This is a genomic window from Grylomicrobium aquisgranense (assembly GCF_033971865.1).
Lineage (GTDB): Bacteria > Bacillota_I > Bacilli_A > Erysipelotrichales > Erysipelotrichaceae > Bulleidia > Bulleidia massiliensis.
In genome coordinates this window covers 113,890-171,560 of the sequence record NZ_JALBUR010000002.1, presented here as the reverse complement: position 1 = coordinate 171,560, position 57,671 = coordinate 113,890, and the positions used below count along the sequence as shown (strand labels likewise).

General features: G+C 46.8%; 48 protein-coding genes, 1 pseudogene and 1 other annotated feature (2 of these 50 only partly in view). Of the genes and pseudogenes, 28 read left to right on the top strand and 21 right to left on the bottom strand.

The genetic code is table 11. The features are described 5' to 3' along the window. Nucleotides 1–828: the 3' portion of a hydantoinase/oxoprolinase N-terminal domain-containing protein gene (locus MOZ60_RS01920; RefSeq protein ID WP_370595441.1), read on the top strand. It extends 732 nt beyond the left edge of the window; the window shows 828 of its 1,560 coding nt (coding positions 733–1,560); its start codon lies off the left edge, out of view; its stop codon occupies nucleotides 826–828. Between the two features lie 82 nt (nucleotides 829–910). Next, nucleotides 911–2,514, top strand: a pseudogene (locus tag MOZ60_RS01915) (gamma-glutamyltransferase family protein). An 80-nt stretch (nucleotides 2,515–2,594) separates the two neighbouring features. Here the strand turns inward: MOZ60_RS01915 and MOZ60_RS01910 are convergent. From MOZ60_RS01910 to gpmI, 14 genes are all read right to left on the bottom strand, one after another. Continuing rightward, the gene (locus MOZ60_RS01910; protein ID WP_370595440.1) at nucleotides 2,595–3,569 is read right to left on the bottom strand and encodes an aldo/keto reductase; all 975 of its coding nucleotides are present in this window, start codon (nucleotides 3,567–3,569) and stop codon (nucleotides 2,595–2,597) included. Between the two features lie 474 nt (nucleotides 3,570–4,043). Beyond that, a complete protein-coding gene (locus MOZ60_RS01905; protein WP_370595439.1) occupies nucleotides 4,044–6,758 on the bottom strand; it encodes an ABC transporter permease in 2,715 nt (904 codons plus the stop codon). Further along, nucleotides 6,755–7,444, bottom strand: a complete 690-nt coding sequence (locus MOZ60_RS01900; RefSeq protein ID WP_370595438.1) for an ABC transporter ATP-binding protein — start codon at nucleotides 7,442–7,444, stop codon at nucleotides 6,755–6,757. The genes MOZ60_RS01905 and MOZ60_RS01900 overlap by 4 nt, the downstream gene beginning before the upstream one ends. A gap of 76 nt (nucleotides 7,445–7,520) precedes the next feature. Beyond that, entirely contained in the window at nucleotides 7,521–8,519 is a 999-nt protein-coding gene (locus MOZ60_RS01895; RefSeq protein ID WP_370595437.1) for a sensor histidine kinase, read from the bottom strand. Further along, nucleotides 8,516–9,172, bottom strand: a complete 657-nt coding sequence (locus tag MOZ60_RS01890) for a response regulator transcription factor (protein ID WP_370595436.1) — start codon at nucleotides 9,170–9,172, stop codon at nucleotides 8,516–8,518. Before MOZ60_RS01890 ends, MOZ60_RS01895 begins: the two co-directional genes overlap by 4 nt. 19 nt (nucleotides 9,173–9,191) lie before the next feature. Further along, complete coding sequence (locus MOZ60_RS01885) at nucleotides 9,192–9,668, bottom strand: zinc ribbon domain-containing protein (RefSeq protein ID WP_277655051.1); 477 nt, start codon at nucleotides 9,666–9,668, stop codon at nucleotides 9,192–9,194. A gap of 213 nt (nucleotides 9,669–9,881) precedes the next feature. Then, nucleotides 9,882–11,135 carry an ATP-binding protein gene (locus MOZ60_RS01880; RefSeq protein WP_370595435.1) on the bottom strand — a complete coding sequence of 418 codons (1,254 nt, stop codon included), beginning with the start codon at nucleotides 11,133–11,135 and terminating at the stop codon, nucleotides 9,882–9,884. 180 nt (nucleotides 11,136–11,315) lie between these two features. Continuing rightward, nucleotides 11,316–12,917, bottom strand: coding sequence for a spermidine synthase (locus tag MOZ60_RS01875; RefSeq protein WP_370595434.1), 1,602 nt, complete (start codon nucleotides 12,915–12,917; stop codon nucleotides 11,316–11,318). A gap of 279 nt (nucleotides 12,918–13,196) precedes the next feature. Continuing rightward, nucleotides 13,197–13,922 (bottom strand): hypothetical protein, encoded by a 726-nt coding sequence (locus MOZ60_RS01870; RefSeq protein ID WP_370595433.1) that lies wholly within the window; start codon nucleotides 13,920–13,922, stop codon nucleotides 13,197–13,199. A 16-nt stretch (nucleotides 13,923–13,938) separates the two neighbouring features. Beyond that, nucleotides 13,939–14,658, bottom strand: a complete 720-nt coding sequence (gene srtB / locus MOZ60_RS01865; protein ID WP_370595432.1) for a class B sortase — start codon at nucleotides 14,656–14,658, stop codon at nucleotides 13,939–13,941. A gap of 72 nt (nucleotides 14,659–14,730) precedes the next feature. After that, a complete protein-coding gene (locus MOZ60_RS01860; RefSeq protein WP_370595431.1) occupies nucleotides 14,731–15,999 on the bottom strand; it encodes a DUF7601 domain-containing protein in 1,269 nt (422 codons plus the stop codon). 32 nt (nucleotides 16,000–16,031) lie between these two features. Further along, nucleotides 16,032–16,565, bottom strand: coding sequence for a signal peptidase I (gene lepB, locus MOZ60_RS01855; protein WP_370595430.1), 534 nt, complete (start codon nucleotides 16,563–16,565; stop codon nucleotides 16,032–16,034). Nucleotide 16,566: 1 nt separating this feature from the next. Further along, complete coding sequence (locus tag MOZ60_RS01850) at nucleotides 16,567–21,456, bottom strand: Ig-like domain-containing protein (RefSeq protein WP_370595429.1); 4,890 nt, start codon at nucleotides 21,454–21,456, stop codon at nucleotides 16,567–16,569. A gap of 291 nt (nucleotides 21,457–21,747) precedes the next feature. Beyond that, complete coding sequence (gpmI, locus tag MOZ60_RS01845; RefSeq protein ID WP_370595428.1) at nucleotides 21,748–23,337, bottom strand: 2,3-bisphosphoglycerate-independent phosphoglycerate mutase; 1,590 nt, start codon at nucleotides 23,335–23,337, stop codon at nucleotides 21,748–21,750. A 266-nt stretch (nucleotides 23,338–23,603) separates the two neighbouring features. On the opposite strand from gpmI, the gene MOZ60_RS01840 reads away from it, so the two are divergent. The 6 genes from MOZ60_RS01840 (at nucleotide 23,604) to MOZ60_RS01815 (ending at nucleotide 29,748) form a co-directional block, all read left to right on the top strand. Then, on the top strand, nucleotides 23,604–24,689 hold the full coding sequence (locus MOZ60_RS01840; RefSeq protein WP_277644640.1) for a phosphate/phosphite/phosphonate ABC transporter substrate-binding protein: 1,086 nt from the start codon (nucleotides 23,604–23,606) through the stop codon (nucleotides 24,687–24,689). Between the two features lie 197 nt (nucleotides 24,690–24,886). Then, a complete protein-coding gene (gene phnC / locus MOZ60_RS01835) occupies nucleotides 24,887–25,663 on the top strand; it encodes a phosphonate ABC transporter ATP-binding protein (RefSeq protein WP_370595427.1) in 777 nt (258 codons plus the stop codon). After that, the gene (gene phnE, locus MOZ60_RS01830; protein ID WP_108774622.1) at nucleotides 25,660–26,508 is read left to right on the top strand and encodes a phosphonate ABC transporter, permease protein PhnE; all 849 of its coding nucleotides are present in this window, start codon (nucleotides 25,660–25,662) and stop codon (nucleotides 26,506–26,508) included. Before phnC ends, phnE (MOZ60_RS01830) begins: the two co-directional genes overlap by 4 nt. A gap of 11 nt (nucleotides 26,509–26,519) precedes the next feature. Continuing rightward, the gene (gene phnE, locus MOZ60_RS01825; protein WP_277635518.1) at nucleotides 26,520–27,344 is read left to right on the top strand and encodes a phosphonate ABC transporter, permease protein PhnE; all 825 of its coding nucleotides are present in this window, start codon (nucleotides 26,520–26,522) and stop codon (nucleotides 27,342–27,344) included. 292 nt (nucleotides 27,345–27,636) lie between these two features. After that, nucleotides 27,637–28,617 (top strand): alpha/beta hydrolase, encoded by a 981-nt coding sequence (locus MOZ60_RS01820; protein ID WP_370595426.1) that lies wholly within the window; start codon nucleotides 27,637–27,639, stop codon nucleotides 28,615–28,617. Between the two features lie 51 nt (nucleotides 28,618–28,668). Then, nucleotides 28,669–29,748, top strand: a complete 1,080-nt coding sequence (locus tag MOZ60_RS01815; RefSeq protein ID WP_370595425.1) for an alpha/beta hydrolase — start codon at nucleotides 28,669–28,671, stop codon at nucleotides 29,746–29,748. Between the two features lie 58 nt (nucleotides 29,749–29,806). Here the strand turns inward: MOZ60_RS01815 and MOZ60_RS01810 are convergent, their stop codons facing one another. Then, nucleotides 29,807–30,577 (bottom strand): tyrosine-protein phosphatase, encoded by a 771-nt coding sequence (locus MOZ60_RS01810; protein ID WP_370595424.1) that lies wholly within the window; start codon nucleotides 30,575–30,577, stop codon nucleotides 29,807–29,809. 76 nt (nucleotides 30,578–30,653) lie between these two features. Between MOZ60_RS01810 and MOZ60_RS01805 the strand changes: the two genes are divergently transcribed. Continuing rightward, the gene (locus MOZ60_RS01805; RefSeq protein WP_370595423.1) at nucleotides 30,654–32,174 is read left to right on the top strand and encodes a bifunctional metallophosphatase/5'-nucleotidase; all 1,521 of its coding nucleotides are present in this window, start codon (nucleotides 30,654–30,656) and stop codon (nucleotides 32,172–32,174) included. Nucleotides 32,175–32,246: 72 nt separating this feature from the next. Next, complete coding sequence (locus MOZ60_RS01800) at nucleotides 32,247–32,528, top strand: hypothetical protein (protein WP_108774617.1); 282 nt, start codon at nucleotides 32,247–32,249, stop codon at nucleotides 32,526–32,528. A 43-nt stretch (nucleotides 32,529–32,571) separates the two neighbouring features. On the opposite strand, the gene MOZ60_RS01795 is transcribed toward MOZ60_RS01800, so the two are convergent. The 5 genes from MOZ60_RS01795 to MOZ60_RS01775 form a co-directional block, all read right to left on the bottom strand. Further along, a complete protein-coding gene (locus tag MOZ60_RS01795; protein ID WP_245309380.1) occupies nucleotides 32,572–32,895 on the bottom strand; it encodes an FtsB family cell division protein in 324 nt (107 codons plus the stop codon). Nucleotides 32,896–32,928: 33 nt separating this feature from the next. Beyond that, nucleotides 32,929–33,201: an RNA-binding S4 domain-containing protein gene (locus tag MOZ60_RS01790; protein WP_108774615.1), complete on the bottom strand. Its 273-nt coding sequence runs from the start codon at nucleotides 33,199–33,201 to the stop codon at nucleotides 32,929–32,931. Then, nucleotides 33,198–36,611 carry a transcription-repair coupling factor gene (gene mfd, locus MOZ60_RS01785; RefSeq protein ID WP_370595422.1) on the bottom strand — a complete coding sequence of 1,138 codons (3,414 nt, stop codon included), beginning with the start codon at nucleotides 36,609–36,611 and terminating at the stop codon, nucleotides 33,198–33,200. The genes MOZ60_RS01790 and mfd overlap by 4 nt, the downstream gene beginning before the upstream one ends. Before the next feature lie 99 nt (nucleotides 36,612–36,710). Then, on the bottom strand, nucleotides 36,711–37,289 hold the full coding sequence (gene pth, locus MOZ60_RS01780; protein ID WP_277635513.1) for an aminoacyl-tRNA hydrolase: 579 nt from the start codon (nucleotides 37,287–37,289) through the stop codon (nucleotides 36,711–36,713). Beyond that, the gene (locus MOZ60_RS01775; protein ID WP_370595421.1) at nucleotides 37,286–38,233 is read right to left on the bottom strand and encodes a hypothetical protein; all 948 of its coding nucleotides are present in this window, start codon (nucleotides 38,231–38,233) and stop codon (nucleotides 37,286–37,288) included. The genes pth and MOZ60_RS01775 overlap by 4 nt, the downstream gene beginning before the upstream one ends. A 232-nt stretch (nucleotides 38,234–38,465) precedes the next feature. Here MOZ60_RS01775 and MOZ60_RS01770 point away from each other — a divergent pair, with 232 nt between their 5' ends. From MOZ60_RS01770 to MOZ60_RS01690, 17 genes are all read left to right on the top strand, one after another. Further along, the gene (locus MOZ60_RS01770; RefSeq protein ID WP_370595420.1) at nucleotides 38,466–39,245 is read left to right on the top strand and encodes a M15 family metallopeptidase; all 780 of its coding nucleotides are present in this window, start codon (nucleotides 38,466–38,468) and stop codon (nucleotides 39,243–39,245) included. A 354-nt stretch (nucleotides 39,246–39,599) separates the two neighbouring features. Continuing rightward, a complete protein-coding gene (locus tag MOZ60_RS01765) occupies nucleotides 39,600–40,340 on the top strand; it encodes a DUF6577 family protein (protein WP_370595419.1) in 741 nt (246 codons plus the stop codon). After that, nucleotides 40,337–41,374 carry a nucleotidyl transferase AbiEii/AbiGii toxin family protein gene (locus tag MOZ60_RS01760; RefSeq protein WP_370595418.1) on the top strand — a complete coding sequence of 346 codons (1,038 nt, stop codon included), beginning with the start codon at nucleotides 40,337–40,339 and terminating at the stop codon, nucleotides 41,372–41,374. Before MOZ60_RS01765 ends, MOZ60_RS01760 begins: the two co-directional genes overlap by 4 nt. Continuing rightward, complete coding sequence (locus MOZ60_RS01755; RefSeq protein WP_370595417.1) at nucleotides 41,265–41,822, top strand: cytidine deaminase family protein; 558 nt, start codon at nucleotides 41,265–41,267, stop codon at nucleotides 41,820–41,822. The genes MOZ60_RS01760 and MOZ60_RS01755 overlap by 110 nt, the downstream gene beginning before the upstream one ends. Nucleotides 41,823–42,076: 254 nt before the next feature. Beyond that, nucleotides 42,077–42,211, top strand: coding sequence for a 50S ribosomal protein L34 (gene rpmH, locus MOZ60_RS01750; RefSeq protein WP_108774610.1), 135 nt, complete (start codon nucleotides 42,077–42,079; stop codon nucleotides 42,209–42,211). A 34-nt stretch (nucleotides 42,212–42,245) separates the two neighbouring features. Further along, on the top strand, nucleotides 42,246–42,578 hold the full coding sequence (rnpA, locus tag MOZ60_RS01745; protein WP_108774609.1) for a ribonuclease P protein component: 333 nt from the start codon (nucleotides 42,246–42,248) through the stop codon (nucleotides 42,576–42,578). Nucleotides 42,579–42,598: 20 nt separating this feature from the next. Then, a complete protein-coding gene (gene yidC / locus MOZ60_RS01740; protein ID WP_370595416.1) occupies nucleotides 42,599–43,492 on the top strand; it encodes a membrane protein insertase YidC in 894 nt (297 codons plus the stop codon). Then, the gene (locus MOZ60_RS01735) at nucleotides 43,489–44,127 is read left to right on the top strand and encodes a Jag family protein (RefSeq protein ID WP_277008988.1); all 639 of its coding nucleotides are present in this window, start codon (nucleotides 43,489–43,491) and stop codon (nucleotides 44,125–44,127) included. Before yidC ends, MOZ60_RS01735 begins: the two co-directional genes overlap by 4 nt. 45 nt (nucleotides 44,128–44,172) lie before the next feature. After that, nucleotides 44,173–45,576: an ROK family protein gene (locus tag MOZ60_RS01730; RefSeq protein WP_370595415.1), complete on the top strand. Its 1,404-nt coding sequence runs from the start codon at nucleotides 44,173–44,175 to the stop codon at nucleotides 45,574–45,576. A gap of 550 nt (nucleotides 45,577–46,126) precedes the next feature. Continuing rightward, complete coding sequence (gene dnaA, locus MOZ60_RS01725; RefSeq protein WP_370595414.1) at nucleotides 46,127–47,506, top strand: chromosomal replication initiator protein DnaA; 1,380 nt, start codon at nucleotides 46,127–46,129, stop codon at nucleotides 47,504–47,506. Between the two features lie 158 nt (nucleotides 47,507–47,664). Further along, on the top strand, nucleotides 47,665–48,801 hold the full coding sequence (gene dnaN, locus MOZ60_RS01720; protein ID WP_370595413.1) for a DNA polymerase III subunit beta: 1,137 nt from the start codon (nucleotides 47,665–47,667) through the stop codon (nucleotides 48,799–48,801). A 158-nt stretch (nucleotides 48,802–48,959) separates the two neighbouring features. Then, on the top strand, nucleotides 48,960–49,160 hold the full coding sequence (locus tag MOZ60_RS01715) for an RNA-binding S4 domain-containing protein (protein ID WP_108774604.1): 201 nt from the start codon (nucleotides 48,960–48,962) through the stop codon (nucleotides 49,158–49,160). Next, on the top strand, nucleotides 49,160–50,245 hold the full coding sequence (gene recF / locus MOZ60_RS01710) for a DNA replication/repair protein RecF (protein ID WP_370595412.1): 1,086 nt from the start codon (nucleotides 49,160–49,162) through the stop codon (nucleotides 50,243–50,245). The genes MOZ60_RS01715 and recF overlap by 1 nt, the downstream gene beginning before the upstream one ends. A gap of 92 nt (nucleotides 50,246–50,337) precedes the next feature. After that, a complete protein-coding gene (gene gyrB / locus MOZ60_RS01705; RefSeq protein ID WP_108774920.1) occupies nucleotides 50,338–52,260 on the top strand; it encodes a DNA topoisomerase (ATP-hydrolyzing) subunit B in 1,923 nt (640 codons plus the stop codon). Nucleotides 52,261–52,276: 16 nt separating this feature from the next. Further along, on the top strand, nucleotides 52,277–54,829 hold the full coding sequence (gyrA, locus tag MOZ60_RS01700; RefSeq protein ID WP_370595411.1) for a DNA gyrase subunit A: 2,553 nt from the start codon (nucleotides 52,277–52,279) through the stop codon (nucleotides 54,827–54,829). Between the two features lie 282 nt (nucleotides 54,830–55,111). Beyond that, complete coding sequence (locus tag MOZ60_RS01695; protein ID WP_108774295.1) at nucleotides 55,112–55,513, top strand: Hsp20/alpha crystallin family protein; 402 nt, start codon at nucleotides 55,112–55,114, stop codon at nucleotides 55,511–55,513. A 49-nt stretch (nucleotides 55,514–55,562) separates the two neighbouring features. Further along, nucleotides 55,563–55,982, top strand: a complete 420-nt coding sequence (locus tag MOZ60_RS01690) for an Hsp20/alpha crystallin family protein (protein WP_370595410.1) — start codon at nucleotides 55,563–55,565, stop codon at nucleotides 55,980–55,982. 55 nt (nucleotides 55,983–56,037) lie between these two features. Here the strand turns inward: MOZ60_RS01690 and MOZ60_RS01685 are convergent, their stop codons facing one another. Continuing rightward, nucleotides 56,038–56,334, bottom strand: a complete 297-nt coding sequence (locus MOZ60_RS01685; RefSeq protein ID WP_277009805.1) for a hypothetical protein — start codon at nucleotides 56,332–56,334, stop codon at nucleotides 56,038–56,040. Between the two features lie 119 nt (nucleotides 56,335–56,453). Then, nucleotides 56,454–56,666: a binding site (T-box leader), on the top strand. Nucleotides 56,667–56,700: 34 nt separating this feature from the next. On the opposite strand from MOZ60_RS01685, the gene serS reads away from it, so the two are divergent. Further along, nucleotides 56,701–57,671, top strand: the 5' portion of a protein-coding gene (gene serS, locus MOZ60_RS01680) for a serine--tRNA ligase (RefSeq protein ID WP_277009802.1). The gene runs 322 nt beyond the window's last position; the window shows 971 of its 1,293 coding nt (coding positions 1–971); the start codon lies at nucleotides 56,701–56,703; the stop codon falls past the right edge of the window.

Sequence of the window (57,671 nt, the reverse complement as noted above, 5' to 3'; positions counted from 1 at the left end):
AGAAAATATCCGATTCTGACCGTCGCCTGCGGGCCAACCAACTCCATCCGCGGAGCTGGTTATCTCAGCAATCTGCCGAATGCTCTGGTACTGGATGTCGGCGGCACCACAACCGATGCCGGTATGATCCAGAATGGGTTTCCAAGAGAATCCGGCATTGCCGTTACCATCGGAGGCATCCGCACCAACTTCCGCATGCCTGATGTTGTCTCCATCGGCCTGGGAGGAGGTTCCATTGTCCGCACCAGAGATGATGGCACAGTCACAGTGGGGCCAGACTCCGTCGGCTGGCAGATCGCCACAAAAGCCATGGTGTTTGGCGGCAGTGTCATGACCGCCACCGATATTGCTGTCCGGCTTGGCATGGCCAGCATCGGCAGGAAAGAACTGGTCAGAGATATTCCTGAAGATACTGCCAGAAAAGCCATGGCCATCATCAGAGAAAAAGCAGAAGATGCCATCGATGATATGAAAGTCTCCAGTGATCCCGTCGATGTCATCCTGGCAGGAGGCGGCTCCATCATTCTGCCCGAGACTCTTAATGGTGCCAGAAACGTCATCAAGCCAGCTTGCTTCGGCTGTGCCAATGCGATCGGGGCAGCCATCGCCAAAGTAGCCGGCACATGTGAAAAACTGGTGGACTACAACAAGACACCAAGAGAACAGGCTATGGCCATTGCCAGGGAAGAAGCCAGAACAAATGCCATCAAAGCTGGTGCTGATCCGGACACTGTTGAAATCGTTGAGGCAGAGGATATACCGCTGCAGTATTATCCCGGCAACACATGCCGCATCAAAGTAAAGGCAGCCGGTGATCTCAGAAACTGACAGACAGTCAGAGCAGGAAGAATCTGCCGGGATTCCTCCTGCTTTTGCGCTATCATGGAGAAAACGCAGAAAGGAATATCCTATGAACTTTGATCCCATGTATCAGCCCTGTGCCAGCAATCGTTTCTGTTTGTGTGCTGCCCGCGGCATGGTGGCAACCGGCAGTGCTCCTGCTGCTGCAGCTGGTCTTTCCATCCTGCAGAAGGGCGGCAATGCCATCGACGCCGCTGTGGCCACAGCCGCTGCCCTCACCGTCTGTGAGCCAACCGCCAATGGCCTTGGCGCCGACGCCTTTGCCATCATCTGCTGCAACAACCAACTCTATGGCCTCAATGCCTCCGGCTGTTCACCATATGAGATCTCTCTGGACAAACTGTCTTCACACCAGAAGATGCCCGTCCATGGCTGGGCTCCCGTCATGGTCCCGGGTGCTGTCAAAGGATGGGGCGCGCTGGTAAAAAGGTTTGGAAAACTCACCCTCAGGGAAGACCTGGCACCAGCCATTAACTATGCAGAGAACGGATATGCGGCAGGACCGATGCTGGCTTACATGTGGGACAAAGCTGCCAGACGTTTTCAGCAGCTCTTCAAAGGAAAGCACGAATTTGATCCGTGGTTTCAAACGTTCACAAAAGATGGCAAAGCACCTCAGTTTGGCGATCTGGTTGTCCTCAAAGACCATGCCAAAACTCTAACCTGATCGCTGAGACAAACACTGATGCTTTCTATCATGGTGAGGTTGCTGACAAAATCGAGGCTCAGAGCATCCGCGATGGCGGCTTCCTCAGAAAGAAGGATCTGGAAGACTATCAGATTGCCTGGGTGGATCCGGTATCCATCAATTACCATGGGTATGACGTGTTTGAACTGCCACCCAATGGCCAGGGTATTACGGCTCTGATGGCACTGAATATCCTGAACCAGTTTCACTTTGATCATCGTGATGTCAACAGTATCCACACTGCCATCGAAGCTATGAAGATTGCCTTTGCGGATGGTCTGCATGCCATCACCGATCCAAAGGTTATGAAACCGGATTGGCACGAATATCTGAAGGATGACTATGGAAAAGAGAATGCAAAGCGCATTGATCCTGACAAAGCAAACATCTATACAAGAGAGACACCTCCAACGAGTGGAACGGTATATCTTGCCACAGCAGATAAGGATGGCAATATGGTCTCCTACATTCAGTCCAATTACATGGGCTTTGGCTCTGGCATTGTCATCGAAGGCACCGGCATTGCCCTGCAGAACCGTGGGGCAGATTTCTCCCTCAGCAGGAATGATGCCAATGTTCTTGCTCCACACAAGAAAAGCTATCACACCATCATTCCCGGCTTCCTTTGCAAAGATGGCAAGCCACTTGGTCCATTTGGCGTCATGGGTGGATATATGCAGCCGCAGGGACATGTACAATTGCTTACCAACATGATTGACTTCCATCTCAATCCACAGATGGCCCTGGATGCGCCAAGATGGCAGTGGACAAGAGAAAACAAGATCCTGTTGGAGCCTGGCTTTGACAATGCCATTGCCCAGCAGTTATTGCGCAAAGGACATGATATCCAGATTGCCGCAGAACGCACCCCATTTGGCCGAGGACAGTGTATTCTGCGCAGGGGAAACGGTGTGCTGATTGGTGCCACTGAATCACGCACTGACGGAAATTTCGCCTGCTGGTAACAAAGAGGCGCACACTCATGGTCTGGTCTCCATGGCTGTGCGCCTCTGCTCTATCAATCAGGCTTTCTCCACGATGTAGATTACTTGTGCTGAATCAATCCCGTCAATGCATGCGGCTGATACAGCTCCTCCAGATACTTTGCATCATCATCGCTCAAAACAAAATCCACTGCCCGTACGGCATCATCAAAGTGATTCATCTTGGTGGCACCGACAATTGGTGCTGCCACACCCCTGTGATACAGCCAGCTCAGTGCAATCTCACTCATCGAAACATTGTACTTCTCTGCCAGTTCTTCCACCCTGCCAATAATCTGCAGATCATTGTCCTTGTAGGCATCATACTTGGCCCGGATCACTTTATCCGTCTGACTGCGCTTTGAATCAATTGTCCAGCCCGGATGTGCCAGATGCCCACCGGCAAGCGGCGAATACGGAATCAGAGAAACACCATACTGCTGGCATACCGGAATCAGTTCACGCTCATCTTCCCGATAGAGCAGGTTGTAATGATTCTGCATGGTGGAAAACAATGTCCAGCCATGTTTCTCAGCACAGATCTGCATATTATGGAACTGGTACCCATACATAGCCGAAGCACCAATAGCACGCACCTTACCCGCCTTGACCAGATCATGCAAAGCTTCCATCGTCTCCTCAATCGGGGTGTCATAGTCAAACCGGTGAATCTGATACAGATCCACATAATCCGTACCCAGCCTTGTCAAAGAGCCATCAATCTCACGCATGATTGCTTCTCGGCTCAGATGTCCCTCATTGAAATACACCTTGGTCGCAATCACAACCCTGTCCCGCGCAACCCCAAGATCCTTCAAAGCTTTGCCAATATATTCCTCACTTGTTCCATGCGAATACTGATTTGCCGTATCAATGAAATTGACGCCAAGATCCAGGGCATGGCCAATCATTTCCTTTGTTCTCTCCTGATCCAGTGTCCACAGGTGAAAATCCTCAGACGCCTTCCCAAACGACATGCCGCCAACCGCCAGCCTTGATACTCTGATATCTGTTCTGCCTAAATTAACGTATTTCATGATATCCTCCTGATCATTCATGCTCTCTGGTTTATTTATAGCACTGCACATTACCATCCGCCTGAAATATTCTTTCTGCCGGCAATGCAAATGATGCATATGGCGTTATCAGCTATCAGAACATAACCACTTTTCATGCAGTATCACATACAACATTGTCAAGCCTGAACAGAAATGCGATTTATTCTTTGTTTATAGCGTCTATATGGCATTCATGCATATATAAATCTGTTAATTTTTTAAAGTGCCATGATGTACAATAAAACTGTTTTGCTTTTTTCGGCTGTTTTGTTTTAGAAATTTCGGCACTTTTATTTTATGTTTTTCGGATTGATGACCAGAATACCCTGCAAATAATGCGCATATCTCAGGCATCCACATACTACAAAGCGCAGAGAATAAAAAATGCCGAAAAGCCAATGTTTTTACTGACTTCCCAGCATTCATGCATATTCAAACTGTCAAACTTTTATGTTAAGCATTCTCGTTTCTGAGCGCTTCTACCAGGTTTTCTTTAGCCAGTTTCCTGCCGCCATACAGCATGGCTGCGCCAACTGAGGCAAAGATGGCAATGACGGCAATCAGAATGGCCTTCCATGGCAGAATGAAGCCAAAGTCCAGCTTGTTGCGAACCGAAAGATAGATGCCATATGTAACAAGAACAGACACGGGAATACTGATGATCAAAGAACGTAAGCCATAGAGCAGACACTCTTCATACAGCATCTTCCGGAAGCTCTTCATGGTCATGCCCACAGATCTTAACATGGCAAACTCTTTCCTGCGCAGCTGCAGATTCGTGGAGATCGTATTAAAGATGTTTGCAGTCGCAATCAGGGCAATCAGGGTAATGAAGGCATAGCTCAGTGCTGAGATCATGAAGACAAAGGACTCTTCCTGCTGCTTTGAAGCCGTCATATCCGTGACCGTCAGACTGCTGCTCATCTCATTGGCCGCATCCGTCATGATCTTTGCCGTACTGGCATGATCTTTTGCCGCAAACTGCATCCACACATTGTTGGAACTGGCATACTGGCTGTCAGCCTGATTCATCTGTGCAACGGCATCAAGCATGGACATTGGATAAATAATACCAGAAGTCCGGTAACCAATGCTTTCATAAATCTCTGAGGAGGAAATCACTGCACCAATCCTGAACGGAATCAGAATCTGCACCTGATCTGCGAGTATCTTCTTTGCTCTGACAGGATCCAGGGACTTCCCTTCCTCCTGCATCGACTGTATGTAGTCATCATCATAATACAATATGTATTCTTCACCATTGATGGTGTCAGAACCGCCGTAAATCATGCCCTCCATCTGTCTGATGGCACGATTGTAAACCGTAAAGTCCCTACTGCTTCTGACAACCTGAATTTCTTTTGTTTTGCCATCCTCATTTACAGCCAGCTCCGTGTTATAGAACAGGCCAAGCGGCTGATCCGTATGGAAGTATTCTGTTTCTGTTAGACCATTGTCCCGTAGCATCTGCCTGAAGGAATCATCATCCACAAAGATAAACTGGCTGGAATGCAGCGGAATCAGACTGCCTTTGCTGTCAGTCAGCTGCAGGGCTTCTGCCGTAAGTAGACTGGGATCAATGAGCAACTGGTACGGACTTGCTGCAGAATAGTACATGCCGGATGTCACATCACCACAGCTTTTCATGCTGTCATAGACCTCATTCACGCTGCTGGCATCAATGACAGGCGAATTGCTGACCATCTGTACCATAATGTCATATGGGTTTGTGCTGTACTCCAACTGCATGATTTTATGCAGATACAATGAGAATGAAGAAGCACTGACAAAAAGTACGACCGAAACGCTCAGGGACAGAATTGTTGTCCGGAATCTTTTGCGGGAGCGCTGGAAATTGCGGGATGTCAGAACCCCTTCCAGTCCAAACAACTTTTTAATATACCTGGGAGTACGCAGAGATTTCTTACGGATTCTGATGTCATCTTTCTGACGGATGGCATCCATTGGGGTTGCCCTGATAGCCCTGTGAGCAGGAATCCAGGCAGCAGTCAGTACCGTTGCCATACAGATAGCACTGGCCAGCAGAAGTCCTTTCCAGCTGATGATCAGATGCAGAGGTGCAGTTGAACCAGATCGTAAAGCAGTCAGTGTGCCTGACATCAGATGAAGCGTAATGCCGGTGCCAAGAAGACCAACTGCAATGCCCGGGATGATGCCGGCAACACCAGTCATCAATGCCTCAAACAGGACTGTTGATCGAATCTGACCACGGGAAGCGCCAATCGATTTCAGCAGGCCATATTCCTTCTGTCTTTCTGATACTGAAATCGTAAACGCATTGTAGATCAGGGAAACAGAGCCAACCATGACAAGGGCAAGCAGGATCGCTGCCAGTCCTCTGATAACAGCCAAAAGACCGTCAGAAACACCGCCGAGAGCAGGCTCATCAAACCTTGTCAGATCACTATGAAGCCTCAGCATGCTTTCATCCGGTACCCTCTGCATGAATGATTTCAGATGCCGGATATTCTTCAATGTCACGTACACATTGACACCGATGGCATCGCCGCCTTTTGTAAAGACAGTAAAGCCGGGACAGGAAAGACTCTCTGCCTCTGTGCTCAGTCTTTCATAATAGCCCGTCACCGTATAGGTCTTTGCAGCGGCATCAACGATCTCTTCTTTGCCATAATCAAGGATATCCAGATCACTCATCACTTTGCCGTTACCAGTGCGCGTGCCGACATCTACCGTCAGACTCTCACCAATGTCATAAGGATCTGCCATATAACTTTTCATATTCTCCGGCAGAATGATTTCATTCTCATTTTCAGGCAGGTGTCCGGATGTCAGCTTTACCTTCAGCAGAGAAGAATTCAGATCTCCGGATTCAATCAGCAGATACGGCTTATAGTCATTTGCTGAAGGAATCTTTGCCCAGCCATTGATCTGCATCATCAAAGCTTCTCTGACTTCTTTGTCATCCGCCACCATCTTTGCACTGTCAGGATCCTGGGCATGATAGACAGCTTCAAAGGAACCGTCCTGTTCCCTTACAGAATTCTTCAGCCACTGTACACAGCTGAATGCGCCTTCGATCACCGCCGTAAACAGAGCCATGGAAAGAATCATGCCAATCCACGTAATCCGTGTTCTGGTATGATTTTTCTTCATGGTGCGGGCCGCATATCTTGCAAAGATATTCATACGCGCGCCTTCCTGCGCACATCAGAAACAATGCGCCCATCCTCAATTGTCATGATCCGGTCTGCCTGCAGGGCAATATTCTCATCATGCGTAATCATGATCAGGGTCTGCTCAAAGGTACGATTTGAATACTTCAGCAGCGATACAATTTCCTGTGAATTTTTTGAATCCAGATTGCCTGTCGGCTCATCCGCCAGTACAATCGCCGGCATATTCATCAGCGCTCTGCCAATGGAAACGCGCTGCTGCTGCCCGCCGGACAACTGATTGGGAAGACTGTACTTCCTGTTTGACAGCTGCAATATCCGCAGCAACTCGTCCAGCCTGTTCTGATCCACCTTTCTGCCATCCATCAAGACCGGCAGCGTCATATTCTCCACTACATTCAGAACCGGAATCAGATTATAGAACTGATAGATGATGCCTACCTCACGCCGTCTGAATACAGCCAGCTGGTCTTCATTATTGGCATATACATCCTGCCCATTCAGATACACCTTGCCCGATGTTGGCCGATCTACCGCTCCCAGAAGATGCAGCAGGGTTGATTTGCCAGAACCGGAAGAGCCCACAATGGCAACAAACTCCCCCTTATCCACGCTGAAACTGACATGATCCAGGGCAACCGTCTGATTATTTCCCTCCCCATAGATCCTGGTCAGATCTTCTGTTCTCAAGATTTCCATCTGTGCCTTCCTCCTTTGACACCTGTATCATCCATCTTCAGAATGACAAAACAGTGACAAGAATCTTAAGATCGCATCAGATTGTCTGTGTATAAAAGCGTATCACAAAACAGGCACCATGATCATTCATCGCCTGAATCGTGCCATCCTGCCGGGAAATGACTGCCTGAGCCAGCGCAAGACCAATGCCAGCCGCATTGGGTGATGCATTCTTCCCCTTATAAAATCGCTCAAAGATATGCGGCAGGTCTTCCTCATCAAAGCCTGTCCCATTATCATGAATCACAATCTCGGTATACAACGGTGTCTGTCTGGCCGTAATGGTGATTCTGCCGCCTTCACCCGTATGTTCCATACAGTTTTTAATGATGTTTCCAAGTGCCTCTGCAGTCCAGTACACATCACACACAACCTGCGTACTGCCAATATCCTTTTTTACCTCTGTCCCGTTCAGATCCAAAGCAGTGCGCAGACTTTCCATTGCCTGCTCCAGCAAGTCAGATACAGAAATCTTCTGCTTCTTCATCTGTACCGTGCCGGCATCCAGCTTTGACATCTTCAGCAGCTGTTCCACCAGACTTTCCATATGATGCAGGGATCTCTGCATCTCACGGCGGATATGTTTCTGCTGTTCTGCAGACATCTTTTCATCCCGCAGCAGCTGCAGATTCAGATGCAATGCCGTTAAGGGCGTACGCAGCTGATGTGAAATATCCGCCAGTGCCCTTGCCATCATCTTTCGGTCCTCTTCCAGATGATCCGCCTGACTTCTTAACTGCATCGTTGTCTTGGCAATCTCATTCTGCAGAACAGACAGCTCCCCTTCCTGCATATCAGAAATCATGATCTCCCTTTTGCCATGCAGCACCTCATCCAGTTCCTCTGACAGTCTGGCAATAGCACGATAGCGATGCACAGCAAAATATAAGCCAGTCAGAAACAGCAGAACTCCGCATCCCAGCACAAGCATGCCTGCATATACATTGTAAAGAAATCCCAACGCACAAAGCACGATGATCACAAGCAAAGCCGCAAGCACTTCTTTACGGATTTCCGGATTATGAAAGATCTTCATAACAGCCGGTACCCCAATCCTCTCACAGTCTGCAGAATCACCGGATGCACAGGATCTTTCTCAATCTTGCTGCGAAGCCGCCTGATATAGACAGACAGGGTATTGTCATTGACATAGTCGCCGCAGCATTCCACGATCTCATCAAGCAGGAATTCCCTGCTGAGCAGTTTTCCACGATTCTCCAGAAAGATCTGCAGCAGCTTGTATTCCATCGCAGACAAAACAATTTCTCTGCCATCACGGGACACACGTGCCGTGTCCATATCAATAGCAAGACCATCAATCACAACTGGTGCCGACTGATGCCGTCTTCTTAATACATTGCGGATCCTGCTCAGCAATACCTGCGGTGAAAAAGGCTTTTCCACATAATCCTCCGCCCCCAGATCAAAGCTTTGAATCTGCAGACTTTCATCATCACGTGCTGTCAGAAAAATAACCGGAATCTCTTTATCCAGAGAACGGAAAAAAGACAGGCCATCGCCATCCGGCAGCGTCACATCCAGCAGAATCAGATCCGGGTCTTTTCCCACAAGCTGTCCTGCCATTGCGGCTGTACCTGCACACAGCACCTCATACCCATTTTCTTTCAGAAACAAAGACAATGAACTCTGGATGGAGGCATCATCTTCCACAAGCAGAATAACCGGCATAACTGACAAAAAGGCCGCCTCAGTTCAGCGGTCTTTTCTCCTCAACTTTCTTTTCAGGCTGATTCTGATGAAGCACAATTTCCTCTGTCACTGCATCATCCTGCGGAATCCTTGCCCCACAGTGATGACAGAACACTTCATCCACTTCCAGCTTCGTACCGCACTCCGGACAATAGCGCACCACCTTGACCTTCTGCTCCGGCTGTCTCATGCCACAGTACGGGCAGAACAAAGATCCATTGGGAATACGCTCTCCACACGCAGCACAGCGCACAATACCGCGCATCTCATCAATCGATGACTGTCTCTCTCTGATTCCCTTCTGCAGACGAACCGCTTCCTGAATCATATCCGCATTCAGATCATCCGGATCATTGCGGTGTACCGCCACATAATCCTCACCCAGCTTCTCATAAATATGACTCAGCTGCCCCTTCATCGTATGAATCTGCCACTGCAGCCTGATAATCTCAATTTCCTTTCGAAACCAGTTCACAATTTTTCCAAAGATATCCATACGGATATTATAGCCGCAATTCTTCGATGAGAAAAAGACGCTTTGGCAAATTTATGGACGACTTTCCATGCAAAACTAATAGACAATTTGCAAGCAAATTTTCGATTGATAGATCCAGGGGGCAGACGAGAAATTTCCACGCAGTAAGTGGAAAATCACCAGAATGGTTCGCAGCATTGGTTCTGTGCACTGCTAAGGCAGCAGATACACCGGAACCTGATAGACCTTTTCATTGATGGGCCGTATCTTGTCCGTATTACAGATAATCAGACCGTTCTCGATTTTCATCTTATATTTATCCAGCACGGAAAAATTCTTTGCGGCATGTACAGGCAGGATGCCTGCCTTGATCTCAATCGGATAGATCTGATCTCTGATGACATACAGAAGATCGATTTCTTTCATGTCTGTGTCCCGGTAGTAATACAGGAAATCATGCGGATCCAGATTGAATGCATAGGCATTTTTAACGATTTCACTGACAACATATGTCTCAAAGAAGGCTCCATTCATTGCTGAATTGGACAGCATTTCGGCATTTGGCCATTTGCAAAGCCATGCGCAAAGTCCCGTATCCATAAAATAAATCTTTGGAGCTTTAATAATCCGATTGGAAACATTTGCCATGTATGGCTGCAAAAGAAAGATAATCCCGGAAGTTTCCAGAATTGAGATCCATCTCTTACAGGTTCGCACATCTATACCGACCGATCCGGCAATCTCATCATAATGAAGTTCCTGGGCTGTGCGAAGTGCAGCAATTGAGATGAAATTGCGAAACTGCAGTTCATTTGAGGCATTGATCAGCTTTCTGACATCTTTCTCTATATAGGTACTCACATAAGACTTGAAGAACGCATTGCGCTCTGCAGCACCTGATACAACATCCGGCATTCCGCCTTGAAAGATTGTCTCAAAGATTTCTGCTCTTGTATGGTACGGAATCTTCTTACTGTTCTGCAGTTTCATCCAGAAAGATATCTCAGGAGAAAAGCAGTTTTCTTCCAGCTTCTGTTTCTCCATACTTGAAAAAGACGCCATATCTATTACACCGCACCTGCCTGCAAGAGAATCTGATATTCCCTGCTGCAATTCAAAGCGGTTGGAACCCGTCAGAATATACATTAACTGCCTCGGTGCATCCTCTTTCATCCACTTCAATCTCTGTTCATCAATAACTTTCTTGATCTCATCCAAAAGGCCCGGTGCTTTCTGAATCTCATCAATAATCAAAGGCCACTGATATGTCTCCAGAAACAAACGGAGATTGCTTTGCGCAAGCAGACGATCATCCATATCATCCAAAGTTACCTTCTGATACTTCTCACCATAGAGATGATCGATCGTAGTAGACCTGCCCACCTGCCTCGATCCATAAATCACAATGCAAGGAAAGGATCTTCCGACTTCTTCAATAGTTTTTTCAATTGAACGATGAAAATACATGATCTTTACCTCCGCTTCTACTCTTATTGTGTTTTATTTCGGTTAAAATGACATCTGAATGTAGTTTTCACCGGAATATCTTCATCAGTTGCCAGTGTCATGTCTTCCGTCTGTAAATGGAAAGTTCAGTAATGTTGAATATGCACAAAAGAACAAAAACAGGAGAGAATCTCTCCCCCGTCAGAATGATTTCAGTAAACCCTGTAAACCTTTCTCTTTGTAAATCTCTTTATATGGCTGTACCTGTTCACGAATGATGTTATCAAGTTCCTTCATTCCTAACAGTTCTACCGGCGCTTTGTCATCTGTTAACAGATGGCCGCTGCTGTGATAGACGGACATCTGTGATGATGCCTGACGCATGAATTTTTTCAGCTGACTGTCCTGAATCGTACTGATACTGCTTTTCATCTGCGTACTCATATCCTGATCACTTGCAAACAGTTCTCTATTGGTGTTGCCTGGCACATCCACTGTCATAACATTTGAAAATACGGAAGCGATTGTATCTGACAGCCAGTCCGCAATGCCGCCCTGTCTGGTACCATGCATATTCAGGTTTACAACCATCACACCACCAGGTTTGAGATGTGTCTTCACACTGTTGAAAAACTCAACAGATGACATCTGAAAAGGGATGGTAATATCCTGGTAGGCATCCACCATGATGACATCATACGTGTCATCCGTCTCATTCAGATATGCCCTGCCATCATATTCACTGACCGGGATAGTCTCAGGCAGTTCAAAATATTTGTGGGCAAGATCAGTAATTTTGCCATCAATCTCCACGCCGGAGATATTCAGTCCCGGCATATATTTATTCAGCTGATGAGCATAGGTGCCGGATCCCATGCCAAGGATCAGTACATCCTTTGGATTCTGTACCATATATGGTGCTGCCAGAGCATAGTCATAATACATGCCGGTCAGACGGTTGGTTTTCTCCAGCAGTGACTGAACGCCAAACAATACATTGGTAGAAAGAATCGTTTCTGTTGGCGTATCCTGCACACGCAGATAGTTGTATACCGATTCTCCTTCATACAGAATACCGTCTTTTGACTCCCAGAAAGCGAAGTTGGTCTGATATCCCAGCAGGCTTGCGACAATGAACAGGATCGCTGCTGTCACGCTTTTCTTCTGGCCCCGCTTTTCGCTGAGGAAGTAGACGATGCATAAGGCAATCAGGATACCGGCAAAGATCAGAAATGTAATGCTGGTGCCAACGGTGGGAATAGTCACAAATGTCGGCAGGAAGGTGCCCAGGATACTGCCAATGGTATTGGCCGCACCCAGTGTGCCAACCACACTGCCGCCTTCCTCCAGGGAGCGCATTGTATATTTTGCCAGTGAGGGCGTCACTGTACCTAACAGGAACAATGGAAACACAAATACAATCAGGCAGGTAGCAAAAGCCGCAATGATCAGATAATTGGCATTGACGGAGAAGATCACCAGTGCTGAGATGCCGACAATGACATACTTGCCAAGAAAGGGAATCAAGGCCAGCCAGAGGGCCGCAAACAGGATTCTGCCATAGAGGTTGTCCGGATTCTGATCCTTGTCTGCTTTTTTGCCTCCATAGATATTGCCGGCTGCCATAGCAATCATGATCATGCCAATGATGATCGTCCACACAATCTGAGAAGAGGAAAAATAAGGCGCAATCAGTCTTTGGGCACCAATCTCTACGGCCATCACAGCCATGCCAGAGAAAAACTCTGTCAGGTAGAGATAAAGCTTATTATGCAGAATACGGGGATAGGATGCTGAGTTCATAGTTGTTCTCCTGTTATTTGTATTAATCATACACACAGGCTCCTGCCCAATCTATTTAATTTGACCAGGCAAAGTTCTACTGTTGAAAACACGCTGCATTTTTTCTGATGGATACCATATTCATAATGGTAGCCAACCATATTAATTACCGAATTGCATCACCTATATAAAAAACAGGAGAGAATCTCTCCTGTCAGAAGGATTTCTGCAGTCCCTGCAGACCTTCTTTCCTGTTAATCTGACGTGTGCAGGGCCATAAGGGTTGCCCCGTTACGCGCCCTATTTTGTTACGTTGTCGTTATTGCTGTTTTTCAGGTCTTTCCTTTTGATGCCGATGATTAGCAGAACTATCAGACTCGCTGCCAGCAGAAAGAACCAAACTCCTACATTGGTTGTTACTCCGGTTAATACAGAAGTAGTTGAAGAGGAGGGAGTAGGAGTGCCAGATGGAGCCGGAGAGGGAGCGGTTGAAGGCTCCGGGGAAACAGATGGTGCTGGGCTGGCGGAAGGCTCAGGTGTTGCAGATGGCGTTGGACTTGGTGTAGCAGAAGGGCGTGGTTCATCATCCTTCAGTACAATCTGATCTGTCTTAACACCTTCTTTTGATCCCTGGCGCACTGTCATATTGGCTTCCAGGCTGCCATTTGATCCATTGACGACCATCACATGCAGTGCATAGCTGGCAATCTGTTTGCCGTCTTTTCGCTCAGCCGTCAATGTATACCAGTATTCTGCTGGTGCAGCGTATTGGATCTGCAGAGCCAAAGACGAATTATCTTCAAGCGAAACCACATTCACACCATCCACACTGCCCTGCGGCATCGGTGCATCCGGTGTCACAGCAGACAGCGTTACCGTATACTTCTGCTCAGAAAGAAGATCATTTTTCTGCCATGTGACCGGAATTGAAAGGACAGTCACATATTCTGCAGCAACTCTCACAGGAGCCACTGCCATCATCACAGTCATCACTGTCATGATGATATTTCTAATCCACTTCTTCATTACGCTCTCCTTTCCATCACTTTCTTTCATATACGGCAAGCACAATCGTTCTTGCCTCGTCTGCCGACGCAGAACAGGTAGACAGGCATAACAGTCCATACTGATCCGGTGAATCAGAGACCTTAGTCAATACATCCTGCCGCTGATACTTGCTCATCTGACTTACATAGCGAAGGAACCCCTGCTCATCTGCATCCACATGCAATGGTTCAAACACCCACTCATCACTGGCATTTACAACCATACACGCTGCAACCGTCAAAGCATATGTAGTACCAGGTACCATCAATGTGCCACTGTCATTCTGATCAAAGAAATCCTGATCCAGATACAGATCCAGATCTCCAAACATCTCATGACGATCCATGTGATGTCCGTAAACCAGCGAATATCTGTCCGTGAATGAAGAATCACACCTCGTATCCAGAAACAACGTCCCGGCCAGAGAAAACTGACCATAGATATCCTTGTTCAGATACTCGGCATTATCTGATCCCTGCACGATCGGATCATCGATTTCCGTATGATCCATGGTCACCCAGGCAACTGTATCCGGATTGATCTTCAGCACTTCTGCAAATGAAGGCTTCTTCTCATCCGGTCTGATTTTCTTCAGCTGAACATGCAGCTGTAAAGCTGCATCATACACACTGTTATTGTCCCAGATGGCATACACACTGTATCCCATCACAATCAGAAGACAAACGACAATGACCGCATTCAACGTCCGATTCAAGATCACCAGCAGCCTTTCCTGCCATGATCTCTCATTCCGTTTTTGCTTCACTGTCACACGCATCAAAGAATATTACTCCTGCTCCTGATGTTTCTGATTCTTCATGAAGAATACAAGTGCAATTCCTGCAGCTGCCACAAGCACAATATATGGCATGTTGTTCAGGAAAACACCAGTATCCATGTTAATATCCTTGTTATTGACAATTACAATCCCCTGGACTGTCTTATCAATCACTGCTGCATTTTTGGTTGTGATCGTTCCGCTGCCATCAGAAACGGAAGCAAGTTCCGTACCATCACTCGTACGGAATACAGCATGATAAGAACCTGCAGCTTCGCTAACAGTATAGGTTACACCGGCAGGAATATTATCAACTTCGAAGGTCGTACCATTCTTGACACTAAATTGGATTGTCTTCGAATCCCAGCCCTTTGCGTCTGAGGAAATTGTATATGTTCTGGCTGCATCTGCAGCTGCATTTGCATCAGCAGTCAATGGTTTACCATCCACAGAAACAACATTGTCGGCCGGCGCATTTGTGGAAGATAATTTAAGCTGAGACTTTACATTCCGATAGGCAGGAGCTGTGAGTTTGACTGTTACTGTAAAAGTCTGATTGACATCACCTGCTTTTCCCTTCACAACTTTTTTAATCGCCAGACCTCCGGCAGTATATGTATTTTCAATACGATCAATCTTATATTGGAAGCCGGTATCAGTCGTTGGGAATGTGTACTTTCCATTACTATTTGTTCCCTTGACAATATGAATGTTGCTCATGTCAAAGGCAAGACTCTTATTGCCGGAAGTATCATCATCACCAACTGCAATCACCGGAAGAACAACACGATACACATCTGTGCTGTATGTTACACCTGCCGTATTACCTGTCTGTTCTGTAAAGTCATAATAATACGTTCCCGGTTTTTGATACTTGCTGATATCAGCTGCTTGAATCGTAATTGGAACGACAGAAGCTGTATCTGTTTCACTTGCGTTTGCTTTTCCTGCTTCAAAAACTGCAGATCCAATACTGATTGTCTTTATGTCTGTCGGAATTTTATCATCATCAATGCCTGAATATCCTGTATCATTTACACCAGAAAGATCAGCTTTTGTGAATGTAAATGTTTCTGCCGGACTGATTGCTGTACCAGCATCCAGCTCTGTTTCCAGTGCATATTTTTTCGACAATGCGCCGTCTGGAAATGTTCCGGTAGTATTAGCCGTGCCTGTATCCGTATCTGCTGCCAAAGCCGGCGTAAATGCACCTGCTGCAAGTGTCAGTGCAGCTGAAGCACTGACCAGTGTTTTCCACAAAGTCTTTCCTCTTTTCATATGCTCTTTCCTCTGTTTTTCCTTCATATCATCTATAGTCCCCGTCTGCGTAGGAAGGATAATACTTTTCCTTTAATCTGTCTTACCGGTATGGCGGCATAGGTACGACTGTCTTTTGTTTCAGTCCGGTGATCGCACATCACAAATACCGTGCCTTCCGGAACCGTATAGGGATACTGCAATGTACCGGTATCCGTAGTGGGAAACAGAATCTCTCCGCTTTCGGAAATACCATTTACCCTGACATCGCCGCTACCATCCATTTCAACCGTATTGCCTGCGGTTGTCAGTACACGCCCGAAGTGCTCCGTCCCATCAACTGTGTAGAGAATAATATCTCCTGACTGGTAATTCCGATCCAGCCGGAATCCAAGAGTCAGATCACCATCTTTGAGTGCCGGAAACATGGCCGATCCTGTCACCCGTTTGAGAAACAGAATCTTTGAGAAGCTCAGCCAGATCACCAGGATAAGCAGTAATGCTCTGATCAGCAACCTGATATAGCCTTGCTTCAGCGACTTGTTTTTCTTTGATCTGGAATTTGTATGCTGCTTTGCTTCACTCATTTCACATATCTTTTCCCATACGCTTCAGCAGCCCCGTCAAGAATATTCCTACTACCAGTACCAATGCCCAGGAAAGCAGCTTGTCATCAGTGAGCCTGACACCCGTTACCGGTTCATATTCAAAGTGCCTCTGATTCGTGACTGTCACTTCACCATTTCCTGTATCCGGAATCACAACTTCATTAGTGGCGTTCGAATACCTTGCCTCATATGACAATCCATTCTGTGCTGTAAACGAAGATGTCAGATTCCTGCTGTCATACTGTTTGACCGCATGCCCATTTACATCAAGCTCATAAACATAAAACTTTGCACCTACTGCCAGATCAACGAACAATGGCTGGTCTTCACGAGCTTTTGTTAAATTCCATACATCATACGTCAGATAGTAAGAATAGTTTCCGCTTTGCGAAACGATATCCAGTGTCTGCAGCGGCTTGTCAGTCGATGAAGGTGACGCATGATTATACAGTCCAAAGGAATATGTACCATCTGGAATATCAGTTCCCGTAACATCATTCCCCATGATATCCTTGAAGTTCTTTGTCACCAGCAGGGAACCCTTCTTGTTGTAAACATTTTGTGTATAAAGAGTTCCGCCATAGTAAACGGTCACACCCTTCTGCTCATCTTCTGAACGATCATCATATGTCCAGGTGTTCGTATCAAGCCTTGCAATTTCCACATAATAGATTGTGTTATCACTTTGATACCAGTCCGGAGCTTTGGTTTCCTGAATCATATACACAGTATTGAACTGCATGAAATTTGGTTTCGTTGTATTCTTGTCACTATCTGAACTGAAGATCAGTTCGCCAAGTGTCGACCCATTATTGCCATCACCAGTTACAGCCTCAAAAGTTCCTTCGGAAGAATCCGCTTCCCATTTTTGTTTATCCGGATTATATACAGCCTTTTGAATACTGAACGTTGCTCCAGCAAGCTTTTTTGAAATTTGATTTTTATCATACTTTACAATCCTGATTGAAGGTTCCTTATTCGACCAGGATATCGCTGAAGTATTGTATTTGATACTTGAATCATCAATTTGCGGAGTATCTGTACTGAAGCCAAGCCAGTAAGCCTTATTAACGACATGTAAAGATACATTTTCTCCAGGCTTAATGGTAATAATGCCAGTGTATTGAATTGTCAGCTTTTTACTGTCAGGAAGCACCAGTAATAATTTATGTTTGCCAGTCGCATTACCACTGGAATCTAAAATATCTGAAATCGATGCAGTCACATTGGTAAGAATCTTACCGGAAGTGTCTCCTTCTCTGACAACAATACTGTCTGGATCAAAATCGAGCGTTCCATCCATTTCATCGATTAATGTAATCGAATCAGAACCTTTTACCAGATCACTGCCATACGGATTAACAGTCAGCGTAAACGAAACCTTGTTTCCGCTTTCTTTGTGCATACTCTTTGCAATCTTCGGAGCAGCCGCAGTTAGAGAAGCTTCATCATTCGTGATGATCTTGTCTCCCTGAGATATTGTCATCGTATTCTTGAATGTTTTGGATGATACCTGACTGTTATTAAAACCTGGATCCGTTACATGCACCAGAATCTGAACTTCAAGAGAGTATGCATCCGCTGTGTCCGAACTGAATTGAGACGCTTTCTGCAAGTTCGCAGCATCAAACAATATTTCATGTGTTGAAGCATTGTAATATGCATGAGCATCACGCTTTATTGTCGTACTTGCATCGATATTAGTATTTTTCAGACCAATATCTTTCCAGTCCTGCTCATTGATGCGGTCATCAGTTATTTCAGGCATGGTAATATCCAGACCTTTTCCCTTTGCCCAAAAATATCTGACATATACCGGTTCAACGCCATCAGGAAGCGTGTCCCTGACAGTTACTGTTCCTTCCTGATTTGCTCCATAGTTAATCTTAATGTGCCAATCGAGATATGTACCATTTGGAAGCGAATTATCTTTAATAATTCTATCCACACCTCTGCTGCTGACAGGCCAGCTTGCTGATTGATAAGTGCCTTTTTCACTGAGGTTATGCCACCCAGTTTGATCCTTTGCCATTACAGCAATGCCCTGCTTGTAGTTTGAGCCTCCCGCAGCAGTTATAATTGATGCCGTATTTTTCAGATATTTCAAAGTCTGTCCTGCATCCTGAATATAGAGACTGTTTGTAAACACTAATTTTTGAGCTTTATTACTGCTCACTGCTTTGGAATTAGCTGCCGTTCTGACAACAATATACATATGCTGATTATCCTGCATCGTAATATCTTGTTTCAGTCTGATAACCAGGTTTCTATTATCATCTGCTTTTCCCGTTTTAATTATTTCATAGTCATCTGTGGTCAAAGGCGTCAGGTTCTGTTTTGATTGCAAATCAGACGTCACATCATCAATAGAACTATATTGATCAGTGAAGTTCTTCTGGCCTGGCATAGATCCGACATAAATACCAACCAGTGATGATCCACGAATCAAACTGTTTTCATCCGTTCCATCGATCAATTCAGTACCTGCTGGTACTTTTTCGCCTGAAACATCAATCACCCAATACAGAGAACCACTGGAATAATCAGGGCTATCTTTTTTGCTGTCAAAATACCAGCCGGATTTTTTAGCCTGATAATTGATATCGCCGTCTACGACCACGGAAGCTTTTACGATAATTCCGTTCATTTTTGTCGGTACTGCTGCGTAATGGTCACCAACCGGGCCATATAAATTACCGGAAAGAGTAAAAGAATTATCTGTTTTGGTCTGCGTAATCTCCTGCAGATTGTTACCTGCAGCATAATACGTCAATAAATACGCACCTTGCTTAAAGTCCGAACTAATACTGGAGGTAATAATAGAAAACTCAGATAATCCATCTACTTTCAGCCAAACACTCTTTTTCGGCGTTAGCTTTTGTAATTGCGTAACCGCATTCTGTGCATTGCCTGAATCTGTATTAACACCTTTGTCATAATAGTCCAGCTTTAAATAGCCTTTGTACTGCAAATATTGATTGCTGAAAGCATCATGCATGGTTGCTGAAGAAACATCCCAGTCCCCTTTTTCATTGACTACAACCTGATATTTATAGCTGCCAGATGGAACTACATATGATGAAGGTGCACTTTCAGACTTCACCCATGAATTTGCCTGACTGTCGTATTCATATACTGGAATATCTCTCATTGATAAAGTGCTATCTGATTTTAATTTGTCACCAGCCAGTTTTCTAGTCCATTGTTTGTTTTGGACGGTCTTTACAACAGGTGCATAACCAAGGTACTGGTTATAAAATTTTCCCACTGTTTTATCACCAGCTTTAAAATCATCCGAATAAAAGAATGCACTATTCAATATGGAAAGTACACCGCTGCTGGTGGTCAGAATATCTTTATTCAGAGTTAGATCATATGTGATTTTCTTTGTTTCGCCGGGATAAACATCACCGAAATACATATCAAAGCTTGGACTGTATGTTGCTCCAGTATTATAGACATTTACACTGAACCCATCTGTCTTTCCATCTACTCTGAAGTTATCTAATTTCGCAGAATACTTGATCAAATCCTGATTTGAAATTGTCCCTATATCACCTTTAAGATCAGGCCTTCCAACCATGTCATTTAACTTCAGATTTCTCAATACCCATGTACTGTCATTAGGAACAGTCACATTAATCGTATAAGGAATAGTTATTGTATTATTTTCATTAATAACAACATCGCCAACTGATTTTGACACTGTAACAGATGTTTTGGGGACGAATGTGCTGCTGTCTCCCGTGTGTTTATATGACATCGAATAAGGTACAGCGGTATTTTTCACCGATGACTTGTTAGAAAGTCCTACTGCATTTTCATTGAGTATTACACGATAGGTAAGAGTTCGGGACTCATTCGCTTTCATGCTGCCGATATTCCACTTCAGCCATGCATGTTTTGCTTTTGAAGAATCAGGTAAATCAGCATCTGTGTATGTCACAGTACCATGTCCAGAGGAAACTGTATCCAGCTTTTCATATGGCTCACCATCTGAAGAACTGTCTGACAACGTCATCTCCGTATTCAGGTTAAGTCCATTGTATGGTGTATTGCTATCTGCCAGCAGCCAGCTGGTATCGTCAGAAAGCATATCAGCCACAACAACATCCGGCATATCTGTATTACCGGCAGTAACTGTCACCTGATATTCGAGATAACCTTTTTTATTATTGTTAGCAATCGGGATAAATACAGGATCAGACTTTTTTACGGAAAGCTCACCAAGCCTGGCATCCGGATGATCTTCAAAATCAATTTTGATCTCCTGATCTCCGATTTTTACAGATGTGACCGGCGATGTGATTTTCGACTTATCTGCCCTGGCAGTAAATGTAAACGAACCACTGATTGTGCTCTCTGCCAAATGAGAGTCTACAAATGTCATTTTTATCATTTTATCAGCAGTATCGGCAGTGATTGTGCCAATTGACTGATTATTTTCATTAAGAATGGTGTCACTTGAAACGACAGGATCAATCATAAGCTCTGGAAGTGAATAAACCAGTGTTCTGTTGTAATTATTCTTTATGATACTTGAAGGCACACCTGCGTATGTTACTGTAATCTGTAAGTCTGCATCAGCCGGTACATTTGCTGATGTACTGACATCTGTCCAGTTTCCGCCTTGTGTCTTGTACTTAATCACAGCGCCTGTAATATATGTTTTATCGCCATCATATACAGCCGTAGAAAGATCAAAAGCGGATGTATCTGTCGTCACATCCGCAGCTATATTCTCTGCTTTCTTTGTATTTACTGTATTATCCAATGCATTAATCTGCCAGGAAGGCATAAGGGATCCTATGACAATTGCAGAGGATGCTGCTACAGCTGCAATTTTCTTTATTTGCTTTAACAGATTCATTGTTTCCTCCCCTTATAATGGTAAATATTATCCATTTTATGCTGTAGAAACAAGGCAAACGACTCATGAATGCGTACAAGTTTTATAGGGATTTAACAAAGCAAGCAATTATAAGACATAAGCATTCGATATTTCGGATAGATAATATCAGAAATACAAAAAGCTCTGTCATCAAAACGATGACAGAGCCTGTATATTACTTGTGCTGGCTCAAATCTTGTTTGAAGCAGGAGTGATTTTCAATAAAACACAGAACTGAAATGCGTACCCTGCACCCCATGATTTCCCAGCTTATTTAATGATGGATTCAAGCCACCATTCCGGCTTCTCATAACCAAGGATCTTGACGACAGTAGCCGCAACATTTGCCAGGCCGAAGTCGTCTCCTTCCTTCATCTCTGTTCCTTCCGGACCATTATAGATGGCAAACGGAACTCTGGCCAGAGAGTGAGATGTCTTCGGCTTTGGTGAGCCATCCGGATTTGTTCCCTTGTCATACATCTCATCGGAGTTGCCATGGTCTGCTGTGACAATCAGTGTGTAGTCATACTTCTTGCAGGCATCCATCAGTCTTCTCAGCATCAGGTCAACAGACTCGACACCAATCATGGTTGCCTCATAGTTGCCGGTATGACCGACCATATCGCCATTCGGATAGTTGCAGCGCAGGAACTGATACTTGCCAGAGGCAATAGCCTCAACCATCTTATCTGTGATCTCGCAGGCCTTCATCCAAGGCTTCTTGTCAAACGGAATGATATCGGAAGGAATCTCAACCCAGTCTTCCAGCTCATCAGAGAACTTCTCAGAACGGTTGCCATTCCAGAAGTATGTCACATGACCGAACTTCTGAGTCTCAGAGCATGCAAAGCTGTGCACACCCTTCTGAACCAGATACTCGCTCATTGTATGCTCAATATGCGGCGGTTCTACCAGGAAGTGCTCAGGCAGCTTGAGATCGCCATCATACTGCAGCATGCCTGCATAGTATACCTTCGGCTTCTTGACCTCATCGAATGCATTGAAGCCCTTGTTCATGTAGTCAAAGGCCTTAGAAATCTCAACAGCACGGTCACCTCTGAAGTTAAACAGAATGACCGAATCGCCATCATCAATCGTACCAACCGGATTGCCATCCTTGTCAGCTACCACAAAGCCCGGCAGATACTGATCAGTATAGCCGCCTTCCTTGCGGTATGTCTCAATAGCCTCACGGGCAGAAGAGAACTTTCTGCCATCACCCATCACATGGATGTGCCAGCCTTTCTCAACCATGCCCCAATCAGCTTCATAACGGTCCATCGTAATGACCATACGGCCGCCGCCGGAGGCAATCGCACAATGATAATTGTCATCATTCAAAGACTTGATGACATCTTCCAGCTGATCGACATACTGCAGAGCACTTGTCTCCGGTACATCACGGCCATCCAGAAGGGCATGCACGCGTACCTGCTTCAGTCCTTCCTTCTTGGATTCCTTCAGCATGGCAATCAGATGATTGATATTCGAATGCACATTGCCGTCAGACAGCAGACCAATAAAATGCAGCTTGCCATCATGTTCCTTGGCATACTTCACAGCATCCTTCCATGCCTGAGACTCATAGATCTTGCCGGATTCAATCGACTCATTGACAAGCTTGGCACCCTGCGAATAAATCTGACCGCAGCCAAGAGCATTGTGGCCAACCTCAGAGTTGCCCATGTCCTTGTCAGTCGGCAGACCAACTGCAACACCCGATGCCTTGATCGTGGTGTGCGGCCACTTGGTCATCAGCTCATCAATCTGCGGCTTATACGCATGCAGAACAGCATTGCCATGGTCTTTCTCAGTCCAGCCAACGCCATCCATTACAACTAATACTACTGGTTTTCCCATATGTATTCTCCTTCTACACGCTTCATTATAGTATAAGAAAATGCCTGTTGGACACGCGCAATCGCTTACATGCACAAAAACACATCCAGCAGAATGTCAATCTCCCGTCACAGGCAGAAAATGCAATTTGTTACATGAAAACTTTTTGCAAGATTCTGATTTCTTCACGTCGTAGAAGCGTATCTGCCGCATTCTTTACCCAAAATTTATTCTTCGAAAACTTTCCATGTGCTATCATTCTCATGTTCAATTCAAAGGGAGGAATTATGAACATTAAAAAGGTTACCGTTTCACTTCTGGCCGCTGCCATGCTGGCTGGCTGCGGCGGAGGCAGTGCCGCTGCTTCTTCCACAGCTGCATCCGGATCCAAGGACATCGATGAGATCAAGATGCAGTTCGTACCTTCTCGTGATGCTGAGACAATTCTGAAGCAGACAACAGATCTGCCGCAGCTTCTGATCGACGCCATGAAGGAAAAGGGCTACAACATCGGCAAGATTGATATCACCGTTGGTGCTGGTTCTGACTACAACGTCACAGGCGAGGCTCTGGCTTCCGGTTCTGTTGACATTGCATGGCTGCCGGCAGGTACCTATGCACAGTATTCTGATGAGACACAGGTTGTTCTCACAGCTACACGTGACGCTCTGTCCAACGACTCCACCGATCCTACAACATGGAACGGCGATGCCAACAAGACAACACGTGTTACCGGTGAGCCTGTCACTTACTATAGAGGCCTGATCTATGCCGGACCGTCCGAGAAGGGCAAGGCACTTGCTGCCAAGGTTGCAGCTGGTGAAAAGCTGACATGGGACGATCTGAACAATGCAAGCTGGGCAGTCGCATCCACAACATCTTCCTCTGGCTATATCTTCCCGTCTCTGTGGCTGATGCAGAACTATGACGGCAAGAAGATCTCTGATCTCTCCAACACAACACAGACAAACTATCCGACAGCCTTTGCTGAGGCTGCTGCAGGTTCCGTTGATGTCGTTCTCTGCTACGCTGATGGCCGTATGGACTATGAGCAGGCATGGACAACACCGACAACTGAGCAGGATTCCACAGGTATCCAGGGCTTCGGCAGATCCGATTCCATCTGGAACGAAATGAGTGTCATCGGCGTTACCGACAAGATCTACAACGATACAGTTGCAGTCACAAAGGCTAACCCGGACATCTACAACGACGACTTCATCTCCGCATTCCAGGATGCTATGATGGAGATCGCCGGCACTGATGAAGGCAAGAAGATCTTCGCTGTCTACTCTCATACAGGTTATGAGAAGGCCAACGATTCTGACTATGACTCCATCCGTGAAGGTCTGAAGGAAGTTTCCGGCAACTGAGCCTGAACAATTGATTTACATCAAGCCATGCATGCAGATATGCATGGCTTTTTGTATCCTTTCTGGTCTGTAAAGATATGACAGGATGCACGGAATGCATGGCTTTACAGGCTATATTCCTACCGGTTTTTATTGCGCCAGATACGCTTTCTTATATAATTGTGTTGTTTCAAAAGAAAATTGGAGAATACACATAAATGATTGAATTCAATGATGTTTCCAAGACGTATCCAAATGGCACTAAAGGTCTTCAGCATGTCAATCTGAAGATTGAACAGGGAGAGTTCGTTGCCATCATCGGTCTGTCCGGTGCCGGCAAGTCCACACTGATCCGCACCATCAACCGCATGATTGATATCACCGATGGTCAGCTGATCGTCGATGATGTTGACGTCATGACCCTCAAGGGAAAGGCACTGCGCCGGTTCAGAAGAAAGGTTGGCATGATCTTCCAGTCCTTCAACCTGATTTCCCGTGCAACGGTCATCAATAACGTTCTGACTGCCAATGTACCGGATATGCCCTGGTACAAAGTACTGTTTTCCATCTATTCGAAAGACCAGAAGATCAAGGCTCTGGAAGCACTGGACAAAGTTAACATTCTCGACAAGGCTTACAGCAGATGTGATGAGCTGTCCGGCGGCCAGATGCAGCGTGTTGCCCTGGCAAGAACATTGAACCAGAACCCGTCCATTATCCTCGCCGATGAGCCGGTCGCATCACTGGATCCGATCATGGCTGATGTTGTCATGAGCGACTTTGCCAAGATTAACAAGGATATGAACATCACCATCCTGCTGAACATCCACCATGTTGACCTTGCCCTGAAATACGCCACAAGAGTCATTGGTATCCGTGCCGGCCATGTCGTCTATGACGGACCTGCTGACAAGGTAACCAAAGATGTACTGGATCAGGTATATAACGGAAAAGTTGTTCCTAAATCCACAGATCCACAGGTGAAAACCGCATGAGCGAGAAAGCAATCGAAAAGAAAGCACCTCTGTTTGACCGCATCTTCAAACCGGAACACATTGTTCTGGACAACGGCCACACAGTTGACAGACCACGCTCACGGACACCATTGATCACACTCATCCTGCTGGTTGTCGTCATCATCTCCCTCCAGGTCACCGACTTCGACTTCGGCATCCTCATCAAGCGCGGCCATGAACTCGGCGTCATCATGAGCCAGATCTTTCAGCCCGATTTCTCCTATTTCCCGAAAGTCGTCAAACCATTGCTGGATACCATCCAGATGTCACTGCTTGGAACAGTGCTGGGCTGTCTGATTGCCCTGCCGCTGGCCATCTTTGCTTCCAGCAACATCTGCCACAACAAAGTCATCGTCTCCATCCTGCGCTTCATCCTGGCCATCACGCGTTCCGTGCCAACCCTCATCATCGCAAACATCTTTGCCCTGATGTATGGCATGGGCACCTATGCCGGCTTCCTGGCCATCACCATCTTCACCATCGGTGTTGTTGCCAAGATGCTCTATGAATCCATCGAAACGATCGATATGAAACCGTTTGAAGCCATGACATCCTTCGGTGCCACAACTCTGGAAGCCTTCTGGGCCGCATGCATGCCCCAGATCCTTCCGACCTATCTTTCCCACTCTCTGTACTGCTTCGAGATGAATGTTCGTGCTTCCAGTATCCTTGGCTATGTCGGTGCCGGCGGCCTTGGCTTACTGATCTCAGAACGCGTCGGCTGGCGTGACTACAGAGGACTTGGCATGGTACTGCTGTCCTTGTTCGTTGTCGTTGTCTTCATCGACTTCTTCAGCGACTGGCTGCGTGAAAAACTGTCCTGAGGAGGTGCGCAATGTCTGAAAAGAAACTCACAGTAGAAGAAGTATACGACAACCGCCCGCGCCACTTCGTGGCAAGACTCATTGCCTTCCTGATCCTGCTGGCCCTGGTTGTCTGGTCCAAATCCGGCATCCAATTCACCGGCATCGTCGAATCCGGTGCAGATATTGCCAAAGGTACGGTCTATGGCTTAACACACCCTGACTGGTCCTTACTGACAGACATGAGCCATGACGGTGTTCTCTACCTGACAGCACAGACCATCGCCATCGCCATTCTGGGAACTCTGTTTGGCGGCATCCTGTCCATCCCGATTTCATTCCTGGCTTCCAACAACATCGTACCAAAGCCCATCGCAGCCATCTTCCGTCTGCTGATCCTGCTGATCAGAACCATTCCATCACTGGTATGGGCACTGATGCTCATCAGAGTCACCGGACCAGGTGCCTTCTGCGGTGTTGTCACCCAGTCCATCTGCTCCATCGGCATGATCTCCAAGATGTACATCACGGCCATTGAAGACCTGGATACAGGTATTCTGGAATCACTGGACGCGGCAGGCTGCACAACCTTCCAGAAGATCCGCTGCGGCATTCTGCCTCAGCTGTCCGCATCCTTTGTTTCCACGGTCATCTACCGTTTCGACATCAACCTCAAGGATGCCACAACCCTCGGCCTCATCGGTGCCGGCGGCATTGGTGCATCCCTGGTCATTGCCATCTCTGGACGCAGATGGCGCATGGTCGGGTCCTTCCTGCTCGCCCTCATCATCCTGGTACTGATCATCGAGTACTGCTCCACCAAGATCCGGGCAAGACTGGCAAGAGGCAGACAATAAGCATCACAAGCTGGCAAAAGCCAGCTTTTTCTTTTGCCCGATCATCTCCCCAGGATGCCATATAGAGCGATGAAATGTTCAGAAAACAAAAAGTCCTGCTTCTTTCTTTTGACATACAATACGTATGATGAAACGCATCATACTGATATTGATTCTAATTCCAGTTCTGTTTTTATCTGGCAGCAGGATACCGGAAACAACAGCCTCAAATACAAGCAGCATACCTGATTCGATTACCAACAGCCTTCCCGCCAGTACACCAGACAGTTTTCTGCCACAGGAAACCAACGAAGTGGGGGAGCCCTATAACCCGGACTATACAACATGGCAGGAAGATGTCAAAGCTGTCATGCTGGGCATGCAGGATCTGCCGGATGATTACTTTGATCCGATTGAAGAATCCGGTAATCTGCAGTATTTCTCCTATGAAACAAAAAACTATGACAAGGATATGACAGAGGAAACCAAGCTTGCCGTCGTCTATTTACCATATGGCTATTCACCTGATCAGCAGTATGACATCCTGTATCTCATGCATGGCTACACAGGCGACATCTATTCCTGGCTTGGTTCACCTGAGGCACCTGGCGAAATGAAGTATGTGCTGGACCATCTGATTCAGGATCAGGTCATTGCACCAATGATCGTGGTTTGTTCCACTTACTATGACAACAACGAAAATGAGATGACGGATAATGTAGACACGGGCCTGCTGGAGCCATTTGGACAGGAGCTGCGCAATGATCTGATTCCTGCCATTGAATCCACCTTCTCCACCTATGCCAATTCTGTCGATGAACAAGGCTTGCAGGCATCCCGCACCCATAGAGCATTTGGCGGCTTCTCCATGGGCGGTGTCACAACACTTTACTGCTTAATGGACGACATGGATCTGTTCTCCTGTTTCCTTGACCTCTCCGGTCCCATTTACTGGTCAAACCTTGTCAACACGGAAACCGGTGACTGGGCTGGCTCCTATCTGAAAGAAAAGATCCTGGAAGAGGACTATACCGATCAGGATTTTCATCTGTATCTGGCTACCGGCTCAAAGGATGAAGGTTATCCGCTGATGGATTTGATGGTGGAAAGCATGCTGAAAGAGAATGATCTTTTCCACTTCGGACAGTCTGGCCAGGATGGTGTCAATGTCACATACAGTGTCGGGAATGATGAATATCATGACTGGCATAACTGTGCAAGAACCTTGTATGACATTCTGCCCATGATCAGTGCACAGATGAACGGCACAGAAACAGGCGAAAATACGCAGTGACAGTTTCTGCAGGCAAAATATCTGTTCTTCTTCTGGTATACAATTGTCTCTATGAAACGTATCCTTCTGATTCTGATCCTGATTCCGGTATTATGCATCTCAGGAAGCACTGCACCGACGGAAACCAACTCTGCAGGCGAACCAATCACACCAGACTACACGACCTGGCAGAAGGATGTAAAAGAAAACATGATGGACCTGCATGCGGTTCCGAATGATTTTTTCCTGGAAACAAAAGAAAGTGGGACACTGCAGTACTTTCAGTATCAGACAAAAAACTATGACAAAGATATGTCAGAGGAAACCAAGTATGCGGTTGTCTATACGCCTTATGGCTATACGCCAGACAGGCAGTACGACATTCTTTACCTCATGCATGGCTATGGCGGCGATATCAATGTCTGGCTGGGATCTCCCTCACAGCCAGGAGAAGTGAAGTATATGCTGGACCATATGATCGAAGATCATACGATTCAGCCTGTGATCGTGGTGTGTCCTACCTACTACGACAATAACCAGGATGAAGATACAGATAACATGGACACAAGCCTGCTGGAGCCATTCGGACAGGAGTTGCGCAATGATCTGATTCCAGCCATTGAAAGTACCTATTCCACGTATGCTGAAACAACCGATGAAGCAGGACTGCAGAATTCCGGCACGCACAGAGCCTTCGGCGGTTTTTCGATGGGAGGGGTTACCTCACTTTACCGGATGATGGACAGCATGGACATCTTTTCCTGTTTCATTGACTTCTCAGGCCCCATCTACTGGTCAAATCTGGTCAATACACAGGAAGGAGACTGGGCAGCCGCATATCTGAAACAGAAAATTACAGAGCAGGGATATACCGGTAAAGATTTTTATCTCTACCTGGCTACCGGCTCAGAGTATGAAGCATATCCACTCATGGATACCATGGTACAAAGCCTGATCAGTGAAGGGGACATGTTCCAGGTTGGAAAACCGGGAAAGCCAGGCATCAATGTCACATATGGCGTCTGTGATGGTGAAATGCATGACTGGCATAACCGGGCAAGATGCCTGTTTAACATCCTGCCTATGTTAAGTGACCACATGAATGGCAAAGATCTCAAAGAGAACAGACACAAACACGGCCATCATCATTAAAAAGAGATGTCCACTCACTTTCATATGAGTGCGGCACCTCTTTTTTCCATGCGCTTTCTTATTCCGTATACTTATCTTTCAGATCCTGCAGATCCTTCCTGCTCAGACCATATTCTTTCTCAAAGAATTCATTGAGATCAGGGTACCTGTGATGGATATTGGCAATGACATCTCTGCCAATCTTCTCTGAAACACCATCCTTCATCTGCAGCAGTTCTTGCAGTTCAGGATTCTTTGCAATCTGTTCTTTATGTCCCTTCATACTGCCATCAATGAATGGCTTTCTGCATTCGTTGGAATAGATATAATCCTGAAAGACTGTCTCATCATCACATCCCAGTGCCAGCAGTAATAACATCGCTGCCACACCGGTTCGATCTTTGCCCGTGGCGCAGTGAAACAGAATCGTCACATCACCGGCTTTGATCTCATCAAACAGAACCTGGAAGGCCTGATTGCCAAAGGGCATCTCCTGGTAATACGCTGTCAGCTTTGCTTTCTGTTCGGCCGCATCCTTGCCGGTCTTCATCATGCCTTTTGGTGAAAAGTCGATATCCTCACCGCCCTTAGACACAACCCCCGAGTGCTGCAACATTTTGATCCCCGGCAGGTCCGGATCCGGCTTTCTTTGAATCTCCTGCTTTGTACGCAGATCCAGCACCGCTCTGATTCCCATCTGCGTTAATTCATGCTTTTCCTGTTCATTGAGCAAATACAGACCGCTGCTGCGATAAAAATATCCTGCTTTGACTTTTTTTCCATCTTTGGTGGGCAGACCGCCAAGATCACGAAAATTCAGTTCTTTGCGAAATAACCATTTTTCATTCATACGATGACAAGCATACCCGAAAACTGTCTGATTCGCCAGTTGATGCGCTATAATACAGGCCTGATGGAGATTATTTATGAAACGAATCCGAATTCTGGCAACATCTGATGTCCATGGTTATATCTTTCCGTACAGCTACGCTGACGGCATGAATGCAAATATTGGTTTTGGCCGCATCAAAACCATGATTGATTCCCTCAGGGATGAAAATACTCTGATTCTGGATAATGGCGATGTGCTGGAAGGCTCACCGCTGATGTTCTATCACTATACAGATCATCCTGATGATGTCTCCCCGGTCACCACGGTCATGAATGAAATCGGCTATGACTATGTCAACGTCGGCAACCATGACTTCAACTATGGTGAGGAAGCACTGATGATGCACCTGCAGAACCTGAAGGCCCCCTGTATCACCAATAACTGGCTGTTCCATGGCAAGCCTTATGGGCCAACCTATGTTCTGCGTGAAATCAATGGTGTGCGCATTGCCCTGTTTGGCCTGACAACCAAATACATCCCGCACTGGGAAAAGAAAGACCACATTGCGCACAGCCGTTTCGTGGATGCCGTTGAGGCAGCCCGCAGGACAGTAGACTGTATCCGCCGTCTGGAAAATCCAGATTATGTCATATGTATGTACCATGGCGGCTTTGAGCGTGATCTTCAGACAGGTGAAACAACCGAGGATCTCACGGGTGAAAACCAGGCATACCAGATGATCAGGGAAGTTGCCGGCATTGATATCATGATCTCAGGCCACCAGCACCGCAGCCTGCAGGGAAAACTGTTCAACACGTACTATACACAGACAAGTGCCAATGGTGCCCAGCTGGCCTGCATTGATATCTACCCGGAAATTCATAACATCGAAATCAATCTGCTCGACTGTGACGCAAAGGCAGATGAAGACATGCTGAAACGTGTGCAGAAAGAGGAAGATGAATGCCAGAAATGGCTGGATACACCGCTTGGCACAACCACCATGGATCTGACCATCCCCGATGAAAACGAAGCCCGTCTGCACAAGTCACAGGTTGTGACTTTCCTGAACAAGGTAACAATGGACTTCACTGGTGCAGATCTGGCTGCCAATGCCCTGTTCCTGCATGCCAAAGGGTTTAACAAGAACATCACGATGCGGGACCTTGTCAGCACGTATGTCTTTCCCAATACGATCGTTGTCAAGAAAGTCACCGGAAAGGTTTTGAAGGAATATCTGGAAAAAGATGCTGAGTTCTTCACATTGAAAGCAGGGGGATCCATTGGCGTCAATCCGCTGTATGACTATCCGAAGCCGCAGCATTACAACTATGACATGCTGGATGGCATCTCCTATACCATCCATGTGGCCAATGACCCTGGTGAAAGAATCTCTGATCTGATGAGAAACGGAAAACCGGTGCAGGATGATGATGAATTCACGCTTGCCATCAATAACTACCGGGCTGCCGGCGGCGGCAACTATGACATGTTAAAGAGAGCGCCGGTTGTCAAAGAATACAGTGAATCCATGGTCGAAATCCTGGCAAAGTACATCATGGAGCACAAAGTCATCTCCTTTGAACCAGTGCATAACATTACCGTCACGCTATGACCAGAACACAGCACAGATTCATCACAATCTGTGCTTTTTTCATGCAATTCTGCCTTATAATGAGGAAAAGGGGTGAAGAGAATGGTCTCATTTGAAGTCAGTGCCAAAGATTTTCTGTTTCTGAAACAGACTGTGGAAACCATGACAAAGTATATTGTCAGAACGGTATACAATGGGGAAGACGTTCTCTTTGATATTCCGGAGAAAAGCCTGAATGACTTTCTGCTGGATTACCGCTCTTTCTATGTCCGCAAGGGACTGCAGAATGAAGAAGAAATCAATGATACCGGTGTCAGGCTCAACCGCATCTATGAAGAACATATTGAACCCGTGCTGAAAGAAAACAATATGTAACATGAAAACAGCGTGCCTTGGCACGCTGTCTTTGTTCTTCGTATTACTTGCTTGTATCTTCAGGCAGATAGAAGATCTGTTCACCCTGTTTTGACAGATTGTAATTGGATCTGGCATAGCTTTCCACATAATCTGGATCCTGCAGTTTCTGCTTCTGATCGGTCAGCTTCTCATTCTCAGCCTTTACCTGGGCATATTTGCTCTCCGCATCAGACAGCTGGCTGCGCAGCCTTACCGTCGTTACAACTTCCTTCGCCACGGAAAACATCAGCCATCCTGATACGCAGATCACTGCCACGCAAAACAGCTTCATCAGCGGTGACAGCTTCTTTGCCTTATTCTTTTTTCTCTTTCTGATCTGTGCCATACACAAGTTTTATACCACGCACAGCAGAAACCTTCAATCCTTGGAAGCTTCTCCAACCCGTGATTCCCCGATGATTTCATACATTGACGAGGCATCTTTTTTCTTCTTTGCCTCTTCCACCGACAGCACGCGCACCTCCAGCCGTCTGGACCCAAAGGTTACAGCCACCACATCGCCAACCTTCACCTCATGCGAAGGCTTGACAGCCTTGCCATTGATTTCCACCCGCTGATTGGCCGCAAGCTCATTGGCAATCGTCCTTCTTTTCATGATTCTGGAAGCCTTCAAATATTTGTCAATTCTCATTTCTTCCTTGCCTCCCACGCTGACTCCATCACCTGAATCGACATGTCCAGCACATCTTTGGTTCTGGGCAGCGTTGCAATAATCGTATTATTTGTATACCGAATGCGGATATCCTTGGAAATATTGGAGAAAATCTCAAACAGTTTCACACCATCCACCTGTGAGGAAAACAGGGTAGAGAACGTGATCTGCGGCTGTCCGTTCACTTCCCGGTAACTCTGTACATACGGCTCATTCAATAACAGATCCAGCTTCTTCTTCAGGAATAATGTCTGCACAGCTTTTGGCAGCTTTCCATACTGGTCCACAATCCCGGCCGCATACGCATCCAGTTCTTCTCTTGTCCTGATATTTTCAATCTGATGATACAGATCCAGCTTATCATAATCATTCGCCGAGAAGTTCTTTGGAATATACCCGGATACTGATACATTCGCATGCTTTTCTGTCGCAGGTTTCTTTTCTTCCTGTTCCGGATGCGTCTTCTTCTGAATCGCTTCTTCCAGCATTTCAATGTACATATCGATACCAACCGTATCAATAAAGCCAGACTGATGCGGACCCAGAAGATCACCTGCACCGCGTATTGTCAGATCCCGCATCGCAATCTTATAGCCGGATCCCATCGTCGCAAACTCACGCACCGCCTGCAGTCTCTTCGCTGCCACCTCAGACAGCTGCTTCCTTGGCGGCACCAGCAGATACGCATATGCCTCACGGTCAGAACGTCCCACTCTGCCCTTGATCTGATACATCTGTGCCAGGCCGAAATCCTGGGCATTATCGATGATGATCGTATTGGCATTGGGAATATCGATGCCATTTTCCACAATCGTCGTACATACCATCACATCCACTTCATGATTGGTAAACCGCATCATCGCATCCTCAATGTCCTCACGGTCCATCTGTCCATGCACAATGCCAATCCGTGCTTCCGGCAAAAGATGCCGCAGCGTTCTTGCCACATTGTAAATCTGCTGGATGTTGTTGTAGAGATAGTACACCTGGCCATGTCTTGCCAGCTCCTTCTCAATGGCTTCTACAATCAATCCCTGATTCTTCTCTGCCACATATGTCTGCACACTGTAGCGATTGCGGGGCGGTGTCTCCAGCTGTGACAAAGAACGGATGCCGATCAAAGACATCTGCAGGGTTCTTGGAATCGGTGTGGCACTCAATGTCAGCACATCGATGCCATTCTTCATCTCTTTGATCTTCTCTTTATGCTCCACGCCAAAGCGCTGTTCCTCATCCACCACCAGCAGGCCAAGCTGCTTGAAATGCACATCTTTGGACAGCAGACGATGCGTACCAATGACAATATCCACGGTACCCTTGCTCAACCCTTCCAGTGTATTCTTAACATCCTGAGCAGACTGGAAACGGTCCAGCACACGGATCGTTACCGGATAACCCTCATACCGCTTCTGGAAGGTATGCAGATGCTGCTCAGCCAGGATTGTTGTCGGACACAGCACGGCTGTCTGATAGCCATCCGACACCGCCTTGAAGGAAGCACGCACCGCTACTTCTGTCTTGCCAAAGCCAACATCCCCGCACACCAGACGGTCCATCGGCTTGTCGCTTTCCATATCCCGCTTGACATCCTCAACCGCTTTCTGCTGATCCGGTGTCAGCTCATACGGAAAGCTGTTTTCAAACCGTCTTGTCATTTCATTGTCAGGTGAAAAGGCATGGCCGATATGCTGTTCACGGCTGGCATACAGTGCGATCAGCCGGTCGGCAATATGATTGACATTCTCCTGCAGCTTCGCCCGTGTCTTCTCCCATTCACCGCTGCCCAGCTTGTTCAATCGCGGTACAACACCCTCACGTGAAACAAACTTGCGTACCAGCTTGAACTGTTCCAATGGCACAAGAAGCTCGGCATCGCCGCGATACACAATCTTCAGGAAATCCTTGCGCACACCCTGAATCGTACGATTCTCAATACCGACATACTGACCGACGCCATACTGGGCATGCACTACGTAATCACCTGGATTCAGCTCATCATAACCGGAAATCACCTGAGCAGAAGAGAACTTCTTCTCATAGCGGCTGTGATGATGGCGCACTTCAAACAGTTCATTGGAGGTGTACACTGCCACACCGGCATCTGCCAGCAGGAATCCTTCCGGATATTCACCCGTATAAAAGGAAATCCCATCCGGAATCTCACCGTCATCTTTCAGATCATGATAACGGATCTTCAGCTGCTTCAATGTATCCTTGACAGTATCCTGTTCACGTTTATTCAGGACAATGACATTCTTTCCCGGTACATCAATCAGCTTTAATTTGATATCCAGCGGTTCATTAGGCACATGCACTTCCTGAATGTTAGAGATATTCGATGTCAGGGGATCTTCCGGCAGTTTTGTACAGTCAGATGCCACATGATGAATATCATGGTACATCGTATAAAAAGGCAGTGCTTTGCCTTCCGATACCATCTCCTGCAGATAGACGGCTGTCTCTTCCATCAGATGCTTTGCCCCATCAAAGACCGCATCCTGATCGGAATACAGAATCAGCGGATGTCCCATGTAATCCGCCAGGCATGCCGTCTTGTCCAGCAGTGCCGTATAGCGGTACATCCTTGGCTCCCGGATATGATGATCCAAAGCATCCAGATCACTTTCAATCTCACCAGACAGCAGGGCATCATTCTTTTCTGCTAATACCTTTTCCGCCTTTGTGCGGATGACAGAAAGCTGTTCTTCGTTAAACAGAACATCTGATGCCGGTACGATCCGTACCTGATCAATCGTTTCCACTGTCTTCTGTGTAGATGGATCAAAGAAGCGGATGGAGTCGATCTCATTGTCAAAGAATTCAATACGGACAGGCTGCGGATTATTGATCGAGAAGACATCCACGATGCCGCCGCGGCAGGCAAAGCTCAGCGGCTGATCAATATGCGCTGTCTCACTGTAACCGCCAGCACGCAGTTTCCGCTTGAGATCATCCATACTGATGACATCATTCACCTTCAGAATCATGCAGGCATCCGCAAAGTCAGCCGGGAAGGGCAGATTGCGCAGATAGCCGGAAGGACATGTGACAACAACCTGTGCAGGCTTCTCCAATAGGGAAGAAAGTGCATCTACCTTGCCGGCTGTAATCTCCAAAGAAGAGGCCAGCGCTTCCATGCGCAGCGATTCATCCGCGCCAAAAAGGGCGCATTCATCCTGAGAGAGTAGGGATGAAACCCTCTCAAACAGACGCTGTGCCTGATACAGATTCTTTTTTACAACCAGAATGGGACGGGGTTTCTGCAGATAGGATGCACTGATCACAAGTGCTTCCTGCATCAAAGATGATAAAGGCAATGGTCCCCGGTTTTCTTTAAGCATCCGGACGGCTTCATTGTCCTTCAGACAGCCGGCCAGCCATTCTGGCATACCTGTATATTTCTCGCTGATAAGCCTGCTCCTTTCATAAGCCAAGTTATTCTAGCATCACAAACACAGCCGTGCATCATACTTTGCACGGCTGCAGAATTACTTTTTTGCTTTAATATTATAATCGTTCATCACCTGATCAAACGGACGGAATACCCAGTCATAGGCTGCTTTGGATGCATCCAGCAAAGCTGCATCATACACATCACGCTCTGCCTTTGGCACTGGTGACAATACCCAGTCCGGTACAAGATCATGTTCACCGGCTGCACTGTGGCCGACCCCGATCCGCACACGGGCAATCTGATCCGTCTTTAACGCATCAATGATTGACTTCATGCCTTTCTGACCGCCGCCAGAACCAGAAGCACGGATCCGCACAGAACCCGTTGGCAGATCCATGTCATCATGCAGGATCAGAATATCAGATGGGTCGATATGATAGAAATTGACTGCCTGGGCAACCGCACTGCCGCTTTCATTCATATAGGTAAGCGGCTTCATTAATAGAACACTTTGTCCCTGGATCCGCACGGTCTGCACCAAAGCATTAAACTTTTTCACATCAATGCCGGTATCCAGACGGTCAGCCAGCAGATCAATGGCCATAAAGCCAGAATTATGCCTGGTCTTCTCGTACTCTTTGCCAGGATTGCCAAGCCCCGCAATCAGCTTCATTTCTTCTCCTCCGTAAAGGACGTACCAGAATCACTGTTAGCAGCCATCAGATCTTCCGCATCACGGGATGCGGACTCTGTCTGTTCCTTCGCATCTGTCTCTGTATTTGTTTCCGCATTGACAGATTCACTGCTTTCCTGCTGATCCTCATGCAAGCCTGCATCCTTATTTTCTGTTTCAGCAGCTGTATCTTCTTCACGATCCGTTCCGGATTCAGCCTCATCCTTTTTTTCATCGGCCATATGCACACCGATATTCTTCAGCCATGCCTCACCAATTCTTGTCTGGTTGAACTCTTTGGCAACGGACATCATCTCATCCATCTTGTCCTGTTCACCATTGTCTTCATACAGTTTGACAAGCATGGCAGATGTCAGCTGCTTATACAGACCGATCAACTGCTTGGAATATGTCATATCCTGATAATCACCATCCATGACCTTTTCAAAGAAGGCTCTGCCAAGATCATCTTCCTTGTTATAGAACTTCAGGCAGGCAAGGGACAGCTGATAATCCAGACGTGTCTGATACCAGGCAAGATCACCGCCAAGATGGTCATACATTGCTTTAATCCTGTCTTCCTGTCCATCTTTCTGCAGAATGTTCGGAATAGCAAGGAAGTAATAGAAGAAGGAATCATCCTCGGACATCTTCTTTTCCTGTTTCAGATTTTCCAGGTCAATAGCAGCCAGCTGGCCGTCAAAATCTTTCTCCTCATAGCGGTTGTGATACGCTGTACCCCAGAGCTTGAGAATCTGAAACTTTGTTTTCTGTTCCACGGTTGTGGAAGCCTCAATCTCTGTATCTACTGCCTGAAAGAAGTCATTCTCCTTGTCCAGCAGCCTGACAACATTGATCACCTTATCCATTCTTTTATTGCTTTTCTGCATGATCATCATTCTGACAACCATATAAATCATCAGGGCATACAGAAGAAATGTCATTCCTTTGCTCATAGTTCTGATCGGCGCGGATCTGCCCACATCCAGCAGTTGGAAACGCCTTCCTCCTTTTCCTGTCATCCAGCGGCCATGCCGCCTTCCATTTTCTTGCAGAAACTTCCTGCAGTCTTTGACATTATAGCCAAAAGCAGACATTGTGAAAATGCCATCAGATTTGCAATTTTAACATATGTCTTTTACCATGTTAGCGGAACAGATGTTCCCGAGGTACCTTATGTCTGAGCAGAAAAAGAAAAAAGGATTCCGCTTTAATCCAAAACTGACCATTACAATCGTAATTGTGATACTTGTTGCTGCCCTTGGTATCGGCCTGATTCTGAATTACCGCCGCAACAATGATGAGCAGAAGATCACTGCCAAAAATGCCAAAACAACGGCTGCTGCTTCTACGGCAGCCAGCACGCTGCCGGCAGAAGCCTCTGATATCAACAGCTACACGTATCTGTTAAACAAGGATACTGCATCACTGGATCCTACCTATGTACCATCTGATCTTGCTGATCCGGAAAATGTACAAAGCACTTCCAGCGTCTTTGAAATCCGTGCAGAAGCTGCCACCCAGCTGGAAGCCATGGTCAAGGCCGCATCCGATGCCGGCATCACACTGTATGTATCTTCTGGATACCGCAGCTATGATGATCAGGACAAGCTGTATTCCAGCCAGGTGCAGCTGCTGACAGAAGCCAAGGCCATCACAGCATGTGAAAAGGCAGGATATTCCGAACATCAGCTCGGTCTTGCCGTGGATCTGACCGATGATGTCAATACAACAAGTCAGACCGAAGCCTTCGCAGATACAGATGCCGGCAAGTGGCTCTATGAACATGCCCATGAGTATGGCTTCATTCTGCGCTATCCAAAAGGCAAGGAATCCATCACCAAGTACAACTTCATGCCTTGGCATTACCGCTATGTCGGCACAGATACAGCCAATGCCATGTATGCCATCTCTCCGGATGAGACGATGGAGGAGTACTTCAGTTCCAGCAATTAACAAAACAGCCCCGCGGCTGTTTTTCTTTAGCAGTTTCATCTTTCACAAATAAATAATTCGGTAGAAGCCGGGCGCTTACCTATGAATTCATTGCGAATGAGAGGTAAGCGTTTTTTTATTTCCGCGAGCAGCGAGCCATGCGGGCAAGATTGTCTGTCCATATGGCGGCTGCTCCAAAACAGACAACCAATAAATCAGGCCGTCCCTACCCCGCTATGCAGTTATGTCAAAAATAATAAAAAGTGACATAACTAAACTTGAAATTGGCAATGACATGATGCATAGTATGTATGCAATTACGTCATTTTTTTAGAAAAGTGACATAACTGCAATATGCTGAATGAGGTGGCGGGGATGAACGAACAAAATCGAATCACAAGCTTCTTGAAAGAAAAACCATCGTTTACCACAAAGGATTTTGTTGGGATGGTAAAAGAATCCGAGGCAGCTTATTCGGACCGGAAGGCATACCGCATACTGCAGGATCTTCAGGACGACGGGCGGATCATGAAGGTTGGACGCGGACATTATTCAAAAACTTCCGTGAAATCGCCATATCATTTCAAGGCATCCTCCCTGATGGATGAGTTGGTTGGTTTGATTGATAAAGAGTATCCGCTGATCACATATCAGACATGGGAGCTTTATCAGTGGAATGAGTTCGTGAACCACCAACTGGCACATAACGCTTACTTTATCGAAGTGGAAAGTGGGTTGGAGACAACAGTCTTTGATATGCTGCTGGAAAAGTATCCCCGGGTGCTGCTGAATCCTGGTATAGAGGAGTATTACCGGTATCGCGCGGACGATATGATTATCGTCCAGAAATTGATATCCGGAACTCCGGCACCACAACCGGGAAGCAAACAGGCTTCACTTGAAAAGCTGCTGGTGGACATATTCAGCCGGAAACTGACAGGCCAGTTGATCGAGCGGGCTGAGTATCGACAGATATACGAAGATGCATTTGGCAAATATGCGATCAATGAATTGGCGCTTTTTCGCTATGCCGGAAGGCGTCATCTTAAATCTGACATCCGAAAATTTATTGAGGATGAGACTAATATAGAGCTGAGATCAGAGGAATGGACATGATTGATAAGAAAATCTATGATCTTGACTATATTCGCCAATTGCAGGCGAGGTACAAAACAGATCCGGGCCTATTGGAGAGGGTCCTTTACGCATTTGGACTTCTTGAGGCGCTCGTTAAGGTAGGGATGAAGTTTACCTTTAAGGGCGGCACAAGCCTGATGCTCCTGTTGGATCATCCGATCAGGCTATCCACGGACATCGACATCATTGTGGATCCGGGGACTGATGTGGAGAGCTACATTGAGCAGGCGGGAACCATCTTCCCCTTTCTGCGAAAGAAAGAGGATATCCGTAAGGGGCGGAACAATATAGAAAAACGCCACTTCAAATTTATCTACTATTCCCCCGTCCGGCAGAGAGAGTTTTACATATTGCTGGATATTGTTTTCATGGAATCTCCGTATGACCAGGTTGTGACAAAGCCCATTCGTAATGATCTACTTGTCACAGCTCCGGAAGATCTTGTGGTAACTATGCCAACGATGGAATGCATTCTGGGTGACAAGCTGACTGCTTTCGCCCCGCATACCATAGGTGTCCTGCTGGGGGAGGGAAAAGAACTGGAGATTGCCAAGCAAATGTTTGATGTTGCCACCTTGGCAGAGCAAATGCAGGATCAGCAGCAGTTTCGTGCGACCTATGACAAAGCCGTTGTAGAAGAACTGGCTTTTCGGGGATTGGAATTGGAAAAAGAGAAAGTCCTGAAAGACACCATCCGGGCATGTATCAGCATTATCAGCCGTGGCGAATATAATAAAGAGGACTATGTGGAATACCTGAAGGGTATTCGCTCCCTGACGGATCATATTCTTGGAAAAAAATTTACACCGGAAATCGCTGCTGAGAAAGCATGTTCAGTGATGTGTCTTGCCGCCAGTGCTTTGACACAGACGGATTATCCGAAGATTGCTGATGCAGCAGGATATGCAAAAGAACGTCTTGCAGGCGATCAATATAAACGCCTCGCTTATATCCGGAAGAGAAATCTTGAAGCTTATGGCTATCTTGTGGAAGCCACAAGGATGCTCGATTGATGTACCTCTCATGCGCGAGAAAAGAACAGGACATGTCAACCTGATGACGAAGGACAACTGGCTCTGGCGAAAGCTTTATGATGCAGCTAGGTCTGTGCAAAACAGCAGAAAGATTTCAGATTATGTCGAGGCAGGCGGCGTGGCTGCGGCCATCCTTTCCTCTTCCGGCAGGATTTATACCGGAGTATGTGTAGATACCTGCTTGATCCACGGAATTTGTGCTGAGCGCAATGCTATTTTCAATATGCTGACGAACGGGGAACAGGAGATCTGTAAGGTGTTGGCTGTCATGCCAAACGGTAAGACTGGTGCTCCCTGCGGAGCCTGCAGGGAATTGAGGGTGCAGCTGATTTTGGCGGCATACAAAGACATCGAAATCATGCTGGATTATGAGCAGGAGAAGGCAGTGACACTCGGAGAACTGACGCCGGAGTGGTGGATCGGATAGCATACTAAACAAAAGGTCGGATGCTAATTCGCAGAAAAACTGTATATTTATGATGATTGAGAAGATGCCATCTGCAACAGGTGAATTCCTGCGGCAGATGGCATTTTCTATCTCATACAATAGGTGAGTGTTCCTCCTGTTGCGCAGCTGAATTTGCGCAAATTTTCAAACACATCAAATTGACATTGACAAACCTCACTATTATTATATAAAAGCGTTTGTTCTAAACATGTAAAAAACAGGAGGTGGCATGAATGAAGAGAACATACCAGCCTAGCAAAAGAAAAAACAAGGCGACTCATGGCTTCAGAGCACGTATGGCTACAGTAGGCGGTCGTAAGGTATTAGCAAGACGCCGTGCAAAGGGCAGAAAGGTACTTTCCGCCTGAAATCAACCACCGCGGGGTGGTTTTTTTATTCATCATGAAGAAGAAAAACAGAGTCAGAAAAGCAGAGGAGTTTCAGAAGATCATCCATACCGGCAAAAAGAAGGTATCTCCTGCGTATATCTTTTATTATCTGCCGAAGAAGGAAGAAGAAGCCCGGATTGGAATTTCACTGCCGAAGAAGATCGGCCATGCGGTTGACCGCAACCTGTATAAGCGGCAGGTGAGAATGATGTGCCAGGACCTGATAGACTTTCAGAATTATCCTCTGGATGGGGTGATTATTCTGCGGTTTTCCTATCGGGATCACAGCTATGCAGCAAACAAAAACATATTGGAAAAACTACTTACTGACGCTACAATAAAGTAGTTTACAAATAGGAGATTACGATGAAATTAAAGCCTCGTACAAAGAAGATTCTCACAGTGCTTCTGTTCGTGGGAATTGCCGCAACACTTACGGGATGTACTGTTCCGCGTGACAGCTCCGGCAATATCATTCTGATTGACACAACAACAACATTCAAACAGGTCATGAGTGATGAAAACTGGTTCAGTGCCATCTTCGTATGGCCGCTGGCACAGGCCATCAACCACATGACGCCGAAGATGGGTGTCGGCCTTGCCATTACTGTGATCACCGTCATTGTTAATGGCGTTCTCGCTGCCGCAACCATCAAGGGAACCGTTGGTTCCCAGGAAATGCAGCTGATTCAGCCTGAGATCCAGAAGCTGCAGAGAAAGTATGAAGGCCGTGACGATCCTGCTTCCAAGCAGAAGATGGCTATGGAAATGCAGCAGCTGTATGCCAGTCATGATATTCATCCGATGGGCACCATGGTCGGAAGCTTCCTGCAGCTGCCGATCCTGATGGCAATGTATATGGCCGTCCAGAGAGCCGCTGCTGTACAGAATGGTTCCTTTATGGGACTGAACCTCAAGACAACACCGCTGACTGGCATGAAAGAGGGCCAGTGGATGTATCTGCTCATCTTTGCATTGATGGGACTGACACAGTTTGTGTCCATGTATCTGCCGATGCACTTCGCTAAAAAGAAGGCAGAAGCCGCTGCTGCCAAGCAGCACCGCAAGCCTGAAGAAACAAGCGGCAACCAGCAGAAACTCATGCAGATCTATATGATGGCCATGATCCTGATCTTCGGTCTGATGTGGCCGACTGCCATGACCGTTTACTGGACAATCAACTCCTGCGTCACAATTGTAAAGACGATCATTGTGCAGAAATACATCGATCACAGGCAGGCAGAAAAGAGGAAAGCATGAAAAACTATACCGGCAGTTCCATTGCAGAGATTCTGGAAGCAGCCGCTGAAGAAAACGGTGTTTCCAGCCAGGATCTTAAGTACGTCATCACCAGCGATAACAAAGAAGAAGGCACCGTCAGTGCCGACGTCTATACGATGGAAGATGTCAAAGAATTCATCTTTGACTACCTTGGTGATTATTTCACCGGCATTGATGAAGACATCGAAGTTGCGATCGAAGAAACAGACAATGGCTTCATCGTCAACCTCAATGCGGATAACAATGCTGTTCTGATCGGCCACAATGGCAAGACACTGTCTGCCTTCAATACTGTTGTCCGCAGTGCTGTCAACGCCGCCTTTAAGAGCAGAATCAACGTTCTGATTGATGTCAACCATTACAAGGAAGACCGCTATTCCAAGCTGCGCTTCCTTGCCAAGAAGCTTGGCCGTCAGGTCCAGAAATCCCATGTCGATGTGGAAATGGATCCGATGCCGAATGATGAGCGCAAAGTCGTTCACCAGCAGCTTAATGAATGGCATAATCTGCGCACAGAATCCGAAGGTGAAGGTGCCAGCCGCCATGTCTGCATCCGCTATGTACCGGATGCGGATGAACCTGCTGAAAATACAGCAGAAAGTGAAGAAGCATAAGGGATATCGTGTACGATATCTCTTTTTTTCATCTATTATTAAGGTATGAAATGGACAAAGGAAGAATGCTGTACATGGATTAAAAGCCTCCATGTGGAAGGCTTTGATCTGCACAAAGAAGAAGACCACTATCAATTTGTCTCATCAAATGCAAATGGCAGTATCAACATCTATCCTGAGGACATTGTCGAGCTTTGCATCCAGGACAAAGAAGGCAAGACCACGTTCTACCTGCACTTTCATATTGAAGACAAAGAACATGATCAGGATCTGATCCATCAGATGCTTGTCTCGCTGCAGGAAACCGCCCGTAAGCGTATTCTGCAGGTTGTACTCTGCTGTACATCCGGACTGACTACATCCTTCTTTGCCCAGCAGCTTAACCAGGCTGCCGAAATTCTTCATAAAGACTTTGTCTTCTCGGCAGTCTGCTTCTCTGATTTGTATAAGAAGGGCTTTGACTGTGACATCATCCTGCTGGCCCCACAGATTCATTTCCAGTACAAAAAGGTCAAAGAAGTCTTCCACGATCAGCTTGTAATCCGGATTCCCGCAGATATTTTTGCGGCTTATGATGCCGGCAGAATGCTGGGATTGCTGCAGAAAGAATATATGCAGCACATTGGTGAAAGCATTGGCGAAGAAAACATTCCACTGCGTTCCATCTATGACAATCCATACCGCATCCTGACCATCGCTGTCATCAGCCACCGCCAGCAGACACGCTTTGGCTACCGTATCTATGACCATGGCAGTATAACCCTGGACAAAGAAGTCATTAAGCCTGACATCACGCTGCAGGACCTTTTCGATCTGCTGGACTATGTGATGATGCGCCATCACAACATCGATGCCATCGGTATTTCCTTACCAGGCGTTGCCAACCATGGCTTCCTCAACCTTGAACATTCCGACTTTGATCACTATAACCTCGCCGATGCCATCATAAAACGCTATCACCATCCCGCTATCATCCTGAATGATGTCAATGCCATGGCGCTTGGCTACCATGCGATGCATGAAGACAGTGACGACATGGCCTTCTGCTTCATGCCCCATGGCCAGGTGGATCTTGGCGCCGGGCTGATTATGGATGGAAAGCTGCGCCTTGGCTATGCCCACCATGCCGGTGAAATGCACCACCTGCTCAAAGCATTCTGTCCCAACATCTCATCAGATAACATCACGCCGGAAAGTACCAGACAGCTGTTAGTCATCTCAATCCTGTCCCTGATCTCCACACTTGCTCCGGCAAAAATCATCTACTATTGTGAACTGTGTCCAGACCCTGATGAAATATGCAATGCACTGTCAGAGTACATTGAACCTGCCTATATTCCCGAAATCATCCACGTCAACCGTCTCAAACGCTACCAGCTGCCCGGCACCATGATCCGCTGTCTGGAAGTACTCAACAGTCACACCATCGTGGAACATATGAAATACTGACACCTCTGGCATCTATTGCAGAGGTTTTTTCCTGTGGAAAAGCCGTCTTACATTCCCATCATCCACAGTGGATAACTTTCTGCCGCAAGAGTTTTCCACATATTTTAAAAAGCCTGTAAACAAGCCGGCTTTTCCACTACCGTACAATTTTATACACGGTGGAGAACAGGATTTTCATACCACTTTTCAACAGTGTTTTCCCCGATCCACAAAATGAGTTTTCCACATATGTTGAAAACTGTTGATAACAGCAAAATAGTCAGTATTTATGCATGTTTTTTCATGTTAGTAAAATGTTAAAAACAAGTCATGTTCTGATGATTTTCCACATTTTTGTGAGTTATGCACAATGTGGATATTTTCTCCACAAATTATCCACACCCTGAATTTTGTGGAAAAGTGTGGAAAACTTTCTTTTAACCTGTATTTATCGGATAATCTGCATTTACTGCTATTGTGGAGAAAATAGTTTTCAACAATTTTCATGTGGATTTTACCATCGTGCATGCCTACAATAGTCGTGCTGTAAGCAAGCAATACAGGAGTTTTCATGATAACAGAGAACAAAGATATGTACCTTCAGGATGTCTGGGGGAAGGTACTGCAATATCTGCAGATGAACTGCAATATGGAGCCAGAGATCATCGATAATTTTTATCGTCCTTGTTCTCTGTACGATTTAACATCGTCCAAGGCTGTCATCCTCGCCCCGACGATCGTCAACAAACAGATTCTGCAGCCGGAGTCAGAAATGATCTCAGCCGCATTTACAGACATTCTGCAGGCCGATTCGCCTATCACGGTAGAAATATGCCGGAAGGACGATCTGCACAATGTCATGCGTTCTAACAGCCTTTCTGAGCAGGATCTCGATGAAGCATCCTTTCCATCCATGCCCATTCAGAAGGACCGCACCTTTGACAACTTCGTCGTCGGTGACTGCAACCGCGAATCCCATGCGGCTGCCCTGGCATGTGCTGCCAAGCCCGGACAGTTCTTCAATCCCTTATTTATCTATGGAAATTCAGGCCTTGGCAAGACACACCTGTTAATGGCCATCGCCAACTATGTATTGAAGAATGATCCAACCCGCAAAGTCTACTATACCGAATCACTGAAATTCGTCGAAACAGTTGTCAATGCCATCCGTGATAACAAGATCGAACAGTTCAAGCGGTACATGTACTCTGTCGATCTGCTGCTGATCGATGACATCCAGTTTCTGGCCGGCAAAGAAAAATCACACGAAATCTTCTTTACCATCTATAACGAACTGATCAATAACCGCAAGCAGATCTGCATTGCCTCAGACCGCCAGCCCAATGAAATCAAAGGACTGGAAGACAGACTGATTTCCCGCTTCTCCAGCGGTCTGAGCGTCGGCATTGATTCACCGGAATTTGAAACATCACTCGCCATCCTGCAGATGAAGATCCGCCAGAACGGCTATGGCATTGAAGATGTTGACCCGGAAGGCCTGGCCTATATTGCCTCCAACTTCTCCGGCAATGTCCGTAACCTGGAAGGGGCATGGAACAGAGTGCTCTTCTATGCCATCCAGTTCCAGCCAGACGGCGGTGTCATCCGCTTTGAAACCGTCATGAATGCCCTGAAGTCGCAGGCCGTCGTCTCAGACAAGACCGGTCTTTCACCAAAGAAAATCATCCAGGCTGTGGCTGACTATTATGGCCTGACCCACCAGCAGATTACATCCAAGACAAGAACAAAGAACATCGCCAATGCCCGCCACATCTCCATCTACCTGTGCCGGCATCTGCTCAATCTGTCCTACATTAAGATCGGCGAAGAATTCGGTGGGCGGGATCATTCCACGATCATCAGTGCCTGCACCAAAGTCAGCCGCCAGATCAAGAGTGACCCTGCCATGGCAACCGCCATCCAGCAGATCGAAAATTCCATCAAACAGTAAAAAGTTTTCCACAGTTATCCACCGGTTATCAACACCGCACCAATGCTGGAAAACATGCATTTCTACAAGCTGTTTCATGCTTTATCCACAGTTTCCACAGGCTTAGTAATAATAAGCCTGATAAAAGATATAAAATAACAGACAGGAGGCCAACCGCCATGAACTTCACCGTATCCAAAAACAAATTCTACGCAGCTCTGCAGAACGTCGCCCATGCGATTTCTCCAAACAGTCCGCTGCCCGTCTTAAAAGGCATTAAGATCAACGCCAATGAACCAGACAACCTCATCCTTACTGCCAGCAACAACGATCTTGCCATTCAGACATCCTTAAGCAATGAACAGGACAAGGATCTCAACCTGACCATCGAAGAAGGGGGCGCAGTTGTCATTGATGCCAAATACCTGCTTGATATTGTCCATAAGATTGATGGCGATACACTGCATATGGAAATCATCGACGGTGCTCTGACCATGGTCAAAGGACAGAATGCCCAGTACCGTATCAATGGCATGAAAGCAGATACCTACCCAACCATTGATCTTTCCAAACCAGCCGATGCCATCACAACCAAGGCAGACCAGCTGGCAGAGATCATTGATGAAACAGCGTTTGCCGCAAGTGATCAGGAAACACGTCCGGTTCTGACCGGCGTCAACTTTACCCTGCATGACGGTGTTCTGGAATGCACGGCAACTGACTCTTACCGCCTGGCCAAGAAAACCATTCCTTTTGCCAGCGACCTTACCTTCCGTGTCACCATTCCTGCCAAGAGCCTCAATGAAGTCAAGGCGATCATGTTGCAGGAGGCAGACAAGGATATCGAAATTGCCCAGAATACCAAGAAGGCACAGTTCTCCAATGGTACTGTACTGCTGCAGACAAGACTGCTCGATGGCGGCTATCCGGATACAGACCGCCTGATCCCGAGAGAATTCCATCATACTTTGACCATCAGACGTTCCACACTGCTCAGTGCGCTGGACCGCTGCATCTTCAAGAGTGACAACATGACTGTCAACCGCCTGCAGTGCTCCCAGGATGATGTCATCTTCTCCAATGGCTCTCAGGAAATCGGCGACTTCCAGCAGTCACTGATGGAAGAGGGTACAAAGTTCGAAGGTGATCCGATCGACATCAGCTTCTCCGGTGCCTATGTTCAGCAGGCAGCCAGAGCTCTCAAGGGAGACACCATTGAAATCTGCTTCTCAGGACCAATGAAACCATTCATCCTGAAAGATCCTGCCAACGATACGATCCTGCAGCTCGCTCTGCCGGTACGCACTTATAACTGATCACATACAAGCTCCTGCACAAGGAGCTTTTTTGATGCCTTTCTGCACGGTTGTTTCAGCCTGCTTTCATTCCCCGGAAATGCCTTGTTTATCGGCAAAAATCACCATTTTTATGGTATAATTCAAGAGTGGATTTTTCATTTGAAAAGGAGCCCGTCATGACCAGAGAAAAGACAGAATATATCACCCTTCAGCAGTTTCTCAAAAAGGCAGGACTCGTCCAGTCCGGCGGCGAGGCAAAGGTCATGATTCTGCAGGAAACTGTCAAAGTAAATGGCATTCCTGAAACCCACAGAGGCAGAAAACTGTATCCCGGTGATATCGTAGAAGCCTGCGGCAGAAAGCTTGTCGTTGGCTGATGCATGTAAGCAATCTGAAACTGCATCAGTTCCGCAACTATGAGCAGGCTGAAATTACCTTCTCTGATGGCATGAACGTAATCACGGGTGATAATGCCCAGGGAAAGACAAACCTGCTGGAAAGCCTTGTTTATTTGTCTTTGACAAGGTCTTTCCGCATCAACAATGAGCGCCGCCTGATCAAAGATGGCTGCGAGTATGCGGACATCCGCTGCACGCTTCATGAAAACAATGAAGAAAAAGTGCTGCGGGCCCTGATCACACCCAAAGGAAAGACACTGCTGATCGATGGCAATGCCATGAAAAAAAGCAGTGACTTCATCGGCATTCTCAATGTCATACTCTTCTCACCGGATGATCTTGGCTGGTTCACGGCATCTCCCATGGACCACCGCCGCCTGCTCAACCAGGAAATTGCCAAGATTTCACACAAATACATGCATGCTCTCTACAGTTATCAGAGCCTGCTCAAACAGCGCAATATTGTGCTGAAGCAAGAGAGCGTAGATGAAACCTTCCTGGATACGCTGGATGAAGAAATGGCTGCCCAGGAAGCCGTCATCATCCGTGCCCGCCGCTACTTCACAAGCCAGATCAATCAGAATCTCGGCAGTCTCTTCCATACCTTGTCAAAAGAAAACCATCAGGTACAGGCTGTCTATGCCTGCTGCATGGATGGAAATGCAGACAGGCAGGACATCCAGAACATGCACAAAGAAAACCGGCTGAAAGACCGTCAGTACCAGACGACCACAGCTGGCATTCACCGGGAAGATTTCACCTTTGATCTGGATGGCAGAAGAGCAATTGATGCGGCATCCCAGGGACAGAAGAGAATGATCCTGCTGGCCTATAAGATGGCCCTGCATGCATGTATTGAAAACAATACCGGCCGCAATGCCATATACCTGCTGGATGATGTGCTTTCGGAACTGGATCTGACCAGACAGCAAACCCTGCTGGAAATGATCCATGGTTCACAATGCATTCTGACAGCGACCAGCATACCCGCATTTTTAAAGACAGATCACATGAAAGAATACCGGATCAAAGCCGGTACGATTACAGAAATGGAGGCATTATGAGTACAGAAGACGATTTCAGGCGCAAAGAGGAAGAAGAACTGCTTCAGGAAGAGCCGGATATCTCCCATGCCGTGATTGGCCAGGAACTGGATATGAAGGCTACCCAGGAATATGATGATTCCGAAATTCAGGTTCTGGACGGCCTGGAGGCAGTCAGAAAGAGACCAGGCATGTATATTGCCACGACATCTTCCCGCGGTCTGCACCACCTGATCTGGGAAATCGTAGACAATGGCATCGATGAAGCCATGGCCGGCTATGCCTCTACTGTTACCGTCACAATTGATAAAAACAATGCAGTACAGGTTGATGATGACGGCCGCGGCATGCCTACCGGCACCAATGCCAAGACCAGGAAATCAACGATTGAGACCATCTTTACTGTCCTGCATGCCGGCGGCAAGTTCGGCGGCGGTGCCTACAAGATCTCCGGCGGCCTCCATGGCGTCGGTGCATCCGTTGTCAATGCCTTGAGCACATGGCTGGAAGTCACCGTCTATCACGAAGGCAAAGTCTACTTTGTCCGCTTTGAAAACGGCGGCCATGCCGTAGCACCATTGCATGTCATCGGTACCTGCGACCCGAAAAAACATGGCTCTACTGTCCGTTTCCAGGCAGATCCGACCATCTTCCAGGAGACCACTGTTTATGACCATGACACGGTCAGAAACAGGCTCAGACAGCTTGCCTTCCTGAACAAGGGCATCCGCCTTGTCTTCCATGATGAACGCATGGAAGACCCTGAAAAACGGGATTACACATTCCTGTATGAAGGCGGCGTGCGTGAATATGTTGCCTTTTTGAACAAGGACAAGGAAGTCGTCAACCCGGATATCATCTATGCCGAAGGCTATGAATCCGATATCCAGGTAGAAGCAGCCATCCAGTACAACGATGGCTACAACCAGTCTGTCTATACCTTCTGCAATAACATCAACACGGTAGAAGGCGGCACCCATCTGGAAGGCTTCAATCTTGCCCTGCAGCGTGAGATCAACAAGTATGCCAGAAACGCCAAGCTGCTCAAGGACAAGGATCCCAACCTGTCTACCGAAGACTGCAAGGAAGGCATCACGGCTGTCATCTCCGTCAAGCATCCGGATCCGCAGTATGAAGGACAGACCAAGACCAAGCTTGGCAACAGCGAAGTCAGAAAGATTGTCTCAGATATCTTCGGCTCTCAGCTGGAAAAGTTTCTGATGGAGAATCCGGATGAGGCCAAGGCCATCGTTGAGAAGTGCTCCCTGGCATCCCGGGCCAGAATTGCGGCCAAGAAAGCCAGAGAGATGACCAGAAGAAAGAATCCGCTGGAAGTGGGTTCTCTGCCTGGCAAGCTTGCGGACTGCTCAAGCAAGGATGCCAGCATCTGTGAAATCTATATCGTCGAGGGAGACTCCGCTGGCGGCTCTGCCAAACAGGGCAGAGATTCTCACTATCAGGCCATCCTGCCTTTAAGAGGTAAGATCCTGAACGTTGAGAAAGCCAGGGAGGAACGTGCCTTTGATAATAATGAGATCCGCTCCATGGTTACGGCCTTTGGCTGCGGGATCAAGGAAGAAGTCGATGTATCCAAGCTGCGCTACAACAAGATCGTCATCATGACCGATGCCGATGTTGATGGTGCACATATCCGGACACTGCTGCTGACATTCTTCTACCGCTACATGAAACCAGTGCTGGAACAGGGCCATGTCTACATTGCCCAGCCGCCTCTGTACAAGGTACAGAAGGGTACCAGCGTGAAGTATGCCTATACCGATCATCAGCTGGAACAGGTTAAGGCGGAGATGGGCTCCAAGATCTCGATTCAGAGATACAAAGGACTTGGTGAGATGGATCCTTCCCAGCTGTGGGAGACAACCATGGATCCAAAGAACCGCACCCTGATCAGAGTCACCGTCGATGATGCCGAGGAAGCAGACCGCAATTTCAGCATGCTGATGGGTGAGGAAGTAGAACCCCGCAAGCGTTTCATTATTGATAACGCCCACTTTGTAGAGAATCTGGATGTCTGAGGAAAGAAGGTAAGTTATGGGATTAGACGATTTCATGGAATTTGACGAAGAAAACTTCGACCCAGGCAATATCACCGAAACAGATTTATCTCACGAGATCCGCCGTGACTTTCTGGAATACTCGATGTCTGTCATCGTGGCCAGAGCCCTGCCGGATGTCAGAGATGGACTGAAACCGGTACAGAGAAGAATTCTCTATGCCATGTACCAGATGAACAATGGACCTGACAAGCCATACCGCAAGTGTGCGCGTATTGTCGGTGATACCATGGGAAAATATCATCCTCATGGCGATTCTTCCATCTATGGTGCCCTTGTCTATATGGCCCAGGACTGGAACATGAGAGAAGTACTTGTCGATGGTCATGGCAACTTTGGCTCCATGGATGGCGATGGCGCTGCTGCCATGCGTTATACCGAAGCCAGAATGTCCAAGATTGCCGTAGAAATGCTGCGGGATCTGGATAAAGAAACTGTGGATATGCAGGACAACTATGATGGCGAAGAAAAAGAACCGGTTGTACTGCCATCCCGTTTTCCAAACCTGCTTGTCAATGGCTCCATGGGTATTGCCGTAGGCATGGCCACCAATGTTGCCCCGCACAATCTTGGTGAGGTCATCGATGGCTGTGTTGCTGTCATGGACAATCCGGAAATGACTGCAGTTGAACTGATGCAGTACATCAAAGGACCGGACTTTCCGACCGGCGGCTATATCCTTGGCCGCAGCGGCATCAAGCGTGCCTTTGAAACTGGCCGGGGCTCCATCATCATGCGCGGCAAAACCCGCATCGAAGACATGCCGAATGGCAAAAAGAGAATCATCATCTACGAGATTCCCTATGCTGTAAACAAGGCCACCATGGTCGAGAAGATTGCTGCGCTGGCCCGTGAAAAGCAGATTGAAGGCATCACAGACCTGCGTGATGAATCCAACATGGACGGTGTCAGAGTCGTCATTGAACTGCGCAAGGACGTCCAGCCGGAAGTCATTCTCAACCAGCTATATAAGCTGTCACCGCTGCAGTCAAACTTCGGTGTCAATAACGTTGTCCTGTTTGACGGTGTGCCGCGCACCACATCTATGAAGGATATGCTTGTCGGCTACATCAAGTTCCAGGAAGAGGTCATCACCAGAAGAACGCAGTATGACCTGAAGAAGGCTAGTGAAAGAGCCCATATCCTGGAAGGATTACGCATTGCAGTAGACAACCTGGATGCGATCATTCATACGATTCGTGATTCCAAGGATGCCAATGAAGCCATGCCAAGACTGATGGACGGCTTTGGACTGGATGAGATCCAGGCAAAGGCCATCCTGGATATGCAGTTCAGAAGACTGACAGGTCTGGAACGCGAAAAGATCGAGAATGAATACCAGGATCTGCTGCTCAAGATTGCGGACTATCAGGATATTCTGTCCCATCATGAGCGCATCGTACAAATCCTCAAGGATGAAATGCTCGAGATCAAAGCAAGATACAACACACCAAGACGCAGCGAGATCATTGATGCACCGGAAAGCATGGATGATGAAGATCTCATCCCGGTAGAGAATGTCATTGTCTCACTGTCGTCCAATGGCTATGTCAAGCGTCTGACCACAGATACCTACCGTGTACAGAACCGCGGCGGCAAGGGCATCAAGGGCATGGAACTCAATCATGACGATGTCATTGACCAGTTCATTAACATGTCGACCCATGATTATCTGCTTGTCTTCACCAATACCGGCAGAGTCTTCCGGATCAAGGGCTATAACATTCCTGAATTCTCCAGAACATCAAAGGGTATTCCGATGATCAACATCATTCCAATGGATAAGACAGAGAAGGTCAAGGCCATGGTGCCATATGCCGACACTGGTGATGACAAAGTCAAATACCTGTTCTTTGCAACAAGCAACGGCCTGGTCAAGAGAACACCAATTTCAGAATTTGAATCGATCATGAAGAATGGCAAGAAGGCTATTACTCTGCGTGATGATGATGAACTTGCCTTTGTCAAAGGCACTACCGGCCACAATGAGATCATCCTGGCTGGTTCCAACGGCAAAGCAGTCAGATTCGCTGAAGATTCGATCCGGCCAAGTGGAAGAGGATCCATGGGTGTAAAAGGCTTCAATACCGATGGCAGTACGGTCATTGGCATGGCTCTGGACAGTGAAGGACAGTATATCCTCACTGTCAGCGAAAACGGCTATGGCAAGAAATCACTGCTGTCAGAATACAGACAGACAAACCGTGGTGCCAAGGGTGTCAAAGCTGCCAGCATCAACGAAAAGACGGGCAGCCTGGTATGCATGAAAGCCGTCAACGGTGATGAAGACTGCATGATCATGACCAATGACGGTATCGTCATCCGCATCTCGCTCAAACAGGTATCTGTCTATTCCAGAAGTGCAGCCGGTGTCAGACTCATTCATGTCTCCGGTGATTCCAAAGTACAGACCATCTCCATCCTGGAACCGGAAGAAGATGAAGAGACTGCGGAAACAGCAGACAAAGAGAAAGAAGTATCCGCAAAAGAAGCAGAAACACCGGAAACAGACGATGATTCTGTCAAATAAGCACTGAACACATCTCAACAAAACATTAGATCTGGCATATAAACTAATTAACTGCCAGATCTTTTTTGATGCTTTATGATGATCAGAAATAAATTGCATGCATATATCAAATCATATTTAACAAAACGATAATTAGAATAGTTAAATGAGTGAACACATAAGCATATAAGTTAAAATGAAATAAAAAGAATTTATAAAAAATTAGCACTTAACTATTGACAGTGCTAAACAAGTGATTACTATTATGGGTGTAAGAGGTGAGAGCCTCAGGGAGGTAATAACATGAGATACGCACCTGAAAGAAGTTTGTTTGAAGATATGTTCAATGAGTTTGGCCTGAATTCCACAGGTCTGATGAGAACAGATGTCCATAAGAAGGATGGCAGCTACAGCTTAGAGGTTGAGCTGCCGGGATATCACAAGGATGATATCAGAATTTCTCTGTACAATGGTGAGCTGACGATCCGTGCACAGCGCAATGAGAGCAAAGAAGAGAAAGACGCCAAGGGTGAAGTCATTCATTCCGAGCGCAGCTATGGTGCCGTGAGCAGAACGTTCTATGTCGGTGATCATGTGAAGGAGAGCGACGTACATGCGTCCTATAACAACGGTATTCTGACTGTGACGGTTCCTTCCGCTGAGAAGAAAGAAGCCGAAGAGAAGAAGTATATTGATATCCAGTAATCAGAAAACCGAAGTTTGATCAGTAAAGGAGATGATTGCCATGAGGTTCATGCCGGATGTGAGAGATGATTTTGATCTGTTTGATGATGTCTTTGACAATGGGTTTGATGTTCCGATGTTCAATCAGGAGCCTGTGCTGAAGACAGATGTGGTTGAGAAAGACGGCAAGTATATCATGAAGACAGATCTGCCGGGCTTTGCAAAGAATGATGTCAAGGTAACACTTGAGAATGGCACATTGAGCATTCATGCATCACGTCATGAGAACAAGGATGAGAAAGACAAGAAGGGCAAGGTACTGCGCCGTGAAAGACGGTATGGTTCCTACAGCCGCAGCTTCTATGTCGGCAATCAGGTGAAGGATTCCGATGTCAATGCGTCCTACAAGGATGGCGTGCTGACAATTGAATTGCCGGCAAAGGAAGACAAGAAAGAGATCCCTGAAAAAAAGTATATCGCAATCGAATAAACCCCTCTCAAATAAAAAAAGACAGGCAGTGCCTGTCAAAGGAATTGGATTTGGACTACTTTCTGTCCTTATCCTTTTTCTTTTTTTTCTTCTTATCTTCAGACTTTTCTTTATCTTTGTCTTTCTCTTTATCTTTCTTCTTCGCTTCCGGCGCATCTTCTTTCCGGGCAGCCATATCTTTACGAATCAATCCTTCCAGGTACGGCTTCACGCCATTTTTGCTCTGCAGCCACTCAATAATATCTTTCTCTGACTCCAGGTTGAAACGCATGGAGAAGGACCGATACTTTTCCCTGTTATAGGCGTTATTGTAATCCAGCTTCTTGGCATATGAACTTTTTGTACGTGTCATTTTGCCCTCCTTTATATACGCGGCATGATTCAAAATGGTTTTGCATGAATGGTGCTGTTCGCCCTCATGTTAGCATGTTGAATCTCTGTTGACAATGTGTTTTTAGAATGGTTAAATGGGGTAAAGCGCTGAAGAGATCTAGTACTTTTGTGGCTGCAGTGCAGAGAGCCAGCATCTGGTGAAAGCTGGTATGCAGCAGAAAGGAAATCCATCTTGGAGTGAAGCTAATTCCTTCCGGCTGCGTCCGTTATCCGATATGAGAGGCTGATATTGTTTCACGTGAAACATATTGGCAATCAGGGTGGCACCGCGAACAACACATCGTCCCTATAGGATGGTGTTTTTATTTTTAGAAAGGAGTCGAACATGATCGACATCAAATTAATCCGTGAAAATCCGGATCTCGTCAAAGAAAACATCAAAAAGAAGTTCCAGGACGAAAAGCTGCCTCTTGTTGATGAAGTAGCTAAGTTTGACAAGGAACACCGTGAAGTCAAACAGAAGGGCGATGAACTCAGAGCAGAGCGCAACCGTCTGTCCAAGTCCATCGGCAGCCTGATGCGTGAAGGCAAGAAGGACGAAGCACAGAAGGTCAAGGATCAGGTCAAGTCCATGGGTGATGAACTTGAATCTCTGGAAGCAAGAGAAAAAGAACTGGATGATGAAATCACCAAGAGAATGATGGTTATCCCGAACATCATTGATCCATCTGTGCCGATTGGTAAGGATGACAGTGAGAACGTAGAAAACGAACGTTTCGGTGAGCCAAAGGTTCCGGACTTCCCGATTCCGTATCATACAGATATTCTGGAAAGCCTGGATGGACTTGACATTGACTCTGCCGGCCGCACATCCGGCAATGGCTTCTATTATCTGAAGGGTGATGTAGCCAGACTGCATTCCTCCATTCTTGCCTATGCAAGAGACTTCATGATCAACAAGGGCTTCACATACTTCGTGCCGCCGTTCATGATCCATGGCAATGTCGTCAATGGCGTCATGTCCTTCAAAGAAATGGAAAACATGATGTACAAGATCGAAGGCGAAGACCTGTATCTGATCGGTACATCTGAACACTCCATGGTTGGACGTTTCATTGGTCAGATTCTCAAGGAAGAAGATCTGCCGCAGACGCTGACATCCTACAGCCCGTGTTTCCGTAAGGAAGTTGGTGCCCATGGCATTGAAGAAAGAGGTCTGTACAGAGTCCACCAGTTTGAAAAGCAGGAAATGGTCGTCGTCTGCAAGCCAGAGGATTCCATGTACTGGTATAACCAGCTGTGGAAGTATTCTGTTGAATTCTTCCGTTCTATGGATATTCCGGTCAGAACACTGGA

Excerpts from the sequence above, each read along its gene's own strand:
- MOZ60_RS01910 (WP_370595440.1), bottom strand. The coding sequence starts at position 3,569 with ATGAAATACGTTAATTTAGGCAGAACAGATATCAGAGTATCAAGGCTG.
- MOZ60_RS01905 (WP_370595439.1), bottom strand. The coding sequence starts at position 6,758 with ATGAATATCTTTGCAAGATATGCGGCCCGCACCATGAAGAAAAATCAT.
- MOZ60_RS01900 (WP_370595438.1), bottom strand. The coding sequence starts at position 7,444 with ATGGAAATCTTGAGAACAGAAGATCTGACCAGGATCTATGGGGAGGGA.
- MOZ60_RS01895 (WP_370595437.1), bottom strand. The coding sequence starts at position 8,519 with ATGAAGATCTTTCATAATCCGGAAATCCGTAAAGAAGTGCTTGCGGCT.
- MOZ60_RS01890 (WP_370595436.1), bottom strand. The coding sequence starts at position 9,172 with ATGCCGGTTATTCTGCTTGTGGAAGATGATGCCTCCATCCAGAGTTCA.
- MOZ60_RS01880 (WP_370595435.1), bottom strand. The coding sequence starts at position 11,135 with ATGTATTTTCATCGTTCAATTGAAAAAACTATTGAAGAAGTCGGAAGA.
- MOZ60_RS01875 (WP_370595434.1), bottom strand. The coding sequence starts at position 12,917 with ATGAACTCAGCATCCTATCCCCGTATTCTGCATAATAAGCTTTATCTC.
- MOZ60_RS01870 (WP_370595433.1), bottom strand. The coding sequence starts at position 13,922 with ATGAAGAAGTGGATTAGAAATATCATCATGACAGTGATGACTGTGATG.
- MOZ60_RS01860 (WP_370595431.1), bottom strand. The coding sequence starts at position 15,999 with ATGAAAAGAGGAAAGACTTTGTGGAAAACACTGGTCAGTGCTTCAGCT.
- lepB (WP_370595430.1), bottom strand. The coding sequence starts at position 16,565 with ATGAGTGAAGCAAAGCAGCATACAAATTCCAGATCAAAGAAAAACAAG.
- MOZ60_RS01850 (WP_370595429.1), bottom strand. The coding sequence starts at position 21,456 with ATGAATCTGTTAAAGCAAATAAAGAAAATTGCAGCTGTAGCAGCATCC.
- gpmI (WP_370595428.1), bottom strand. The coding sequence starts at position 23,337 with ATGGGAAAACCAGTAGTATTAGTTGTAATGGATGGCGTTGGCTGGACT.
- MOZ60_RS01840 (WP_277644640.1), top strand. The coding sequence starts at position 23,604 with ATGAACATTAAAAAGGTTACCGTTTCACTTCTGGCCGCTGCCATGCTG.
- phnC (WP_370595427.1), top strand. The coding sequence starts at position 24,887 with ATGATTGAATTCAATGATGTTTCCAAGACGTATCCAAATGGCACTAAA.
- phnE (WP_108774622.1), top strand. The coding sequence starts at position 25,660 with ATGAGCGAGAAAGCAATCGAAAAGAAAGCACCTCTGTTTGACCGCATC.
- phnE (WP_277635518.1), top strand. The coding sequence starts at position 26,520 with ATGTCTGAAAAGAAACTCACAGTAGAAGAAGTATACGACAACCGCCCG.
- MOZ60_RS01815 (WP_370595425.1), top strand. The coding sequence starts at position 28,669 with ATGAAACGTATCCTTCTGATTCTGATCCTGATTCCGGTATTATGCATC.
- MOZ60_RS01810 (WP_370595424.1), bottom strand. The coding sequence starts at position 30,577 with ATGAATGAAAAATGGTTATTTCGCAAAGAACTGAATTTTCGTGATCTT.
- MOZ60_RS01805 (WP_370595423.1), top strand. The coding sequence starts at position 30,654 with ATGAAACGAATCCGAATTCTGGCAACATCTGATGTCCATGGTTATATC.
- MOZ60_RS01795 (WP_245309380.1), bottom strand. The coding sequence starts at position 32,895 with ATGGCACAGATCAGAAAGAGAAAAAAGAATAAGGCAAAGAAGCTGTCA.
- MOZ60_RS01790 (WP_108774615.1), bottom strand. The coding sequence starts at position 33,201 with ATGAGAATTGACAAATATTTGAAGGCTTCCAGAATCATGAAAAGAAGG.
- mfd (WP_370595422.1), bottom strand. The coding sequence starts at position 36,611 with ATGCCAGAATGGCTGGCCGGCTGTCTGAAGGACAATGAAGCCGTCCGG.
- pth (WP_277635513.1), bottom strand. The coding sequence starts at position 37,289 with ATGAAGCTGATTGCGGGGCTTGGCAATCCTGGCAAAGAGTACGAGAAG.
- MOZ60_RS01775 (WP_370595421.1), bottom strand. The coding sequence starts at position 38,233 with ATGACATTTCTTCTGTATGCCCTGATGATTTATATGGTTGTCAGAATG.
- MOZ60_RS01770 (WP_370595420.1), top strand. The coding sequence starts at position 38,466 with ATGTCTGAGCAGAAAAAGAAAAAAGGATTCCGCTTTAATCCAAAACTG.
- MOZ60_RS01765 (WP_370595419.1), top strand. The coding sequence starts at position 39,600 with ATGAACGAACAAAATCGAATCACAAGCTTCTTGAAAGAAAAACCATCG.
- MOZ60_RS01760 (WP_370595418.1), top strand. The coding sequence starts at position 40,337 with ATGATTGATAAGAAAATCTATGATCTTGACTATATTCGCCAATTGCAG.
- MOZ60_RS01755 (WP_370595417.1), top strand. The coding sequence starts at position 41,265 with ATGCAAAAGAACGTCTTGCAGGCGATCAATATAAACGCCTCGCTTATA.
- rpmH (WP_108774610.1), top strand. The coding sequence starts at position 42,077 with ATGAAGAGAACATACCAGCCTAGCAAAAGAAAAAACAAGGCGACTCAT.
- rnpA (WP_108774609.1), top strand. The coding sequence starts at position 42,246 with ATGAAGAAGAAAAACAGAGTCAGAAAAGCAGAGGAGTTTCAGAAGATC.
- yidC (WP_370595416.1), top strand. The coding sequence starts at position 42,599 with ATGAAATTAAAGCCTCGTACAAAGAAGATTCTCACAGTGCTTCTGTTC.
- MOZ60_RS01735 (WP_277008988.1), top strand. The coding sequence starts at position 43,489 with ATGAAAAACTATACCGGCAGTTCCATTGCAGAGATTCTGGAAGCAGCC.
- MOZ60_RS01730 (WP_370595415.1), top strand. The coding sequence starts at position 44,173 with ATGAAATGGACAAAGGAAGAATGCTGTACATGGATTAAAAGCCTCCAT.
- dnaA (WP_370595414.1), top strand. The coding sequence starts at position 46,127 with ATGATAACAGAGAACAAAGATATGTACCTTCAGGATGTCTGGGGGAAG.
- dnaN (WP_370595413.1), top strand. The coding sequence starts at position 47,665 with ATGAACTTCACCGTATCCAAAAACAAATTCTACGCAGCTCTGCAGAAC.
- MOZ60_RS01715 (WP_108774604.1), top strand. The coding sequence starts at position 48,960 with ATGACCAGAGAAAAGACAGAATATATCACCCTTCAGCAGTTTCTCAAA.
- recF (WP_370595412.1), top strand. The coding sequence starts at position 49,160 with ATGCATGTAAGCAATCTGAAACTGCATCAGTTCCGCAACTATGAGCAG.
- gyrB (WP_108774920.1), top strand. The coding sequence starts at position 50,338 with ATGAAGGCTACCCAGGAATATGATGATTCCGAAATTCAGGTTCTGGAC.
- gyrA (WP_370595411.1), top strand. The coding sequence starts at position 52,277 with ATGGGATTAGACGATTTCATGGAATTTGACGAAGAAAACTTCGACCCA.
- MOZ60_RS01695 (WP_108774295.1), top strand. The coding sequence starts at position 55,112 with ATGAGATACGCACCTGAAAGAAGTTTGTTTGAAGATATGTTCAATGAG.
- MOZ60_RS01690 (WP_370595410.1), top strand. The coding sequence starts at position 55,563 with ATGCCGGATGTGAGAGATGATTTTGATCTGTTTGATGATGTCTTTGAC.
- MOZ60_RS01685 (WP_277009805.1), bottom strand. The coding sequence starts at position 56,334 with ATGACACGTACAAAAAGTTCATATGCCAAGAAGCTGGATTACAATAAC.